This is a genomic window from Diaphorobacter nitroreducens, assembly GCF_002214645.1.
GTDB classification, from domain to species: Bacteria; Pseudomonadota; Gammaproteobacteria; order Burkholderiales; family Burkholderiaceae_C; genus Diaphorobacter; species Diaphorobacter nitroreducens.
Genome location: NZ_CP016278.1, coordinates 2,203,369 through 2,259,263 on the forward strand (window position 1 = coordinate 2,203,369; position 55,895 = coordinate 2,259,263).

50 protein-coding genes and 2 pseudogenes (2 of these 52 only partly in view) are annotated in these 55,895 nt (G+C 68.2%); 26 read left to right on the top strand and 26 right to left on the bottom strand.

From position 1 onward, the window contains the following. From BA022_RS10290 to BA022_RS10300, 3 genes are all read left to right on the top strand, one after another. On the top strand, positions 1-375 hold the 3' portion of the coding sequence (locus BA022_RS10290) for a DUF4198 domain-containing protein (RefSeq protein ID WP_088887443.1). 351 nt of this gene lie to the left of the window's left edge; 375 of the gene's 726 nt are visible here — the last part of the coding sequence; its start codon lies off the left edge, out of view; it ends in the stop codon at positions 373-375. A gap of 32 nt (positions 376-407) precedes the next feature. After that, entirely contained in the window at positions 408-2,549 is a 2,142-nt protein-coding gene (locus BA022_RS10295) for a TonB-dependent siderophore receptor (protein ID WP_088887444.1), read from the top strand. 74 nt (positions 2,550-2,623) lie between these two features. Continuing rightward, complete coding sequence (locus tag BA022_RS10300) at positions 2,624-4,777, top strand: TonB-dependent siderophore receptor (protein ID WP_088887445.1); 2,154 nt, start codon at positions 2,624-2,626, stop codon at positions 4,775-4,777. 55 nt (positions 4,778-4,832) lie between these two features. Here the strand turns inward: BA022_RS10300 and BA022_RS10305 are convergent, their stop codons facing one another. The 5 genes from BA022_RS10305 to BA022_RS10325 all read right to left on the bottom strand — a co-directional run bounded on the left by BA022_RS10305 (position 4,833) and on the right by BA022_RS10325 (position 13,442). Continuing rightward, on the bottom strand, positions 4,833-6,269 hold the full coding sequence (locus tag BA022_RS10305) for an NAD-dependent succinate-semialdehyde dehydrogenase (RefSeq protein WP_088887446.1): 1,437 nt from the start codon (positions 6,267-6,269) through the stop codon (positions 4,833-4,835). Positions 6,270-6,404: 135 nt separating this feature from the next. Next, positions 6,405-7,841 (bottom strand): efflux transporter outer membrane subunit, encoded by a 1,437-nt coding sequence (locus BA022_RS10310; RefSeq protein ID WP_088887447.1) that lies wholly within the window; start codon positions 7,839-7,841, stop codon positions 6,405-6,407. A gap of 14 nt (positions 7,842-7,855) precedes the next feature. Further along, entirely contained in the window at positions 7,856-11,089 is a 3,234-nt protein-coding gene (locus BA022_RS10315; protein ID WP_088887448.1) for an efflux RND transporter permease subunit, read from the bottom strand. Between the two features lie 29 nt (positions 11,090-11,118). Continuing rightward, positions 11,119-12,378: an efflux RND transporter periplasmic adaptor subunit gene (locus tag BA022_RS10320; RefSeq protein WP_187305960.1), complete on the bottom strand. Its 1,260-nt coding sequence runs from the start codon at positions 12,376-12,378 to the stop codon at positions 11,119-11,121. A gap of 224 nt (positions 12,379-12,602) precedes the next feature. Further along, positions 12,603-13,442, bottom strand: a complete 840-nt coding sequence (locus BA022_RS10325) for an alpha/beta hydrolase (protein ID WP_015912669.1) — start codon at positions 13,440-13,442, stop codon at positions 12,603-12,605. 165 nt (positions 13,443-13,607) lie between these two features. On the opposite strand from BA022_RS10325, the gene BA022_RS10330 reads away from it, so the two are divergent. From BA022_RS10330 to BA022_RS10340, 3 genes are all read left to right on the top strand, one after another. Continuing rightward, entirely contained in the window at positions 13,608-14,522 is a 915-nt protein-coding gene (locus BA022_RS10330; protein WP_088887450.1) for a LysR family transcriptional regulator, read from the top strand. Between the two features lie 109 nt (positions 14,523-14,631). Further along, a complete protein-coding gene (locus BA022_RS10335; RefSeq protein ID WP_088887451.1) occupies positions 14,632-14,904 on the top strand; it encodes a VF530 family protein in 273 nt (90 codons plus the stop codon). Positions 14,905-15,056: 152 nt separating this feature from the next. Further along, on the top strand, positions 15,057-15,434 hold the full coding sequence (locus tag BA022_RS10340; protein WP_088887452.1) for a hypothetical protein: 378 nt from the start codon (positions 15,057-15,059) through the stop codon (positions 15,432-15,434). A gap of 33 nt (positions 15,435-15,467) precedes the next feature. On the opposite strand, the gene BA022_RS10345 is transcribed toward BA022_RS10340, so the two are convergent. The 5 genes and pseudogenes from BA022_RS10345 to BA022_RS10365 all read right to left on the bottom strand — a co-directional run bounded on the left by BA022_RS10345 (position 15,468) and on the right by BA022_RS10365 (position 20,833). Further along, positions 15,468-16,436, bottom strand: a complete 969-nt coding sequence (locus BA022_RS10345) for an alpha-E domain-containing protein (protein WP_011804459.1) — start codon at positions 16,434-16,436, stop codon at positions 15,468-15,470. After that, positions 16,430-16,585, bottom strand: a complete 156-nt coding sequence (locus BA022_RS19480; RefSeq protein ID WP_088887453.1) for an alpha-E domain-containing protein — start codon at positions 16,583-16,585, stop codon at positions 16,430-16,432. The genes BA022_RS10345 and BA022_RS19480 overlap by 7 nt, the downstream gene beginning before the upstream one ends. An 80-nt stretch (positions 16,586-16,665) precedes the next feature. Then, positions 16,666-16,734 (bottom strand): annotated as a pseudogene (locus tag BA022_RS19650) (alpha-E domain-containing protein); the annotation flags it as partial. 1 nt (position 16,735) lies between these two features. Then, positions 16,736-18,199, bottom strand: coding sequence for a circularly permuted type 2 ATP-grasp protein (locus tag BA022_RS10360; protein WP_088887454.1), 1,464 nt, complete (start codon positions 18,197-18,199; stop codon positions 16,736-16,738). A 48-nt stretch (positions 18,200-18,247) separates the two neighbouring features. Beyond that, the gene (locus tag BA022_RS10365; RefSeq protein ID WP_418236083.1) at positions 18,248-20,833 is read right to left on the bottom strand and encodes a DNA internalization-related competence protein ComEC/Rec2; all 2,586 of its coding nucleotides are present in this window, start codon (positions 20,831-20,833) and stop codon (positions 18,248-18,250) included. Positions 20,834-20,975: 142 nt separating this feature from the next. Between BA022_RS10365 and BA022_RS10370 the strand changes: the two genes are divergently transcribed. After that, complete coding sequence (locus tag BA022_RS10370) at positions 20,976-21,434, top strand: RidA family protein (protein WP_015912662.1); 459 nt, start codon at positions 20,976-20,978, stop codon at positions 21,432-21,434. Positions 21,435-21,567: 133 nt separating this feature from the next. Here the strand turns inward: BA022_RS10370 and BA022_RS10375 are convergent, their stop codons facing one another. From BA022_RS10375 to BA022_RS10390, 4 genes are all read right to left on the bottom strand, one after another. Continuing rightward, positions 21,568-23,343 carry a methyl-accepting chemotaxis protein gene (locus BA022_RS10375; protein WP_088887455.1) on the bottom strand — a complete coding sequence of 592 codons (1,776 nt, stop codon included), beginning with the start codon at positions 23,341-23,343 and terminating at the stop codon, positions 21,568-21,570. Between the two features lie 191 nt (positions 23,344-23,534). Next, positions 23,535-25,889 carry a DNA topoisomerase IV subunit A gene (gene parC / locus BA022_RS10380; RefSeq protein ID WP_088887456.1) on the bottom strand — a complete coding sequence of 785 codons (2,355 nt, stop codon included), beginning with the start codon at positions 25,887-25,889 and terminating at the stop codon, positions 23,535-23,537. Further along, positions 25,886-26,764, bottom strand: coding sequence for a lytic transglycosylase domain-containing protein (locus BA022_RS10385; protein WP_088887457.1), 879 nt, complete (start codon positions 26,762-26,764; stop codon positions 25,886-25,888). Before BA022_RS10385 ends, parC begins: the two co-directional genes overlap by 4 nt. A gap of 38 nt (positions 26,765-26,802) precedes the next feature. Further along, on the bottom strand, positions 26,803-28,785 hold the full coding sequence (locus BA022_RS10390) for a DNA topoisomerase IV subunit B (RefSeq protein WP_088887458.1): 1,983 nt from the start codon (positions 28,783-28,785) through the stop codon (positions 26,803-26,805). Between the two features lie 116 nt (positions 28,786-28,901). Here BA022_RS10390 and BA022_RS10395 point away from each other — a divergent pair, with 116 nt between their 5' ends. The 6 genes from BA022_RS10395 to BA022_RS10415 all read left to right on the top strand — a co-directional run bounded on the left by BA022_RS10395 (position 28,902) and on the right by BA022_RS10415 (position 33,756). Continuing rightward, entirely contained in the window at positions 28,902-30,119 is a 1,218-nt protein-coding gene (locus BA022_RS10395; protein WP_088887459.1) for an MFS transporter, read from the top strand. A 2-nt stretch (positions 30,120-30,121) separates the two neighbouring features. After that, entirely contained in the window at positions 30,122-30,250 is a 129-nt protein-coding gene (locus BA022_RS19560) for a hypothetical protein (protein ID WP_011804451.1), read from the top strand. A 2-nt stretch (positions 30,251-30,252) separates the two neighbouring features. Continuing rightward, a complete protein-coding gene (locus BA022_RS10400) occupies positions 30,253-30,837 on the top strand; it encodes a class I SAM-dependent methyltransferase (protein ID WP_088887460.1) in 585 nt (194 codons plus the stop codon). Between the two features lie 34 nt (positions 30,838-30,871). Beyond that, a complete protein-coding gene (gene dapA / locus BA022_RS10405; protein ID WP_011804449.1) occupies positions 30,872-31,768 on the top strand; it encodes a 4-hydroxy-tetrahydrodipicolinate synthase in 897 nt (298 codons plus the stop codon). A gap of 83 nt (positions 31,769-31,851) precedes the next feature. After that, the gene (gene bamC, locus BA022_RS10410) at positions 31,852-32,940 is read left to right on the top strand and encodes an outer membrane protein assembly factor BamC (RefSeq protein WP_015912654.1); all 1,089 of its coding nucleotides are present in this window, start codon (positions 31,852-31,854) and stop codon (positions 32,938-32,940) included. Positions 32,941-32,973: 33 nt separating this feature from the next. After that, a complete protein-coding gene (locus BA022_RS10415; RefSeq protein WP_088887461.1) occupies positions 32,974-33,756 on the top strand; it encodes an MBL fold metallo-hydrolase in 783 nt (260 codons plus the stop codon). Between the two features lie 88 nt (positions 33,757-33,844). On the opposite strand, the gene BA022_RS10420 is transcribed toward BA022_RS10415, so the two are convergent. The 3 genes from BA022_RS10420 to BA022_RS10430 form a co-directional block, all read right to left on the bottom strand. Next, positions 33,845-34,111 (bottom strand): hypothetical protein, encoded by a 267-nt coding sequence (locus BA022_RS10420; RefSeq protein WP_041835919.1) that lies wholly within the window; start codon positions 34,109-34,111, stop codon positions 33,845-33,847. A 193-nt stretch (positions 34,112-34,304) separates the two neighbouring features. Beyond that, entirely contained in the window at positions 34,305-34,817 is a 513-nt protein-coding gene (locus BA022_RS10425; protein ID WP_088887462.1) for a hypothetical protein, read from the bottom strand. 23 nt (positions 34,818-34,840) lie between these two features. After that, positions 34,841-35,962, bottom strand: coding sequence for a cupin domain-containing protein (locus tag BA022_RS10430; RefSeq protein WP_088887463.1), 1,122 nt, complete (start codon positions 35,960-35,962; stop codon positions 34,841-34,843). A 53-nt stretch (positions 35,963-36,015) separates the two neighbouring features. Between BA022_RS10430 and BA022_RS10435 the strand changes: the two genes are divergently transcribed. Continuing rightward, on the top strand, positions 36,016-36,540 hold the full coding sequence (locus BA022_RS10435; protein ID WP_015912650.1) for an FKBP-type peptidyl-prolyl cis-trans isomerase: 525 nt from the start codon (positions 36,016-36,018) through the stop codon (positions 36,538-36,540). A gap of 93 nt (positions 36,541-36,633) precedes the next feature. Here the strand turns inward: BA022_RS10435 and BA022_RS10440 are convergent, their stop codons facing one another. From BA022_RS10440 to coaBC, 3 genes are all read right to left on the bottom strand, one after another. After that, positions 36,634-37,122, bottom strand: coding sequence for an outer membrane lipoprotein (locus BA022_RS10440; protein WP_088887464.1), 489 nt, complete (start codon positions 37,120-37,122; stop codon positions 36,634-36,636). 165 nt (positions 37,123-37,287) lie between these two features. Next, positions 37,288-37,734, bottom strand: a complete 447-nt coding sequence (gene dut / locus BA022_RS10445; protein WP_088887465.1) for a dUTP diphosphatase — start codon at positions 37,732-37,734, stop codon at positions 37,288-37,290. Between the two features lie 97 nt (positions 37,735-37,831). After that, entirely contained in the window at positions 37,832-39,052 is a 1,221-nt protein-coding gene (gene coaBC, locus BA022_RS10450; RefSeq protein WP_088887466.1) for a bifunctional phosphopantothenoylcysteine decarboxylase/phosphopantothenate--cysteine ligase CoaBC, read from the bottom strand. Between the two features lie 90 nt (positions 39,053-39,142). On the opposite strand from coaBC, the gene BA022_RS10455 reads away from it, so the two are divergent. The 6 genes from BA022_RS10455 (at position 39,143) to BA022_RS10480 (ending at position 44,111) form a co-directional block, all read left to right on the top strand. Continuing rightward, the gene (locus tag BA022_RS10455; protein WP_015912646.1) at positions 39,143-40,801 is read left to right on the top strand and encodes a CTP synthase; all 1,659 of its coding nucleotides are present in this window, start codon (positions 39,143-39,145) and stop codon (positions 40,799-40,801) included. A 15-nt stretch (positions 40,802-40,816) separates the two neighbouring features. Next, a complete protein-coding gene (kdsA, locus tag BA022_RS10460; RefSeq protein WP_088887467.1) occupies positions 40,817-41,674 on the top strand; it encodes a 3-deoxy-8-phosphooctulonate synthase in 858 nt (285 codons plus the stop codon). A 4-nt stretch (positions 41,675-41,678) separates the two neighbouring features. Beyond that, on the top strand, positions 41,679-41,969 hold the full coding sequence (locus BA022_RS10465; RefSeq protein WP_088888590.1) for a DUF1330 domain-containing protein: 291 nt from the start codon (positions 41,679-41,681) through the stop codon (positions 41,967-41,969). Between the two features lie 83 nt (positions 41,970-42,052). Next, a complete protein-coding gene (gene eno, locus BA022_RS10470) occupies positions 42,053-43,339 on the top strand; it encodes a phosphopyruvate hydratase (RefSeq protein ID WP_015912643.1) in 1,287 nt (428 codons plus the stop codon). 26 nt (positions 43,340-43,365) lie between these two features. Then, positions 43,366-43,650, top strand: coding sequence for a septum formation initiator family protein (locus BA022_RS10475; RefSeq protein ID WP_011804436.1), 285 nt, complete (start codon positions 43,366-43,368; stop codon positions 43,648-43,650). Continuing rightward, the gene (locus BA022_RS10480) at positions 43,647-44,111 is read left to right on the top strand and encodes a hypothetical protein (RefSeq protein WP_088887468.1); all 465 of its coding nucleotides are present in this window, start codon (positions 43,647-43,649) and stop codon (positions 44,109-44,111) included. Before BA022_RS10475 ends, BA022_RS10480 begins: the two co-directional genes overlap by 4 nt. Positions 44,112-44,203: 92 nt before the next feature. Here the strand turns inward: BA022_RS10480 and hslO are convergent, their stop codons facing one another. Beyond that, a complete protein-coding gene (gene hslO / locus BA022_RS10485; RefSeq protein WP_088887469.1) occupies positions 44,204-45,190 on the bottom strand; it encodes an Hsp33 family molecular chaperone HslO in 987 nt (328 codons plus the stop codon). Between the two features lie 32 nt (positions 45,191-45,222). Next, positions 45,223-45,747 (bottom strand): gamma carbonic anhydrase family protein, encoded by a 525-nt coding sequence (locus BA022_RS10490; RefSeq protein WP_011804433.1) that lies wholly within the window; start codon positions 45,745-45,747, stop codon positions 45,223-45,225. Between the two features lie 48 nt (positions 45,748-45,795). Between BA022_RS10490 and BA022_RS10495 the strand changes: the two are divergent. The 3 genes and pseudogenes from BA022_RS10495 (at position 45,796) to BA022_RS10505 (ending at position 49,366) form a co-directional block, all read left to right on the top strand. Beyond that, positions 45,796-46,601 (top strand): annotated as a pseudogene (locus BA022_RS10495) (ferritin-like domain-containing protein). A 147-nt stretch (positions 46,602-46,748) separates the two neighbouring features. Beyond that, a complete protein-coding gene (locus tag BA022_RS10500; RefSeq protein WP_088887470.1) occupies positions 46,749-48,020 on the top strand; it encodes an EAL and HDOD domain-containing protein in 1,272 nt (423 codons plus the stop codon). Between the two features lie 50 nt (positions 48,021-48,070). Further along, entirely contained in the window at positions 48,071-49,366 is a 1,296-nt protein-coding gene (locus BA022_RS10505) for an EAL and HDOD domain-containing protein (protein ID WP_088887471.1), read from the top strand. Between the two features lie 51 nt (positions 49,367-49,417). On the opposite strand, the gene BA022_RS10510 is transcribed toward BA022_RS10505, so the two are convergent. From BA022_RS10510 to BA022_RS10520, 3 genes are all read right to left on the bottom strand, one after another. Next, complete coding sequence (locus BA022_RS10510) at positions 49,418-50,395, bottom strand: Bug family tripartite tricarboxylate transporter substrate binding protein (protein WP_088887472.1); 978 nt, start codon at positions 50,393-50,395, stop codon at positions 49,418-49,420. Between the two features lie 79 nt (positions 50,396-50,474). Beyond that, the gene (xerD, locus tag BA022_RS10515; protein WP_041836206.1) at positions 50,475-51,374 is read right to left on the bottom strand and encodes a site-specific tyrosine recombinase XerD; all 900 of its coding nucleotides are present in this window, start codon (positions 51,372-51,374) and stop codon (positions 50,475-50,477) included. Between the two features lie 68 nt (positions 51,375-51,442). Further along, a complete protein-coding gene (locus BA022_RS10520) occupies positions 51,443-52,405 on the bottom strand; it encodes a tripartite tricarboxylate transporter substrate binding protein BugE (protein WP_088887473.1) in 963 nt (320 codons plus the stop codon). 152 nt (positions 52,406-52,557) lie between these two features. Between BA022_RS10520 and BA022_RS10525 the strand changes: the two genes are divergently transcribed. Beyond that, positions 52,558-53,475: an AEC family transporter gene (locus BA022_RS10525; RefSeq protein ID WP_088887474.1), complete on the top strand. Its 918-nt coding sequence runs from the start codon at positions 52,558-52,560 to the stop codon at positions 53,473-53,475. A 58-nt stretch (positions 53,476-53,533) separates the two neighbouring features. On the opposite strand, the gene queG is transcribed toward BA022_RS10525, so the two are convergent. Further along, entirely contained in the window at positions 53,534-54,586 is a 1,053-nt protein-coding gene (gene queG / locus BA022_RS10530) for a tRNA epoxyqueuosine(34) reductase QueG (RefSeq protein ID WP_187306068.1), read from the bottom strand. A gap of 12 nt (positions 54,587-54,598) precedes the next feature. On the opposite strand from queG, the gene tsaE reads away from it, so the two are divergent. Continuing rightward, positions 54,599-55,108 (top strand): tRNA (adenosine(37)-N6)-threonylcarbamoyltransferase complex ATPase subunit type 1 TsaE, encoded by a 510-nt coding sequence (gene tsaE / locus BA022_RS10535; RefSeq protein WP_088888591.1) that lies wholly within the window; start codon positions 54,599-54,601, stop codon positions 55,106-55,108. Next, positions 55,105-55,895, top strand: partial view of an N-acetylmuramoyl-L-alanine amidase gene (locus tag BA022_RS10540; protein WP_088887475.1) — the 5' portion only. The gene runs 661 nt beyond the window's last position; 791 of the gene's 1,452 nt are visible here — the first part of the coding sequence; its start codon is at positions 55,105-55,107; its stop codon lies off the right edge, out of view. Before tsaE ends, BA022_RS10540 begins: the two co-directional genes overlap by 4 nt.

The window sequence follows — 55,895 nt, forward strand, 5'->3', positions numbered from 1 at the left end:
GCGCGCTGGGTGTCCAGCCTGGCGCAGCCGGTGGACGCCGCCGCGCCCCTGGACCTCGTGCCCACGGGGCAGGACGGCACGCTGCGCGTGGTGTTCCAGGGCGTCCCGCTGCCCAAGGCCAAGGTGACGCTGGTGGCGCCCTCCGGCTGGTCGCGCGAGGCCACCACCGGCGAAGACGGCACGGTGCGCTTTGCCCTGCCATGGCAGGGCCAGTACGTGGCCGAGGTCCAGCACACCGACAAGACCCCCGGCGAGCACCTGGGCCAGCCCTATGGCGAAGCGAGCTACGTGACCACGCTGAGCTTCGTGCAGACGCACGGCGCCATATCGCCTGCCCTGCCCGCCCTGCCCGCACCGCCCGCCAAGGCGCGCTGAGCGGTGTCCCGCCCCTTGCATCCCCTACCGCCATGAAACCTCCCCTTGTTCCCCGGCCGCGGCGCACGGCCGTGGCCCTGGCCGCGCAGGCCGCGCTGTGGCTGCTGTGCGGCAGCGCGATCGCGCAGACCGCCGAGGCCCCGCAAGGCGCGCCGGCGGCAACCGCCACCCTGCGCCAGGTAGACGTGGTCGACTCCACGGCGGGCGCCGCCGCCACGCCCGCGCGCCGCGCGCAAAGCAGCTCGCGCCTGGGCCTGCCAGTGCTGGAGACGCCGCGCGCCGTGAGCGTGATCGACAGCGCGCTGCTGGAGCAGCAGTTGGCCACCACGGAGCGCGACGTGCTGCGCAACGCGGCCGGCGTGTCCTCGCGCAGCGAATACGCAGGCTCGTACTCGCAGTTCGCGATCCGCGGGTTGTGGGCCAACAACACCTACAACTACCTGCGTGACGGTGCCAAGTTCGTGCACCTGCTCGATCCACCGCTGTTCAACATCGAACGCGTCGAGGTCATCAAGGGCCCGGCCGCGCTGGAGTTCGGCCAGGTGGCACCGGGCGGCCTCGTCAACTACGTGAGCAAGCGGCCCCAGGCCGATCCGCTGCGCAGCGTGAAGATCGGTGCGGGCAGCCACGGCTGGCGCAATGCCGAATTCGACCTCACCGGCCCCCTGAATGCCGACGGCACGCTGCGCTACCGGCTGGACGGCGGCGCGAGCCGCGGCGGCAGCTTCGTGGACGGCAACAGGCCGCGCAAGCAGGGCCTGGCCGGCAGCCTGGAATGGCAGCTCACGCCGGACACGCGCTGGCGCGCACAGGCCGAGTACCAAAGCCTGGAAGGCGTATCCACCGTGGGGCTGGCGGTGCCCGACCCGCAGAACCCGCGCAGCGCGGACGTGCTCCCGGTGGGCACCTTCTATGGCGAGCCCTGGCTGCGCACCGACGGGCACCTGCGCTTTTATTCCACGGAGCTGCAGCACCGCTTCACAGACAGCCTTGAAGGGCGGGTGCACCTGTCGCGCAACGAGACCTTTCGCAACGTGAACATGGTCTACCCCATCGGCCCGGTGACGGGCGGCCAGGTGGCGCGCAGCTACTGGCTGGCACCGGGGCAGAACTACACGTCGGACACCGCGCTGGCCGAACTGCGCGCACAAGTGCGGACGGGTCCCGTGCGCCACACGCTGCTCGCCGGGCTGGATTGGCGTGCCATCGAGGGCGTGTACGGTGCGCGTGGCACGGGCAACCTGGGTGCAGTGGACCTGTACCAGCCCGTGACGGGCCTGGTGCCGCCCGCGGCTTCGGGCGGCAGGGCCGCCGTGGCCTCGGACACGCGCAACACGGGCCTGTTCGTGCAGGACCGGCTCGCCCTGGGCGACTTCAGCCTGCTGCTGGGCCTGCGCCACGACCGGCTCAAGGACGCTTACACCAAGCCCGCCACGGATCTGAGCAAGACCCAGCCCAGCGCCGCGCTGAGCTGGCAGCCCCTGCCCGCCAGCATGTTCTATGTGAGCCATGCGCGCTCGTTCCAGGCGAACTCGGGCACGCTGCTGTGGGGCGACCGCGCGGCACCGCCTTCCGAGGGCAAGCAGTTGGAGGTGGGCTGGAAGCAGGAATGGCTGGGCCAGCGCCTGCTCACCACCGTGTCGGCCTTCGCGCTGGAACTGACCAACGCACCGGCCAACGACCCCGAGCACCCCGGCTACTCGGTGCTGACGGGCCGCCAGCGCATCAAGGGGCTGGAAGTGGAGGCCCAAGGCCGCATCACCCCGGGCTGGAGCGTCACCGCGCAGGCCACCTTCCTCGACCCCAAGGTGCTGGCCGACACCGTGCCCGGCGCCAACGTGGGCCACCGCGTCGCGCTCGCCCCGCGGCGCACCGCCTCGCTGTGGACCCAGTACCGCCTGCCCCGGGTGCCCGGCCTGTGGGTCGGCGGCGGGCTGGTCCACCAGGGCGACAAGTTCACCGCCAACGACAACCGGTGGCGCCTGCCCGGCTACACCGTGGTGGACCTCGCGCTGGGCTACCAGTTCGGCGGCGGCGTGCGACTGCAGGCCAACCTGAAGAACGCCGCCAACCGGCGCTACTACGTGGACGCATCCACCACGGCCGCGGGCTTTGCGGCCGTCACACCGGGCGAGCCGCGCTCGCTCTACGTCACGCTGGACTACACGTTCTGAGCACCTCAATTTCTATCAAAACACGCTGCAGCGTCCGTCCATCCTGCGCAACCAGCTTCACTATTCATAGCACCATGATCTTTCGCCCTTTCCCCGCCACGCGCACTGCCGCCGCACAGGCCGCCGTGGCGCTGCTGTGCGGCGCCGCCGCGCATGCCCAGACCACCGAAGCCGCCCTGCCCGCGGTCACCATCAGCGCCGACCCGGCGCAGCAAAGCGCCACCGAACCGGTACGGGGCTTCGTGGCCCGCCGCGCGCTGTCTGCCACCAAGACCGACACGCCGCTCATCGAGACACCCCAGGCCATCAGCGTGGTCACGCGCGACCAAATGGAAGCCCAGGGAGTACAGACGCTGCGCGAGACCACGCGCTACAGCGCGGGCATCGTATCGAGCTACTTCGACAGCCGCGTGGACAGTTTCAAGGCGCGCGGCGGCGATGTGACGCAGTACCTGGACGGGCTGCTGCGCACCTATGGCACGTACAACAATGTCAAGGCAGAGCCCTACACGCTGGAGCGCGTGGAATTCCTGCGCGGCCCCTCTTCGGTGCTCTACGGCCAGGGCAGCGTGGGCGGCGTGCTCAACCTCACGTCCAAGCGTCCGCTGGCCGAGCGCCAACGCGAGGTGCAGGTGCAGGTAGGCAGCCATGCGCGCAAGCAGATCGCCGCCGACCTGACCGGCCCGCTGGATGCCGAGGGCCAGTGGCTCTACCGCCTGGTGGCCGTGGGCCGCGACAGCGGCACGCAGGTGGACCACGTGGACGATGACCGCGTGGTGTTCGCGCCATCGCTCACCTGGCGGCCGAGCGCGGACACCTCGCTTACGCTGCAGGCGCACTACCAGAAGGACCAAAGCGGCTCGCTGATCGGCTTCTTCCCCTGGCAGGGCACGCGGCTGCCGAGTGCCTACGGGCGTATTCCCACCAACACCTTCATCAGCGAGCCGGGCTGGGACGCCTACGACACCGAGAACGCCTCCTGGGGCTACCTCTTCAGCCACCGCCTGAACGGCGACTGGACGCTGCGCCAGAACCTGCGCCGCACCGTGAGCGACGTGGACTACCGCACGCTCTACACCAGCTTCACTGCCAATGCCGCCAGCGGCCGACCCGCGCGTCCGGTGTTCGACGCCAATGGTCGCACCGTGCTGCGCGACGCCGCCTGGCAACGCAACGCCAGCCGCCTGCTGCTCATCGACACGCAGCTGGAGGGGCGCCTGCGCGCGGGCGCGGTGGAGCACACGCTGCTGGTCGGCGTGGACGGTCAACGCAACCACACCAGCCAGTCCAATTGGCGCGCCGTGGCGCCCGCCATCGACGTGTATGCACCGGTGTACGGCAACTTCACCCCGCCCAGCAGCGCCGCCCTGACGGCCCTGCCCGACGTGACGCAGCGCCAGTTGGGCCTGTACCTGCAGGACCAGATGCGCTGGGGTGCGTGGACCGCCACGCTGGGCCTGCGCCATGACCGCGCCAAGACCGACACCGAAGGCCGCCCCGCCGCGGCGGTGGACGACAAGGCCTGGACCAAGCGCCTGGGCCTGACCTACCAGGCCGGAGGGGGCTGGGCACCGTATGTGGGCTATTCAGAGTCGTTCCAACCGCTGGGGGGCGTCAACGTGTACGGCACGCCCTACAAACCCCAGCGCGGCCAGCAGTGGGAAGCCGGCGTGAAGTGGATGCCCGAAGGGCGCGGCATCTCGGCCTTTGCGGCGCTCTACCACCTGCGCGAGAAGAACCGCAAGACCACCGACCCGAGCAACCCGCTCAACAGCCTGCAGATCGGCGAGGTCACCATCAAGGGGCTCGAAGCCGAGATGACCGCCAGCCTGGCGCGCCATTGGGACTGGACGCTGGGCTATGCCTATGCCGACGCCACCATCAGCCGCAGCAACGCAGGCGACCAGGGCCAGCGCGTGGCGGGCGTGCCGCGGCATACGGCGTCCAGCTGGCTCATGCACCGCTTCGCGGCCCAGGGCCGCGGCGGCTGGACGGTGGGCGCCGGCGTGCGCTACACCGGATCGCAGTGGACCGGCGCCCCGGCCATCGACACCCCGTCGGTGCTGCTGGCCGATGCCATGGTGGCCTACGACGCGGGCGATTGGCGTCTGGCGCTGAACATCAACAACCTGACGGACAAGGTCAACATCACCCAGTGCCTGGCGCGCGGCGACTGCTTCTACGGCGAGCGCCGCAACGTGCTGCTGACGGGCACCTACCGCTTCTGAGCGCGGTGTAAAAAAAGCCCCGGCAGGCCGGGGCTGGTGGTGCTGAAGGGCGGCGTCAGACGTGGGTGATGGAGATCGCTCGCGTGTTCAGGCACGCCTCCAGCGCCTCGGGGCCGCCCTCGGAACCGTAGCCCGAATCCTTGATGCCGCCAAACGGCAGCTCGGCCGAGGGCGTCGCGGGTTGGTTGACCCACAGCATGCCCACCTCGACGCGCTGGCTCAGCAGGTGGGCATTCTTGAGCGAGCGCGTGAACGCGTAGCCCGCCAGGCCGTAGGCGAGGCGGTTGGCCTCGGCGATGGCCGCTTCGAGCTGCGTGAAACCCTGCACGGCCGCGACGGGTCCGAAGGGTTCCTCGTTGAAGATGCGTGCATGTGTGGGTACGTTGTCGAGCACCGTGGGCGCAAAGAAGTTGCCCACCTCGCCCAGCCGCTCGCCACCCGTGCGCACCGTGGCGCCCTGCTGCACGGCATCGCCCAGCAGGTCGGCCATGGCCGCCACGCGGCGCGGGTTGGCCAGCGGGCCCATCTGCGTGCCCTCGGCCAGGCCGTCACCCACCTTCAGGCCCTGGGCATGGCGCGTGAGCGCGGCCACGAAGTCGGCGCGCACGCTCTCGTGCACCAAAAAGCGCGTGGGCGAGATGCAGACCTGCCCCGCGTTGCGGAACTTGGCGCCGCCCGAGGCCTTGACCGCCAGTTCGATGTCCGCGTCCTCGCAGACGATCACCGGCGCGTGGCCGCCCAACTCCATGGTCACACGCTTCATGTGCTGGCCCGCCAGCCCCGCCAGTTGCTTGCCCACGGGGGTGGAGCCGGTGAATGTGACTTTGCGCACGATGGGGTGCGGGATCAGGTAGTTGGAGATCTCGGCCGGGTTGCCGTACACCAGGCCCACCGCACCGGCGGGCACGCCGGCATCGGCAAATGCACGGATCAGCTCGGCCGGGCTGGCGGGCGTCTCCTCCGGCGCCTTGACCAGCACCGCGCAGCCCGCGGCCAGCGCCGCGCCCAGTTTGCGCACCACCTGGTTGATGGGGAAGTTCCAGGGCGTGAACGCGGCCACCACCCCCACCGGGTCCTTCACCACCATCTGGCGCACGGCGAGGTTGCGCGACGGCACGATGCGGCCGTACACGCGCATGCCCTCATCGGCAAACCACTCGATGATGTCGGCCGCGGCCATGGCCTCGACACGCGCCTCGGCCCGGGGCTTGCCCTGCTCCTGCGTGAGGATGGCTGCAATGGCATCGGCGCGCTCGCGCATCAGCGCGGCCGCCCGGCGCATGGTCTTGGCGCGCTCGATGGCGGGCGTGTCGCGCCACACCTCGAAGCCCTTTTGCGCAGCCTCCAGCGCACGGTCCAGGTCAGCAATGCCCGCATGCGCCACCCGCCCGATTTCCTGGCCCGTGGCCGGGTTGTGCACGGCGATGGTCTTGCCGCTCTCGGCGTCCTGCCATTGGCCGGCGATGAAAAGGCGCGTGTCGGGATAGGTCATGCAATGGGCTCCTGGATGTCATGTCAAGAAAAATCGGGCGCCAGGCGCAGGGGCAAGACCCGCGCCGGCCGCAACCGGTCACTATAGAGTGCAACGCCCCGCGGCGCAGTCGCGTGGGCGCGAATCCCCACGCGCTCAGCTGGTGGTATCCCAACCCCCGCCCAGCGCGCGCACCAACCCCACCGTGCCCACGTACTGCGCTGTGCGCACCTGTAGCGCCTGGCGGCGGTTGCGCAGCTCGCTGCGGCGCGCATCCAGCAACTCCAATTGGCTCACCAGACCGTTGCGGTAGCGCGAATCGGACAGCTGCGTAGCGCGCGCCGCAGAGTGCACGGCGCGGTCCTGTGCCTGCGCCTGGCCGGCCAGCAGGCGCAGCGCGCTGAGCTGGTCTTCCACCTCGCGAAAGGCCGTGAGCACCTGGCCGCGGTGGGCGGCGAGCGCCCCTTCCAGCCGGGCGCGCGCACCCTCCTCCTGGGCGGCGCGCTGGCCGCCATCGAAGAGCGGCAGCGACAGCAGCATGCCAATGCCCCACGAACGCGCCGACCACTTGAACAGATCGCCCAGCTCTGGCGATGCAAAGCCCGCGCTGCCCGTGAGTGCCAGCGCGGGAAACCACGCCGCCTGCGCCACGCCCACGCGTGCCTGCGCCGCCAGCACCGCGGCCTGGGCCGCAGACACATCGGGCCTGCGCGCCAGGACCGTGCTGGGCACGCCGGGCGGAATCACCGGCAGCGCGGCCTCGACCGCCGCCGGTGGCAGCGAGAAGCCCGTGGCCACGTCGCCCACCAGCACGGCCAATGCATGCCGCAGCTGCGCCTGCTGGCGCTCCAGCGCCAGTGCCTCGGACTCGGTGGCCGCCACCTCCGTCTGCACGCGCGCCACGTCCAGTTCCGCCACGTCGCCCGCCTGGTAGCGGCGCTGCGTGAGGTACAGAGTGCCGCGGTAGGCTTCCAGACTCTCATCCACCAGCGCGCGCTCCGCCTGCAGCGCACGCAGTTGCAGATAGGTCTGTGCCACGTCGGCCTGCACCATCAGCCGCGTGCTCTGCAGCAGCGCGGCGCGGGCCTGGGCGTCCAGCCGCGCCGCATCGCTGGCGCGCGCCAGCCGGCCGAACAGATCCAGCTCGTAGGACACGCCCAGCCCCGCCGTTGCGAGCGTGGCAGGCTGCGTGCCATTGGTGGTGGTCACACCGGCCTGGCGTGAGACGTCGGCGTTGGCGCCCACCTGGGGCGCGCGCTCTGCATCTGCCGAGCGCAGCAGCGCGCGCGCCTCGGCCAGCCGGGCCGCAGCCTCCTGCACGCTGGTATTGGCCTGACCAGCGCGTTCGACCAGATCGCTCAGCACCGGATCCTGAAAACCCAGCCACCAGGCGCCGCGGGGCTGTGCCTCCGCGGGCGGCGCGGTCGTCCAGGCCGGTGCACCCTCCGTCGCCGCTGCGCTGAAGGCGGCGGGCACGGCAACGCCCGCGTGTTCCGGCGGCGGCGCCAGCGGAGCGCCCATGCAGCCTGCCAGCACCAGGGCCGCGGCCAGCGGCGCCAGCCGCGCGGGGAAAGCAAGGGAAAGCATCGTCATGGGGAATTCCTTTTTCATTCGTGCTGTCCACGCGGCGCGGCCGGCAGGGGACGCGCCGCGCCGCCGGCGCCGGCCTCTTCGATCAATGGCGCGGTATGGCTGCCGTGCTGCTGCAGCGGCCGGTTACCGGCCATGCGGCGCAGCGCCACGTAGAACACGGGGGTGAGGAAGAGGCCGAAGGCCGTCACCCCGATCATTCCGGCGAACACCGCCACGCCCATCGCGCTGCGCATCTCGGAACCCGCGCCAGTGGACAGCACCAGGGGCAACACCCCCATCACGAAGGCCAGCGAGGTCATAAGGATGGGCCGCAGCCGCAGGCGGCTGGCCTCGATGGCGGCCTGCATCGGCGTGCGGCCGGAAAACTCCAGCTCGCGCGCAAACTCCACGATCAGGATGGCGTTCTTGGCCGACAGTCCCACCAGCACGATGAGCCCGATCTGCGTGAACACGTTGTTGTCCCCGCCGCTGAGCCAAACGCCCGTCATGGCGGCCAACAGGCCCATGGGCACGATCAGGATGATGGCGATCGGCAGCGTGAGGCTCTCGTACTGCGCGGCCAGCACCAGGAACACCAGCAGGATGGCGATGGGGAACACCAGCACCGCGGAGTTGCCGGCCAGGATCTCCTGGTAGGTCAGCTCGGTCCATTCGAAGGAGATGCCCTGGGGCAGCGTCTCGGCGGCGATGCGCTCCACCGCCGCCCGCGCCTGGCCCGACGAGTAGCCGGGCGCCGGACCGCCGTTCACGTCGGCCGACAGGAAGCCGTTGTAGCGCATGGCACGCTCGGGGCCGAAGCTGGGCTCGATCCTCATCAGCGCCGACAGCGGCACCATCTCGCCCGTCGTGGAGCGTACCTTCAGCAGCGCCACGTCTTCCGCGCGGGCACGGAAGGCCGCGTCGGCCTGCACGCGCACGCTGTAGGTGCGGCCGAACTGGTTGAAGTCATTGGCATACAGGCTGCCCAGGTAGATCTGCAGCGTATCGAAGATGTCCGTGACCGGCACGCCCAGCTGGCGTGCCTTGGTGCGATCGATGGCGGCATAGAGCTGCGGCACGTTGACCTGCCAGCTCGTGAACAGGCCCGTCAGCTCGGGCGTCTGGTATGCCTTGGCCATGAAGGCTTTCACGGCCGCGTCCATGGCCTCGTAGCCCAGCGACGCACGGTCCTCGATCTGCAGCTTGAACCCGCCCGTGGTGCCCAGCCCCGCCACCGGCGGCGGCGGGAACATGGCGATGAACGCATCCTGGATGCCGCCGAATGCCTGGTTCAGCTGCCCGGCCACCGCCCCACCGCTCTGGTCGGCGCGCGTGCGCTCGGCGAAGGGCTTGAGCGTGGCGAACACGATGCCCGCGTTGGAGCTGTTGGTGAAGCCGTTGATCGACAGGCCCGGAAACGCGATGGCGTCTTCCACGTTGGGGTTCTTCTTCATGATTTCACCCATGCGGCGGATCACGTCGTCGGTACGGTCCAGCGTGGCGCCGTCGGGCAGCTGCGCAAAGCCGATCAGGTACTGTTTGTCCTGCGCCGGCACAAAGCCGCCCGGTACGGCCTTGAACAGGCCCCAGGTGACGCCCACCAGGGCCAGGTAAATGGCCAGCATCAGCGCCTTGCGCCCCACCACGCGGCGCACGCCGCCGCTGTAGGCCTGCGAGCCCCGGTGGAACACGTGGTTGAAGCGGCGGAAGAAACCGCCGAACGCACGGTCCATGCCGCGCGTGAGCGCATCCTTGGGCTCGTGGTGGCCCTTGAGCAGCAGCGCGCTCAACGCTGGCGACAGGGTGAGCGAATTGATCGCAGAGATCACCGTGGAGATGGCGATGGTCACCGCGAACTGGCGGTAGAACTGCCCGGTCAGGCCGCTGATGAACGCCAGCGGCACGAACACCGCCACCAGCACCAGCGCGATGGCGATGATGGGCCCGCTCACTTCGCGCATGGCGCGGTAGGTGGCCTCGCGCGGGCTCAGCCCTGCCTCGATGTTGCGCTCCACGTTCTCCACCACCACGATGGCGTCGTCCACCACGATGCCGATGGCCAGCACCAGTCCGAACAGGCTCAAGGCGTTGATCGAGAAGCCCAGCAGGTGCAGCACGGCGAACGTTCCCACCACCGACACCGGCACGGCCAGCAGCGGAATGATGGAGGCGCGCCAGGTCTGCAGGAACAGGATCACCACGATCACCACCAGCGCCACGGCTTCCAGCAGCGTCTGGATGACGGATTTGATCGACGCCCGCACGAACTGCGTGGGGTCGTAGGCGATGCGGAACTCCACGCCCTCGGGCATGTTCTTTTGCAGCTCTGCCATGGTGGCGCGCACGTTGGTGGAAATGTCCAGCGCGTTGGACCCCGGCGCCTGGAACACGCCCATGCCCACGGCCGGGTCGTTGTTGAGTAGCGAACGCAGCGCGTAGTCGGCCGCGCCCAGCTCCAGCCGGGCCACGTCGCGCAGACGGGTCACCGCGCCATCCTCGCCGGTCTTGACGATGATGTCGCCGAACTCTTCCTCGGTCGTGAGGCGCCCCTGCGCGTTGATGGACAGCTGCAGGTCCACGCCCGGCAGGCCCGGCGATGCGCCCACCACGCCGGCCGCGGCCTGCACGTTCTGACCGCGGATGGCGGCCACCACATCACTGGCCGAGAGGCCGCGCTGCGCGACCTTCTGCGGGTCGAGCCACACGCGCATGGAGTAGTCGCCGCCGCCAAAGATCTGCACCTGCCCCACGCCCTGGATGCGCGCGAGGCGGTCCTTCACATTGAGCACGGCGTAGTTGCGCAGGTAGTCGATGTCGTAGCGGCCGTTGGGCGAGACCATGTGCACGACCATCGTCAGGTCGGGTGCGCTCTTGACCGTGGTCAGCCCCAAGCGGCGCACCTCCTCCGGCAGCCGCGGCTCGGCCTGCGAGACGCGGTTTTGCACCAGTTGCTGCGCCTTGTCCGGGTCGGTGCCCAGGGCAAAGGTCACGGTGAGCGTCATCACGCCGTCGGTCGTGGCCTGGCTGCCCATGTAGAGCATGCCCTCCACGCCGTTGATGGATTCCTCCAGCGGCATGGCCACGGTCTCGGCGATCACCTTGGGGTTGGCGCCAGGGTAGGTGGCGCGCACCACCACGGAGGGCGGCGCGACCTCGGGGTATTCCGAGATCGGCAGCGCGCGCAGCGCGATCAGCCCGGCAAGAAAGATGAGCACCGACAGTACGCCCGCGAAAATCGGGCGGTCGATGAAGAAGCGGGACAGGTTCATGGTGAAGGTCCTTCGTTGCGCCGCCCCCCTCAGGCAGCGGGCTGCTTGGGCGTGGCGCGCGCCTGCGCGCCGTTGCCGTCCAGTTCGGCCTTGGCGGCCATGGGCACTTCCTGCGGCGCCACCTGCACGCCGGGGCGCACGCGCTGCAGGCCATTCACGACAATGCGCTCGCCGGCCTTGAGGCCCGAGGTGACGACGCGCAGCCCATCCACGTGCACCCCCAGGTGCACTTCGCGGTATTCGGCCTTGTCGCCCTCGCCCACCACCATCACGAACTTCTTGTTCTGGTCCGTGCCCACGGCGCGCTCGTTGATGAGCACGGCCGAGGAGCGGTGCGCCTGGCCCATGCGGATGCGTGCGAACTGGCCCGGCATGAGCGTGCCGTCGGCGTTGTCGAACACCGCGCGCACGCGCACCGTGCCGCTGCGGGCGTCCACCTGGTTGTCGATGAGTTGCAGGTGCCCCACGTGCGGCGTGCCACCCGTGGTGCCCGTGCCCATCTGCACCGGTATGCGGTCCACCGCGGCACGTGCGTTGCCACTGGAGCGCGTGCTGGTGCGCAGGTCTTCCAGCGCACGCGCAACCACCTGCTCGTCAGTGTCGAAGCTCGCATAGATCGGGCTCACCGAGACCAGCGTGGTAAGCACCGGCGCGCCGGCCCCCGCCGCCACCAGGTTGCCCACCGTGACCTCGATGCGGCCCACCCGCCCCGCGACGGGCGCGCGCACCTGCGTGTAGCCCAAGTTCAGCCGCGCGGTCTGCAGCGCCGCCTGGGCCGCGCGCAGGTTGGCCTCGGCCTCGCGCTGGGCGTTGGCACGCTCGTCGTGCTCGCGCTGGGCAATGGCGCGCTCTTCCCACAGGCGCGTGGCGCGCTCCATCTCGCTGCGGGTGTAGGACACGCGGGCCTGCGCGGCGACGACCTGGGCCTCCGCACGGTCCACCTCGGCCGCGTAGGGCGCAGGGTCCACGGTGAAGAGCAGGTCGCCCTGCTTCACCAGTGCGCCCTCGCGGAAATGCACCGCCTGCACGGCGCCCGCCACACGGGGGCGAATGTCCACGCGCTGCACGGCTTCCAGCCGGCCGGAGAACTCGTCCCACAGCGCAATGTCCTGCTGCAGCACGGCCGCCACCGAGACCGGCATGACCTGCGGGACCGTGCCGGTGGCGGGCGCCTCGGCATGCGAACTTTGCAGGCCCAGCACGGCTCCCCCGGCTACGGCCACGGCAAGGGACACGCCGGCGGCGGTCCACCAGCGGCGACGGGACGACGAGAAAAATGGTGAATTCATGGTGATTCCTCCAGGCCTTTCGGCAATCAACGACAGGCCGCTCGCAGTGCGCGGCGGCAGATTCAGGCAAGGCTTTCTCCTCCGGCACGCAAAGCCGGAACAACAGGGGCGGCGGGAACGCCGGGTTGGCGCTGGAGCGGGCTCGGCGCGCGGAAACTCACCGCGGGTGAGGATCAGGCGCCTCGCTCCTCCCTAAAGCCCGTACAGGGGCTGGATCACAAGGCTCAGCTCGATGCCGGACATCGCGTGGCCTCAAAGAAAAGCCGGAACTGCTCCTGCACCTGCACCGCGCAGGGGCAGGGATTCGTTCCGGGTTGCAGCAGGGCGTCGGGCCACTGCGCTGCTTGGGTGAAGACATGCCGCTTGACCGCAAGCCCCGCCGCTTCCAGGCGCGCGGCGTAGGCCAGCGCCTCGTCCCGCAGCGGATCGGTGTCGCCCACCAGCACCAGCGTGGGCGGCAGCCCCGCCAGCCGCTGCGCGGTACCGGGCACGGCGTAGGGATGCTCGGCATCGCGCGCGCAGCGGAAAAACTTCAGCCAGCCATCGGCCCACTTGCACGCCGTGGCTTCGCCCGTGGCGGCGCGCAGCGACGGCGTACCCACGCAGGGGTCCAGCATGGGCGACAGCAGGATCTGGCCGGCCAGCGGTGGATGCGACTGGTCGCGCGCCATCATGCTGATGCCTGCCGCGAGATTGCCACCCGCCTCCTCGCCCGCCAGATACACGAGCGCACCCGGCCCCGCCAGGCGCGAGCGGTGCTTGAACGCCCACTTGAGCACGGCGTAGCCAGTCTCCAGCGGCTGGGGAAACGGATGCGCCGGTGCCAGCGGGTACGCCACCGACACCACCCGCGCGCCCGCGGCCTCCAGCAGCCCACCCACGGTGCAACCGTTGTCGAGGTCACCCGACACGAATGCGCCACCATGGAAATGCACCACCAGTGGCGACGTCTCGCCAGCTTTCTTGCGTCCGTACATGCGCACGGCCACCTGCTGCTCCGTGGCCACCTCAATGGTGGTGTCGGTGCAGAGGGAGGGCGATGAGGGACGGGTGCTCTGGATCATGGTTGGGCTGGCCGGCAAGTCCGGTTGATGGGAAATGTAGCGAGGCGGGCAGCGCCGATAAATGGTGCATCTTTCACCGCACTGTTTCCGAATGCCGAACAATCGGCGCGCACGGTGCGTGTGAAAATCCGTCGGCCTCACAAGGGACAAGAGAAGGAGAAGCACATGGACCAGATACAGGCCATGCGCATATTCGCGCGGGTGGTCGAAGCTGGCACCTTCACGCGCGCCGCCGATTCACTGCAGCTGCCCAAGGGCACCGTGACCAAGCACGTCCAGGCGCTGGAGGAGCGCCTGCGCGTGAAGCTGCTCAACCGCACCACGCGCCGCGTCACCGTGACGGCCGACGGCGCCGCGTTCTACGACCGCACCGTGCGCCTGTTGGCCGACTTCGACGACATCGAAGCCAGCATGAGCCAGGCGCGCGCCAACCCGCGCGGACGTCTGCGCGTGGACGTGGGATCGTCGGTGGCGCGGCTGCTCATCGTGCCAAACCTGGCGCAGTTCCAGGAGCGCTACCCCGACATCCAGATCGACCTGGGCGTCAGCGACCGCACCGTGGACCTCATCGGCGACAACGTCGACTGTGTGATCCGCGGCGGCGAGCTGGCCGACCAGTCCCTGGTGGCGCGGCGCATCGGCAACCTGGAATTCATCACCGTGGCCGCGCCCGCCTACCTGGAGCGCTTTGGCGTGCCCGCGCACCCGCTGGACCTGGAGCGCAGCCACCGCACCGTGATCTACTTCTCGCCCGTTTCGGCGCGCCGCTACCCGCTGGAGTTTCACAAGGACGGCGAGGTGATCGAAACCTCGGGCCCCTCTCACTTGGCCGTGAACGAGAGCAACGCCTATCTGAACGCCCTCGTCGCCGGCCAGGGCGTGGGGCAGATCACCACCTTCCAGGCCCAGCAGCACTTCGAGCGCGGCGAACTCGTGCGCGTGCTGCCCGACTGGTCCCACCCCCTGCTGCCCGTGTACGTGGTGTATCCGCCCAACCGCCATCTGAGCGCCAAGGTACGCGCCTTCGTCGACTGGGCTGCGGAGCTGTTTGCCAACGAGCCGCTGCTGCAACACCAGTAGAGGCAATTGCTATATTTTTAATAGCTGTTGGCGCTTACCAAACAAGCGCTAGAGGGCAATTTCCTTCAAACCAGCGTTCGTGAGCGGCAAGCGCGTATGCTCGCCGTCCATGACCGACCAACCTGCAGCGCCCGCCCCACAACCACCCGCACAGCCCCGCAATCCGCTGCACGGCATCACGCTGGAGGCGATGGTCGTGGCGCTGCAGCAATACTTCGGCTGGGAGGGTCTGGCCAGCCGCATTCCCGTGCGCTGCTTCCAGAGCGACCCCAGCGTCGCCTCCAGCCTCAAGTTCCTGCGCAAGACGCCATGGGCGCGCGAAAAGGTCGAGGGCCTGTACCTGTTCATGCTGCGCGAGCAGCGGCGCAACGCATCGCGTTGACCGCGGGGACGGCCGCACTGGCGAACGTGCACAGCAGCTGGCGCATGCCGGCGCGCGGTTCGTCGCAATGCGCTGGAACGCCGACGGGCGGGCCGGCACAGTGGCTCCACGGACGGCATGGTGCCGCCGGCAGTGTCCCCACAGGAGCCCTCATGAACGCCTTGCATACGCTGACCTCGCAGGTCCCTTCCACGCGCCGCCCCTTGCTGCGCGGCGCCATCGCCAGTGCCGTACTGGCGCTGGCCGGCACCGCCACCACGGGCGCGCTGGCCCAGGTGCCGCAGCACGCCCCCGCGCCCCCGGCGGCACAGACGCAGGTGGCCACCATGCCCCATTCCACGCACGACCGTACCAACGCTGTCGGCCGCACACGCGCTGAAGTGATTGCCGAACTGCAATGCGCGCGCGAGTCGGGCGAGCTGGAGGCCAGCGTGCTGGCCCAGTACGGCCTGGTGCCCCCTGCCCGCCAGGGCGCGCGCGCGAACTGCGCGCAAGACGCCCAGAGCCGCCAGATGGCACAGGGCCAATAAACACCCCCCGGAGCCCGGGCCCGGAAGTGCCGGTCAGTCCGCCGCGGGCGCGAGAAAGTCCCTGCTGATGCAGCCGCCGAGTTCGTTCACGCGGTCCAGGAACTGCGTAAGGTAGGCATGCAGGCCGGTGGCCAGGATTTCGTCGATGCGGCCGTAACGCAGATCGGACAGCAGGCGTCCGGCCCGCCGCTCGGTCTCCCCCGAATGCTCATGCGCGACGGCGGCCAGGTTGTCCACCACCTCGTGCATGCTGGCATGCAGCGAACGCGGCATGTCCCGCCGCAGCATGAGCAGGTCGGCCACGCGCTCGGGCGTGATCACGTCGCGGTACACCTTGCGGTAGACCTCAAACGCCGAAACGCTGCGCAGGATGGCGCTCCAGTGGTAGAAGTCGGCCTCGGGCGTGGAACGGCGGGCATCACCCGCCAACCCATGGAAATCGCTCTGCACCGCATGGAACTTCACGTCCAGCAGCCGCGCCGTGTTGTCGGCGCGCTCCAGGAAGGTGCCCAGGCGCAGGAAGTGAAACGCCTCGTCCTGCAGCATGGTGCCCAGCGTGACCCCACGCGACAGGTGCGAGCGGTACTTGACCCATTCGAAGAACTGCCCGGGGTCGCGCTCGAAGGCCCCCTCGCGCAGCTGGCGTGACAGCTCCAGCCAGGTCTGGTTCAGCGTCTCCCACACCTCCGTGGTGAGGGCACCGCGCACGGCGCGCGCGTTCTCGCGCGCCGCGCGCAGGCACGCGGCGATGGACGACGGGTTGCCCTCGTCGCACACCATGAACCGCAGCACACCCGTGGCCGTGATCGCGCCCTGCCGCGCGGTGTAGGCGGGAATCAGCTCACTGATCGACAGCAGCCCGCGCCAGCCCTCCTGCGCCTGGGCATCGGACTGCGGCAGCAGGGAGGTCTCGTAGCTGACGTTGAGCATGCGGGCGGTGTTTTCTGCCCGCTCGGTGTAACGGGACATCCAGAACAGGTGATCGGCAGTGCGGCTCAGCATGTGGCCTCCTCGGCTTGGGCGGGCAGCAAACCCCGCACGCGCTGCGCGCGCCCGCTGTGTTGTGGCGCAAGCCCGCCTGCGGCGGACCTGTCTGCCCGCTCGGTGTAGCGGGACATCCAGAACAGGTGATCGGCAGTGCGGCTCAGCATGTGGCCTCCTCGGCTTGGGCGGGCAGCAAACCCCGCACGCGCTGCGCGCGCCCGCTGTGTTGTGGCGCAAGCCCGCCTGCGGCGGGCCTGTCTGCCCGCTCGGTGTAGCGGGACATCCAGAACAGGTGATCGGCAGTGCGGCTCAGCATCTCATTGACCTCCATCCTCATCCCCCAGCACCCAGGTGTCCTTCGTGCCGCCGCCCTGCGACGAGTTGACGACGAGCGAGCCCTCCTTGAGCGCCACGCGCGTGAGCCCGCCGGCCACCATCTGCACTTTTTGTCCACTGAGCACGAAGGGCCGCAGATCGATGTGGCGCGGCGCGATGCCCGCATCCACGTAGGTGGGACAGGTCGAGAGCGAGAGCGTGGGCTGGGCGATGTAGCCCGCGGGATTGGCGAGGAGCGCGGCGCGGAAGGCCTCGATCTCGGCGCGCGTGGCCGCGGGTCCGATGAGCATGCCGTAGCCGCCCGCGCCGTGCACTTCCTTGACCACCAGCTCCGGCAGATGCCCCAGCACGTACTGCAGGTCTTCAGGGCGGCGGCACATCCAGGTGGGCACGTTGGCCAGGATGGGCTGCTCGCCCAGGTAAAAGCGGATCATCTCGGGCACGTACGGGTACACCGACTTGTCGTCCGCAATGCCCGTACCCACGGCGTTGCAGATGGCCACGTTGCCCGCGCGGTAGGCCTGCATGAGCCCCGCGCAGCCCAGTGTGGAGGTGGGCCGGAACACCTGTGGGTCGAGGAAGTCGTCATCCACGCGCCGGTAGATGACATGCACGCGCTGCAGGCCGCGCGTGGTGCGCATGTAGACGACGTTGTCCTTGACGACCAGGTCCTGGCCTTCGACCAGCTCCACGCCCATCTGCTGCGCGAGGAAGGCGTGCTCGAAATAGGCGCTGTTGTGCATGCCGGGCGTGAGCACCACCACGGTGGGGTCGGCGCTGCTCCAGGCCGGCGCGCTGGCACGCAGCGTGTCCAGCAGCAGGTCGGGATAGTGCGCCACGGGGGCCACCTTGTGCAGCGCAAACAGCTCGGGAAACAGCCGCATCATCATCTTGCGGTTTTCCAGCATGTATGACACGCCGGACGGCACGCGCAGGTTGTCCTCCAGCACATAGTGGATGCCCTCGCCATCCGCGCCCGGCGCGCGCACGAGGTCGATGCCCGCGATGTGCGCGTACACGTCCTGCGGGACGTCCAGGCCCACCATCTCGGGACGGAACTGCGCATTGGCCAGGATCAGGTCGGCAGGCACGATGCCTGCGCGCAGGATGTCCTGGCCGTGGTAGATGTCGTGGATGAAGCGGTTGAGCGCCGTGACGCGCTGCACCAGGCCGCGCCGCATGCGGCGCCATTCCTGCGCGGGGATGATGCGCGGAATCAGGTCGAAGGGGATCAGCCGCTCGGTCCCGGCGCCCTCCTCGTCCTTGTCGCCATACACGGCGAAGGTGATGCCCACGCGGCGGAAGATCACCTCGGCCTGCGCGCGGCGGGCCTGCATGGCGTCGGCCGGCTGCTGCGCCAGCCACTGGCCGTAATGCCGGTAGTGCGCCCGCACGTCGCTGCCCCCGAAGGGCAGCACGGTGTACATCTCGTCGAACTGCTGCATGCGGCGTGCCTCCTGCACCCAGGATAGCAAGTTGCAGGCCGGGCAACGCTACGGCTGCGGCAAAAGTGACGCCTCGGGCACGCGGTGGTGCCAGTAGCGCCGCGTGGCCTCTCGTTCACAGTGCACGGCCAGCGGCGCATCGGATACCCAACGCGCCGCACCGCAGGGCGGCGACTGCACGAGCAAGACGCCGCGCTGCTGGTAGCGCGCCGCCACGTCGGGCGCGGGGTGGCCGAAGCGGTTGCGGTAGCCGGCCTGCACCAGCGCGGTGCGCGGCTGCACGGCATCCAGGAATGGCGCGCTGGACGAGCTCTTGCTGCCATGGTGCGGCACCAGCAGCAGGTCTGCCACCAGCGCGGCACCGCCACCTACCAGCGCCTGTTCCTGCGCGCGCTCGATGTCGCCCACCAGCAGGGCCACCGCACCGCCGGTCTTGTCACTGGTCCCCGCGGCTGCGATGCGCAGCACACAGCTCGTGGCATTGGACTTCGGCGCACGGGCGCCCGGCCCATCGCCCGCATCGCGCGGCGGGTGCAGCACTTCGAAAAGCACGCCGTCCCAGTTCCAGTGCTGGCCCGCCAGGCAAGGCTCGGCGGGCCGCAGGGCCTGCAGTGCATGGTCGGCCTCAATCGACCCCAGCAGGCGTGCCTGCGGCTGTTGCGCCAGCACTGCCGCGGCGCCGCCGGTGTGGTCGGTATCGCGGTGGCTCAATACCAGCAGGTCCAGCCGTTCGCCCAGCGCGCGCAGGAGGGGCACCAGCACGCGCTCGCCCGCGTCGCTGTCCTGGTGGTAGCGCGGGCCGGCGTCGTACAGCAGCGCATGGCGCGCCGTGCGCACCAGCACGGCCTGGCCCTGGCCCACGTCGGCGGCCAGCAGCTCGAACTGCCCCGGCTGCGGGCGCGCGGACTGCCACCACAGCGCCGGCAGCAGCAGCGCAAGGCCCAGGGCACGTACGCCCCACGGCAGGCGCAGCGCCAGCAATACGCCGCCGGTCACGGCTGCCGCGCCGGCCCACAGCGGGGCCATGGGCAGAGCGACCTGCGCCCAGGGCCAGGCTGCCAGCCACTGCAGCAACACCGACAACGCCTGCACGCACCACGCCGCCGCCTGCCACAGCGGCGCCCACAGCACCCCCAGCAGCGCCAGCGGCGTGACCACCAGCGTGGTCCACGGAATCGCCACCAGATTGGCCAGCAGCCCCACCAGCGAAACCTGCCCGAACAGCAATAGCGTGAGGGGCGTGAGCGCCAGCGTCACCACCCACTGTTCACGCAGCAATGCATAAAAACGGCCTGCAACGCCTACGGGATAAGCGCTAGCAGCTCCCAAATCGGTAGCAAACAGCACAGCCACGGCCACAAAGCTCAGCCAGAAGCCCGGCTGCAGTAGCGCCCACGGATCGACCGCCAGCACCACCGCGCAGGCCAGCAGCCACACCTGCGGCCAGGGCCAGCGCCGCCCCGACAGGCGCAGCAGCGCCACCGTGGCCAACATGCACACCGTGCGCTGCGCGGGCACGCCCCATCCGCTGAAGAGCGCATAGGCAGCGGCCAGCAGCACACCGCCCACCAACGCCGCCGTGGGCGCGGGCACGGCCAGGCACAGGCGTTGCGAGCGGCGCCAGGCCCGGTCCAGCAGTGCGGCCGCAAGCCAGGCAAACAGCGTGATGTGCAGCCCCGAGATGCTCATGAGGTGGGCCACGCCCGTGGCGCGGAACACATCCCAGTCCGCCCGCTCGATGGCGCGCTGGTCGCCCGTGACCAGCGCCGCCACCACCCCGGCCGCACGCTGGCGGGCTGCATCCTGCGCAGGGTCCACCAGCGTGCGCACGATGGCGTCGCGCACCCGCTGGCGCAGTTGCTCTACGGGGTGGCGCCAGGTGGCGCCCAGCCGCTCAGGCGGGCCGTGCAGCGCATCCAGCCGCGCGCTGGTACGCACGTAGCCCGTGGCCTGCACCCCTTGCTCCCACAGCCACAGCTCGTAATCGAAGCCGTTCGGATTGCGCCCGCCGTGCGGCGCCTTCAGGCGCACGGTCAGGCGCCAGCGTTCACCGGCGCGCACAGCGGGCGGTGGACTGTCCGCGCCTGACTCATCACCCAGCCCGCCGGCATACCAGGTCAGGTCGATGAGCGGCGGCACGCGCACGGTCGCACCGTCCAGTTGCGCCGCCTCCACTTCCAGCCGCAGGCGCAACCCGGTCTCGCGCGGCTGCGGCATGGCGGCAACCACGCCCGTTACGCGCAGATCACGCCCCTCCAGCGCCGGCGCCAGAGACTGCTCCAGGAAGACCGCAGCGCGCATACCGCACAGCCCGTACATCAGCACCGCGGCCAGAATCGCCACGCCGCTGCCGTGCCAGCGGCGCGGGCCGCGCACACCGGCCCACCAGGCGAGCGCCCCGGCCGCCAGCAACGCGCCAACCATCAACCCCGCATAGGACGGCCAGGGCCACAGCGCAGGCTGCTGCAGTTGCAGCGCCACGCCCACCACCCCCGAAGCCAGCGCCATGGGCAGATGCCAGGACCGCACCACAGGCACGCGAGCGACCGGCACGCGAGCGGACGCCGTCGCCACCCGCGCGGCGGTGCTCCCTCCCTGCTGGTGCTGTGGCCCTTCGGGCGCCCACTGGTCCATGGCCGCATGCTATGCGAACGCACGCGGTGAACGCTCCGCCGGCGTGGCGATGTGCAACACTCGCCCGGTCCCACGCCGCATCGGCGGCCGTGGGCGCGTGTCCCGGGCCGTGCCGCGCCCGCCCTCGTTTTCAAGGATTGCCATGAGCGTTTACGACAAGCTGAAGGAACTCAACATCACCCTGCCCCCCGTGGCCGTGCCCGCCGCCGCCTACGTGCCCTATGTGCAGACCGGCAACCTGGTGTTCCTGAGCGGCCACATCGCCCGCAAGGACGGCAAGCCCTGGGCCGCGCAGTTCGGCCGCGACATCACCACCGAGGAAGGCAAGGCCGCCGCGCGCGCCGTGGCCGTCGACCTGCTGGGCACGCTGCATGCGGCCACCGGCGGCGACCTGAACCGCGTGCAGCGCATCGTGAAGGTGATGAGCCTGGTGAACTCCACGGGCGACTACACCGAGCAGCACCTGGTGACCAACGGCGCCAGCGAACTGCTGGGCGAAGTGTTCGGCGACAAGGGCAAGCACGCGCGCAGCGCCTTTGGGGTGGCACAGATCCCCATGGGTGCCTGCGTGGAGATCGAGTTGATCGCCGAGCTGGCCTGAGCCGCGCACCGCGTTCTTTCCCAGCCTCCCGCGTGCGCTCGTCGCGGCATGCGGAAGGTGAAGGAGCCAGCCCCGCGCGCCCGCGTGGCAAGCAAGGCGCCCCGTCAGCGAAAGGCGTGCGACCGCACGCGGATCAGAAGGACTCCCAGTCGTCCTCACCACCTTGGGCCAGTGCCGCAGGCCGTGCGGCGGCGGCAGGTGCAGCAGCCGCACGCAGGGGGGCCGCCACACGCTGCGCCGGCGCCCGTGCCGGCGCTGCCGCCGCGCGGGGCGCGGCGGGTGCCTTGCCCACAGGTGCCACCGGCATGGGACGTGCCTGTGGAGCAGCCGGCACGGGGCGTGCGGCTGACGGCACAGCAGCTACCGCGCCATCGATGCGGAATGCTGCCACCACGCGCGTGAGGTGATCGGCCTGCTCGCGCAGGCTTTGCGCCGCGGCGGCGCTCTCCTCCACCAGCGCCGCGTTCTGTTGCGTCATCTGGTCCAGTTGACCCACGGCCTGGTTTACCTGCGAGATGCCCGCACTTTGCTCGGTGGCGGCGGCGGTGATCTCGCCCATCATGTCGGCCACGCGCTGCACCGACTGCACCACCTCTTGCATGGTGGAGCCGGCGCTGTGCACCAGGCGCGAGCCGCTTTCCACGCGGCCCACCGAGTCGCTGATCAGGTCCTTGATCTCCTTGGCGGCCGATGCCGAGCGCTGCGCCAGGTTGCGCACTTCGCCCGCCACCACCGCAAAGCCCCGGCCCTGCTCGCCCGCACGCGCCGCCTCCACGGCCGCATTCAGCGCCAGGATGTTGGTCTGGAAGGCGATCCCGTCGATGACGCCGATGATGTCGGCGATCTTGCGGCTGCTGTGCTGGATGTCGTCCATGGTGGACACCACCTCTCCCACCACGCTGCCGCCGCGGCGCGCCACGTCGCTCGCGCCGCCGGCCAGCTGGCTGGCCTGGCCCGCCGTCGCCGCGCTGTGCTGGACGGTGCTGGTGAACTCCTCCATGGCCGCGGCGGTTTGCTGCAGGTTGCTGGAGGTGGATTCGGTGCGCGCGGACAGGTCCTGGTTGCCGGTGGCGATCTGCGCGCTGGCCACGGCAATGCTGTCGGTGGTGTGGCGCACCTCCTGCACCATGCGCGCCAGCGAGTCGCGCATGCCGGCCAGCGAGCGCAGCAGCTCGCCAAATTCATCGCCACGCTGCACATCCACCGCCTGCTCGCGCAGGTCGCCGTCCGCCACGCGCGCCGCGAGCGCGTTGGCCTCGGCCAGCGGGCGCTGGATGCTGCGGATCAGGAAATACGCCCCCAGCACGATGGCCGCGAGCATCATGGCTGCGGCCGCGGCCGCCAGCTTCACCGTGAGCATGCGCGTGGCGGCCATCTCTGCCTGGCGCGCCTGGGCGGTCTGCTCCTGCATGCGCACGAATTCCTGCAGCGTGCCCAGGTAGGTGGCCACGGCGGGCACGTAGGACTGCTGCGCCAGGCGCACCGCCTCGTCATGGCTGCCGGCGTCCTTGAGCTGGCGGGCCTGGTTGCGCAGATCGATCATGGCCTTGCGCGCGGTGGCGATGCGCCCCATCTGCTCGCGGTCGGCGGGCGTGAGGGCCATGGCTTCCAGCCCCTTTTGCAATTCGCTGATGCGCGCCGAGGTGGCGGCAATGTCGCCCTTGAACGCCTGCTCCACCACGGCATCGGTGCTGAGCACCAGCGCCAGCGTGCGGGCCGCATTGGTCTCGGTCAGGCCGGCCCAGCGTGTGGCCGTCTGCACGCGCTGCGTCATCTCGCGGCTCAAGGCGTCGGATTCGGCCTGCGCCCTGGCAGAGCGCACACCAGCCACGCCCACGACGGTCAGTTGGGCCAGCACGATGCAGCCCACGGCGAGCCAGAGTTTGTGGGAAATGCGCAGCGATCTCATGGGGTGGGCTCCTGGAATTCGTTATGGCGGGGTTGCGAGAATGCTACCAAACGCAACAAAGAAGCCCCGCCGCCCACGCGACATACTATCGCTATCAAAAAATAGCTTCTCGCGCTTTCTACGCCGTAACTTCAACGGCTTTTATCCGTAAAAGCTTGTAACAGCAAGCGCGACCAGCTATTGTTTTTGAATCACTCTACGCGCAGCACGTCGGACGGCTTGAAACCCAGGTCGGCCGCCTTGCCCTTGCGCCCGCGCACTGCGCGCGCGTTGTTGAGCGAGCGGATCTCCAGCTGCTCCTCGCGCGGCTTGCCGCCGCGGCCCACGCCCACGAAGCGCACGCTGCGCGTGTAGGCCGCCGCGCCGGCCAGTTGGTCCTTGGGCTCCAGGTCGATGAGCATCAGCCCGCGGCCGCCCTTTTCCATGAGCTTGAGTTCGGCGATCTCAAACGTGAGCACTCGCCCACCCACGGATGCGCAGCACACATGGGTGGCGGGCGCCAGCGGCTGGCTGCCGCTGGTGAACGCCGCATGCGAGGGGCGGCACAGGCGTTCGCCCTCACCCAGGTTCACAAAGGCCTTGCCGCCACGGTTGCGTGCGGTCATGTGCTCCACGGTGGACAGGAAACCATAGCCGCCCGAGCCCGCAAGCAGCAGCGCTGCGTTGGCCGGTCCGGCGAAGTAGTGCACCGGCTGCGTGCCGGCCTCCAGCTCGATCAGCGTGGTGATGGGCTGGCCGTCGCCACGCCCGCCCGGCAGGCTGGACACGGCCACCGAGTACACCCGCCCGTTGCTGCCGAAGACGATGAGCGTGTCCACCGTGCGGCACTCAAAGGTGCCGTACAGGCCGTCGCCCGACTTGAAGGCGAAGCTGCCCGCCTCGTGCCCGTGGCCCTGGCGCGCACGCACCCAGCCCTTTTCGGACACCACCACGGTGACGGGTTCGTCCAGCACCTTGACCTCGGCCACGGCCTTCTTTTCGGCTTGGATCAGCGTGCGGCGCGCGTCGCCGAACAGCTTGGCGTCTGCCTCGATCTCCTTGACCATCAGGCGGCGCAGCGAGGCGGGGTTGGCGAGGATGTCCTCCAGCTTGCCCTGCTCGTCGCGCAGCTCTTTCAGCTCCTGCTCGATCTTGATGGCTTCCAGCCGCGCCAGTTGGCGCAGGCGGATTTCCAGAATGTCCTCGGCCTGGCGGTCCGACAGGTGAAAGCGCGCGATCAGCGCCGCCTTCGGCTCGTCGGCCTGGCGGATGATGGCGATCACCTCGTCGATGTTCAGCAGCACCAGCTGCCGCCCCTCCAGGATGTGGATGCGGTCCAGCACCTTGTCCAGCCGGTGCTGGCTGCGCCGCGTGATGGTGGTCTGGCGGAAGTCGATCCACTCCTGCAGCATCTCGCGCAGCGACTTCTGCACGGGCCGGCCATCCAGCCCCACCATGGTCAGGTTGATGGGCGCGGAGGTCTCCAGGCTGGTGTGCGCCAGCAGCGCGGTGATGAGGTCCTGCTGCGGCACCTTGCCGGTCTTGGGTTCGATGACCAGGCGCACCGGCGCGTCCTTGCTGGACTCGTCGCGCACGCCGTCCAGCAGTGCCAGCAAGGCAGCCTTGAGCTGCGTCTGCTCCTGCGTGAGTGCCTTCTTGCCGGTCTTGACCTTGGGGTTGGTGAGTTCCTCGATCTCCTCCAGCACCTTCTGCGCGGAGACGCCCGGCGGCAGCTCGGTCACCACCATCTGCCACTGGCCGCGCGCCAGGTCCTCGATCTTCCAGCGCGCGCGCACCTTGAGGCTGCCGCGGCCCGTGCGGTAGGCGTCCTGGATGTCCGCATCACTGCTGATGATCTGGCCGCCGCCCGGGTAGTCAGGGCCGGGGACCAGCGCGAACAGCTCCTCGTCGCTCAGCTGCGGCTTCTTGACCAAGGCCACGCAGGCGTCGGCCACCTCGCGCAGGTTGTGGCTGGGGATCTCGGTGGCCAGGCCCACGGCGATGCCGCTGGCGCCGTTGAGCAGCGCGAACGGCAACCGCGCGGGCAGCTGGCGTGGCTCCTGCGTGCTGCCGTCGTAGTTGGGCACGAAATCCACCGTGCCCATGTCGATCTCGTCCAGCAGCAGGCCGGCGATGCGGGTCAGGCGCGCCTCGGTGTAGCGCATGGCCGCCGCGCCGTCGCCATCGCGGCTGCCGAAGTTGCCCTGGCCGTCGATCAGCGGGTAGCGCTGGTTGAAGTCCTGCGCCAAGCGCACCAGTGCGTCGTAGGCCGACTGGTCGCCATGCGGGTGAAAGCGGCCCAGCACGTCGCCCACCACGCGGGCGCTTTTGACGGGCTTGGCCGCCACGTTGCGGTTTGGCCCGCTGTAGCCCAGGCCCATGCGGTCCATGGCGTAGAGGATGCGCCGCTGCACGGGCTTGAGGCCGTCGCACACGTCGGGCAGCGCGCGGCCCTTGACGACCGAGAGGGCGTATTCCAGATAGGCGCGCTGGGCATAGCCGGCCAGTTCCAGGCTGTCGCCGTGGTCGGCGGGCGCGGAGAAGTCGAGAGTGGGTTGGTCGCTCATTCAGTGAAGACAGACTCGGTCGATGACTGCCGGGCCAGGCGCGTGGGCGCAGGCGTGGACATGCGCTGCGCGTCGCCGCGCTCACCGGCATCGGATAGGGAATGGGGCGTGGCGGGCAGTTCCATGCGCACGCGCCCGGGGTTCGCGCGCTGACCGCGCGTCGGTAGCGGCGGCTTGAGCAGCGCATACAGGCCCATCACACTCTGTACGTAGTTGCGCGTCTCGCGGTAGGCGGGAACGCGGTTGCCGGCGCGCTGCACGGCACCCTCGCCCGCGTTGTAGGCTGCCAGCGCCAAGTCCAGGCGGCCCTCGAAGAGATCCATGAGGTAGCGCAGGTAGCGCGTGCCCGCGGCCACGTTGGTGGCGGGGTCCACCAGCTTTTGCTCCACCGAGCGCCTGGCGTCGCCGCTCACACCGAAGCGGCTGGCGGTGGCGGGCATGAGCTGCATCAGCCCCACGGCGCCGCGCGGCGAAACCGCACGGGTGTTGAAACCCGACTCGGTGGCGATCACCGCCTGCAGCAGCGCGTAGTCCACGCCATGGCGCGCCGACGCCGAGCGCAGGTGCTGGCGCACGAGCTTGTAGTCGTGCGACACCTCGAAGAAGGCCAGCAGCCGCGCCCCCGAGGGACTGGCCGGCCCGGTGGAGACATCGGCCGCACCCTGACGTCCGGTGTTGGAGCCGTCGCGCTCGGAGTCGAAGTCGTTGCCGCGAAAGAACAGCGCGTAACGCTCGTCCAGCTGCTGCGCGGCGAAATGCGTCACGCCGCGCTCGTCCACGAAGGCCCACAGGTCCGCATGCGCGGTTTGCTGCAAAAAAAGGAGCGCGCAGCACATGCCAGCCGTGCGCAAAAGCCCCAAAAGGCTGTTACGCATACGGTATCCCAGGCGCGCAGTCATGGCGAGTGCCTTCGTCAGATGTCCACATCCACCAGGTCGCCGTGCAGCTCCATGAGCTCGCGGCGCGCGGCGGCCTCGCCCTTGCCCATGAGCTTGGTGATCAGGCCCTCGGTGGCGGTGAAGTCGAATGTGCCCAACTGCACCGGCAGCAGGCGGCGCGTGTCGGGGTTGAGCGTGGTCTCCCACAGCTGCTCGGCGTTCATTTCGCCCAGGCCCTTGAAGCGGCTGATCTGGCATTTCTCGCGCGGCACGCCGTCCTTGGCGCACTTGTCGAGGATGCTTTCCAGCTCGGATTCATCCAGCGCATACACCTTGGCCGCGGGCTTCTTGCCGCGCGCCGGCACGTCCACGCGAAACAGCGGTGGCCGGGCGACAAAGATATGGCCGGCCTCGATGAGCTTGGGGAAGTGGCGGAAGAACAGCGTGAGCAGCAGCACCTGGATGTGCGAGCCGTCCACGTCCGCGTCCGAAAGGATGCAGATCTTGCCGTAGCGCAGGCCGGACAGGTCAGGGGTGTCGCTCGGGCCGTGCGGGTCCACGCCGATGGCTACCGAGATGTCATGCACCTCGGTGTTGGCAAACAGGCGGTCGCGGTCGACCTCCCAGGTGTTGAGCACTTTGCCGCGCAGCGGCAGGATGGCCTGGCTTTCCTTGTCGCGGCCCATCTTGGCACTGCCGCCGGCCGAGTCGCCCTCGACCAGGAAGACCTCGTTGTAGGCCAGGTCGCGGCTTTCGCAGTCGGTGAGCTTGCCGGGCAGCACCGCCACGCCCGAGCCCTTGCGCTTTTCGACCTTCTGGCCAGCCTTTTGCCGCGTTTGCGCGGCCTTGATGGCCAGCTCTGCCAGCTTCTTGCCGTATTCCACATGCTGGTTCAGCCACAGCTCCAGCGCCGGGCGCACGAAGCTGGACACCAGCCGCACGGCGTCGCGCGAGTTCAGCCGCTCCTTGATCTGCCCCTGGAACTGCGGGTCCAGCACCTTGGCCGCCAGCACATAGCTGGCGCGCGCAAACACGTCCTCGGGCAGCAGCTTCACGCCCTTGGGCAGGAGCGAGTGCAGTTCGATGAAACTCTTGACCGCGTTGAACAGGCCGTCACGCAGGCCGCTTTCATGGGTGCCGCCGGCGCTGGTGGGGATCAGGTTCACGTAGCTCTCGCGCACCGGCTGGCCTTCCTCGGTGAAGGCCACACACCATGCGGCGCCCTCGCCCTCGGCAAAGCTCTCGTTGTGGCGGTCGGCGAAGCCCTCGCCCTCGAACAGCGGGATCACCGGGTCAGCGCTCAGCGTCTGCGCCAGGTAGTCGCGCAGGCCGCCCTTGTACTGCCAGGTCTGGGTGTCGCGCGTCTTTTCATTGACCAGCTGCACCGTGACGCCGGGCATGAGCACCGCCTTGCTGCGCAGCAGGTGCGTCAGCTCGCCCATCGGAAGGTTGCTGGACTCAAAGTATTTGGCGTCGGGCCAGACGCGCACAGTGGTGCCCTGCTTGCGCTCGCCCGCCTGCAGCGGGCGCGCCGCCAGCGGCTCGGTCACGTCGCCGCCCGCAAACACCAGGCGCGCCACCTGGCCCTCGCGGTGGGTGGCCACCTCCAGCCGGGTGGCCAGGGCGTTGGTGACGCTTACGCCCACACCATGCAGGCCGCCCGAGAAGCTGTAGGCCCCGCCCTTGCCCTTGTCGAACTTGCCGCCCGCGTGCAGGCGGGTGAACACCAGTTCCACGACCGGTGCGTTCTCCTCGGGATGCAGGCCGAACGGAATGCCTCGGCCGTCGTCCTCCACGCTCACCGAGCCGTCGGTGTGCAAGGTCACCTTGATCTTCTTGCCAAAGCCCGCCAGTGCCTCGTCGGCCGCGTTGTCCAGCACCTCCTGGATGATGTGCAGGGGGTTGTCGGTGCGGGTGTACATGCCCGGCCGCTGCTTGACGGGCTCCAGTCCCTTGAGGACGCGGATCGAGCCTTCGGAGTAGTCGCTGGCGGAGGTGGATGCGGGTTTGACTGCCATGGCGGCGGATTGTAGTGCTGGATATAAAACCAGGATGGTGACACTTTCTTGCCCCGCCAGCGTGCCGCACAGGGGGGCGCCAAGCAGGCGACACGGGTTTTCGCTACATTCGCCGGATGCACGACGCAACCCGAAAACTGTCCATGGCCCAGGTGCTGATCTGCGGCGCCGCCATCGTCACTCTGTCCATGGGCATCCGGCACGGCTTCGGCCTGTGGCTGCAGCCCATCACCCAGGACATGGGCTGGACACGCCAGACCTTTGCCCTGGCCATGGCCATTCAGAACCTGTCCTGGGGTCTGTTCGGCATCTTTGGCGGCATGCTGGCCGACCGCCTGGGCGCCTTCCGCGTGCTGATCGGCGGAGCAGTGCTCTACGCCATGGGCCTGGCCGGCATGGCGCTATCTCCCACGCCGCTGCTGTTTTCGCTGACCACGGGCGTGCTGATCGGCGCTGCACAGGCGGGCACCACCTACGCCATCATCTACGGGGTGCTGGGCCGGCAGATCCCGGCCGACAAGCGCTCCTGGGCCATGGGCGTGGCCGCTGCGGCGGGCTCGTTCGGCCAGTTCCTCATGGTGCCGCTGGAGGGGCAACTGATCCTGCGCCTGGGCTGGCAAGAGGCCCTGCTGGTGCTCTCGGCCATGGTGATCCTGATCGTTCCGCTGGCCTTCGGCCTGCGCGAGCCGGGCTTTCATGGCAGCGCCCCCATCAAACGTACCCAATCCGTGGGCGAGGCCTTTGCCGAGGCGCTGCGCTACCGCAGCTTCCTGCTGCTCACCGCCGGCTACTTCGTGTGCGGCTTCCAGGTGGTGTTCATCGGTGTGCACATGCCCAGCTATCTGCGCGACCAGGGCCTCACGCCCCAGGTGGCCAGCTATGCGCTGGCGCTGATCGGGCTGTTCAACGTGTTCGGCACCTATATCGCGGGCTCGCTGGGCCAACGGATCCCGAAGCGCCACATCCTGGCGTTCATCTATTTCGCCCGTGCCGTGGCCATCACCATCTTCCTGCTGGTGCCGCTGTCGCCGCTGTCGGTCTACGTGTTCTCGGCCGTGATCGGCGCACTGTGGCTGTCCACGGTGCCCCCCACCAATGCCACCGTTGCGCAGATCTTCGGGGTGCAGCACCTGTCCATGCTCAGCGGCTTCGTGTTCTTCAGCCACCAGATCGGCAGCTTCCTGGGCGTGTGGCTGGGCGGCTATCTGTATGACCGCACGGGCAGCTACGACATCGTGTGGTACCTGGCGATTGTGTTGGGCATCCTCGCCGGCCTGGTGAACCTGCCCGTACGCGAGGGCGCCATCGTGCGCGCCACCCCTCAGGCGGCCTGACCATGCGCACGCTGTACAAGCGGTCGATCGTCGCAGCTGCGCTGCTCGCGGTGCTGCTGGGGGTGTTCGCGCTGTACCTGCAGCCCGACTTCATGCTGACGCTGGCGGACCAGATCTGGGCCTGCTTCTGACGATGGCCCCGCACGGCACCGCCCATGCGCCGCTGCCCGCGGCCTCGGAATGGATACAGCGCTGGTCCCACCTGGTGCCTGCGGGCGGCAGTGTGCTGGACGTGGCTTGCGGTCACGGCCGTCACATGCGCTGGTTCCATGAAAGAAAACACCCGGTAACGGGCATAGATAAAGCGCCAGAAGCTATCGAAAGCATAGCACCATGGGGCGCAACGATCGTTGCGGATATCGAGGCTGGCCCCTGGCCCCTGCCCGGGCAGCGCTTTGCCGGCCTGGTGGTCACCAATTACCTGTGGCGTCCTTTGCTGCCCACCATCGTGGACAGCGTGGCGCCCGGTGGCGTGCTGCTCTATGAGACCTTCGCCGTGGGCAACGAAACTGTCGGCCGGCCCGCACGGGCCGAATTCCTGCTGAGGCCGGGCGAACTGCTGCAGGCCTGCCGGGACCTGCGCATCGTGGCTTACGAGGAAGGCTTCCTCGATGCGCCCGCGCGCTTCGTGCAGCGCATCGCCGCCGTGCGGCCTGCGCCGTCCATGGACGAGCCTCTGCGCGCGCCGCTGCGCGCGCCGCTGCAGGGCCCCGTCTAGTTAGAATGTCTTTTTACCGTTTTTGAACGCGGACATGACTTCTCCCAGCGCCCCCCTGACCGGCAGCATCGTCGCCCTCGTCACGCCCATGCATGACGACGGCAGTGTGGACTACCCCGCGCTGCGCAAACTCATCGACTGGCACATCGCAGAAGGCACCGACTGCATCGGCGTGGTGGGCACGACCGGCGAATCGCCCACGGTGAACGTGGAGGAGCACTGCGAAATCATTCGCGTGTCCGTGGAACAGGCCGCCAAGCGCGTGCCCATCATGGCGGGCTGCGGCGCCAATTCCACGGCCGAGGCCATCGAGCTGGCCAGGTTCGCCAAGAAGGTCGGCGCCGACAGCCAGTTGCAGGTCGTGCCCTATTACAACAAGCCCACGCAGGAAGGCCAGTACCGCCACTTCAAGGCGATCGCCGAGGCCGTGGGCGACCTGCCGATGGTGCTGTACAACGTGCCCGGCCGGTCGGTGGCGGACATGCAGCACGAAACCGTGCTGCGCCTCACGCAGGTGCCCGGCATCGTGGGCATCAAGGAAGCCACAGGCAACATCGAACGCGCGCAATGGCTCATCCGCGACGTGCCCAAGGGCTTTGCCGTGTATTCCGGCGATGACCCCACGGCCGTGGCGCTCATGCTGTGCGGCGGCCAGGGCAACATCAGCGTGACGGCCAACGTGGCGCCCCGCCTGATGCACGAGCTATGCGTAGCCGCGCTGGCCGGCGACACCCGCCGTGCCATGGAGATCCAGTTCCGCCTGATGCCCGTGCACAAGCAACTGTTCGTCGAGGCCAACCCCATCCCCGTGAAGTGGGCTGTGCAGCGCATGGGCCTGTGCGGCGGCGCTCTGCGCCTGCCCATGACGCCCCTGAGCCAGGGCAACGAAGCCGTGGTCGAGGCCGCCCTGCGCGCCGCGGGGCTGCTCTAAGCTCTAATTTCACCCAGCCTGTTGCCAGCTTGCAGCGTATTTGGAACGCTCCCGGCCGAATCTGGATCAATGAGGATTTTCGCGTGAACGCTACCACCCGTTTGGGCCTGCTGGGCCTTGCCGTGACCCTGTCCGCCTGCTCCGTGCTGGAGAACGACAAGATCGATTACAAAAGCGCCACCAAGGGGGCAACCCTGGAGGTGCCTCCGGACCTGACGCAGCTCTCGCGCGACACACGCTACACGGTGCCTGGCGGCGTCGTGTCTGCTGCCGCTTTCGAAGCCGGCCAGGCGCAACAGCCCCGCGGCGCGGCGAGCGCAGCCCCGAAGTCCATTGGAGACGTACGCATCGAGCGCGACGGCAACCAACGATGGCTGGTGGTGGACCGCCCTGCCGACCAACTGTGGGACCCGGTGCGTGACTTCTGGATCGAAAACGGCTTCGTGTACGTGCTGGAACAACCCAAGCTCGGCCTGCTGGAGACCGACTGGGCCGAAAACCGCGCCAAGCTGCCGCAGGACATCATCCGCTCCACGATTGGCAAGGTCTTCGATTCGCTGTATTCCACGGGCGAACGCGACAAGTTCCGGACCCGCCTGGAGCGCAACGCCAGCGGCGGCACGGAGATCTACATCAGCCACCGCGGCATGGTGGAGGTCTACACCAACACCCAGAAGGACAACACCGTCTGGCAGCCCCGCCCGGCCGATCCGGAACTGGAAACCGAATTCCTGCGCCGGCTGATGGTCAAGCTGGGTGTGAGCGAGGAGCAATCCAAGGCCGCCGCCGCAGCGCCCGTACCCTCCGCCCCGTCCGCGCGCATGGCCACGGTGGACAACGTGCCGGTGGTGCAGCTTGATGAAGGCTTCGACCGCGCGTGGCGCCGCGTGGGCGTGTCGCTGGACCGCACCGGCTTCACCGTGGAGGACCGAGACCGCAGCCAGGGCGTGTACTTCGTACGCTACGTCGCCCCGACCGAGAAGAAGGAGCAAGGCTTCTTCAGCAAGCTGTTCAGCCGCTCGCCCGACGCGGTGCCGCCGCTGAAGTACCGCATCGTTGTGCGCAGCGAGGGCAACCGAAGCACCGTGTCTGTGCTCAACGCCGCAGGCGCGCCCGAGACCTCCGCCAATGCGCAGCGCATCGTGCGCGTGCTCGCGGATGATCTGAAGTAAAAGGGGCGGCGCCGCGCCGCTTGCGCCTACACGATGCTGCGCTTTCGCAATCTGGCCAGCGGCAGCACCGGCAACGCCACGCTGGTTGAAGGGCGCAGCGGCGCGCATACCCGGCGCCTGCTCGTGGATTGCGGGCTGGGCATCCGGCAACTGCAATGGCGCCTGGAGGCTGCCGGTACGGCCCCGGCGCAGTTGGATGCCGTCTTCATCACGCATGAGCATTCCGATCATGTGGGCTGCGTGCTGAAGCTCGCCCTGCGCGAACGCATCCCCGTTTGGATGAGCGAGGGCACCTACGGCGCCCTAGGGTCACCCGACCTTGACGGCCTGCTGCATGTGGCGTGCGATGGCGTACCCGTCGATATGGGCAGCTTTTGCGCACATCCTTTCAGCGTGCCGCATGACGCACGTGAACCATTGCACTTGCGCTGCAGCGATGGCGCGACGCACATCGGCCTACTGACCGACCTGGGCCATGCGGCAGAAACGGTGGTGGAACGGCTGCAGGGTTGTCACGCGCTGCTGCTCGAAGCCAACCACGACGCCGACCTTCTGGCGTCGGGCGACTATCCCGTGTTCCTGAAACGGCGCATCGCAGGTCCGCGTGGGCACCTTCCCAACCATGTCAGCGCGGACATCCTGCACGCCGTACATCACCCGAATCTGCGACACGTGGTGGCTGCACACCTGAGCGCACACAACAACCGACCGGATCTCGCGCAATCCGCTCTGGCGCAAGCTGTGGGGTGGCATGCAAGTGACATCGTAGTGGCCGATCCGCGCGAGGGCACTCCCTGGATCGAGGCCAGCTACTGAGCCATTGCCCAAAAAAGAAAACCCCGACCTTGCGGTACGGGGTTTGCAGCAAGCCCGGCCCCTGGAGGGGCCCGGCATCAGGGTGTTCTTACTTGGCTTCGGAAGCGGCAGCGCCGGTAGCGGCGGCAGCAGCAGCATCAGCAGCCGCCTTGGCGGCATCGGAAGCTGCGTCGGTAGCGGCAGCAGCAGGTGCCTCGACAGACGCTGCGGGCGCGGGAGCAGGTGCGGGCTCAACAGCCGGTGCGGGAGCAGGAGCTTCCACAGGAGCGGGAGCAGGTGCGGGCTCTTCCTTCTTGCCGCAGGCGGCGAGAGCGGCAGCAGCGATCAAAGCAGCCAGAACGACGGAGTTCTTCATTTGGTGTCCTATCAAGGGGAACGATTGTTATCAAACAGCCCAACGCCGCCATCCACACGGCCAGTCAGGCAGTGGCGCTACGCTTTGCGAAGCAAACGCCGGGGGCAAAACCAGTTCGAAATTATAGAAAGATTTCGTCAATAGTGGATAACACGAATAACTGGCTACCCTTGTTACAAAGAGGGTGAATCCGTCACAGGCCAAGTACGGATGCAGGGAATCCAGGAGTGCTCTTGCGGTCTACCCACTCCTGCAGCGATTCGCGCAGGATGATGCGGCGCTCCGGCTCGGCGCCGGCGACGCCGTTGCACCGCACCGGGTCGTGCCGTTGTAGCGCCCACAGCGGCGACCACAGTGCACTGGGCACATCCTGCGGATCTGCGACGGACGCCTTGCGGCAGACAATGATGTGGTCCCAGCGCACGCGCCACTGCACAAAGCGCGCGTGCCGCCGCACGATTTCATCGAACCCCGCCGCCACCAGCACGAAGCGCCGCCCCGCCCGCGCCCAGTCCTGCAGGGAATTGGCCACGGAGCGCTCCCCCAACGGCCAATCGTGGAAGCTGGCGTCCGATAGGATGAGTTCGGGCCAACCTTCGCGCGCAGCGCATGCCAGGGCATCGCGCACCAGTTGCTGAAATGCCACCCGCCCTTCAAACCGGCCAGCGGGCAGCGATGGCTGTGCGTGCGAGATGGCGTCTTCCATGGTTTATCTCCGGCGGCGACGCGTCAGGCCTGCGCGCCCGCATGGGCCCAGCCTGCCTCGCACCAGGCGGACAGCAGTTCCAATGCTTCATCGCTCGCCCGCGCGAGGTCCCGCGAGCCCAGGAGACGCTCGTCGGCCAAGCGACGCATCAGTACCGCATCGCGACCGGCCGCGCGATAGCTTTCGCCGTTGATGAAAACATGCCTGTCGTCATACATCATGCGCGTGCGCCGGTCCAGCACCACGCTCTCCAGCATGCCCGCCGGAGACGGCGCGAACCACACGTTGGGCTTGGGTTCGGTCAGAGCCTCGCCCAGTGCGCACTCCAGCGCCTGAGGCTGCTGCAACGCGCGCTGCACCGCCTTGCGTGCGAAGTCTTGCAACGCGGCCGGGATGGCTCCCGGGTTCGCAACAGCGGACTGCTGTGCGTCACGGTAGATGGCCCCCTCCTCGTCGGCCGCCGCCTCCGCCATGCGCTGCAGCACCTCATGCGCCAACTGGGCACCATTGGGCGAGCGAAAGCCGATGGAATAGGTCATGCATTCCCCCTCGGCAATGCCATCGTGGGCCCAGCCCGGGGGCAGGTAGAGCATGTCGCCGGGCTCGAGCACATGCTCTTCTTCGGGCTCGAAAGCCGCCAGGATCTTCAGCGGCAACCCGGGGCGCAGCGTCTTGTCCTTTTGCCGGCCGATGCGCCAGCGCCGCCGCCCGTGGGCCTGCAGCAGGAAGACGTCGTAGTTGTCGAAATGCGGCCCCACACCTCCGCCGTCGGTGGCGTAGCTGATCATCAGGTCATCAAGCCGCGCCTCCGGCACGAAACGGAACTGCTGCAGCAGCGCATGCACGGCATCGTTGTGCAGATCCACGCCTTGCACCAGCGCGGTCCAGCGCGGCGTGGCCAGGGACGGCAGGGAGCGGCGTGCCAACGGCCCATGGCGCAGCACCCATTGGCCGGCCTTGTCCTGGATGAAGCGCGACTCCACACCGTCCTGCCCGGCCAGCTCCAGCAGTTCGGCGCGGCTCAGCAGCGGCTTGAAGCCGGGGATGGCCTGGCGCACCAGCAGCGGCTTCTTGTGCCAGTGGCGGCGCATGAACTGCGCCGGGCTCAGGCCCCCGAGCAGGGCCAGCGGTTGTTGAACGTCCATGGAATCAAAATGGCCGCGCGCGCGGCAGGGCAGTGAACTGCGACAATTCTCCTATGGAAATTACCGAACAATGTGTGGTCGCCTTGACCTGGGTCTTGAAAGACACGCTGGGCGAGGAACTGGATGTGCTCGACGATCCCGTGGAATTCCTCGTGGGGGGAGACGACCTGCTGGGCCGCATCGACCAGGCCCTGCAGGGCCATGGCGTCGGCGCCGAACTCTCGCTGCACCTGGAGCCCGAGGAAGCTTTTGGGGACTACCAGGACAAGCTGCTCTTCCTGGAGCCCCGCCAACTGTTTCCCGCGGATATCGAAGAAGGCATGACGTTCGAGGGAACGGCTTTGCCCCAAGGCGTCAACCCCGATGCACCGCGCGACGCGCTGTACACCGTGGCGCAGATCTACCCTGAGCACGTGGTGCTGGACGGCAACCATCCGCTGGCAGGCATCGCACTGCGGCTGCAGCTCAAGGTGCACGCGGTGCGCGAAGCCACGGAGGAAGAAATCGGCCGTGGCACAGCGGGTACGGGGTTCTTCCGCATTCAGCCGCAGGCGCCGGGCAGCGACCTGATCCACTGAACCACGCATTTTTCGACACACAGCCCCAAAAGACGGGCTCCCCTCGGGAGCCCGTTGTGTGTGCGCGGCGAAGCCATCGGCGCGTCAATCGTCTTACATGCGCGATATCTGTCCGCCATACAGCCGCACGCGGTCGCCGGTGCGCAAATCGCCTGGCGACGGCACTTCGTACACCCGCTGGCCGCCCCGGTCCAGGTTCACCGTGATGCGATAGGCCTCGTAATCGCCGGTGTTATTGCGGCCTTCGATAGCGTTGCCCGCCACCGCGCCACCCACGGCCCCGATGGCGGTAGCCGCCGTGCGGCCGGAGCCCGAGCCAATTTGATTGCCCAGCACGCCGCCCACGACGGCACCCAGGATCGCGCCAGCGCCGGAGGTGCGGTTGCGCGCCTGCAGTCCCTCGATGTAGGCCACGGTGCCGTACTCGGTACCTTGCTGGTTGGTGTATCCCGGCGCCGGTTGGCTGGTGTAGCCGGGCGTCGGATGGTAGTCAGAGTAGCGCGGCTGTTCGGCGCAAGCAACCAGTGCGCCAGCCACCAGCGTGGAGCCGGCCAAGGCGATGAAGCGGGAATGAGGACGCATGGAAATCTCCTTGGTTCAACAATGCAAGCATGGCTACATGAAAGCGGCCACCCATTGGCAGATTGAAGCACCGCGGCATCCTCCACACTGCCGTCCATGCCCGGCGGGCCTCGTAGTGAAGTGCGCATCCGCCATGTAGGCAGGGGCCGACAGCGGCGCTGGCGCTCAGTGCTTGCCCGTGGAGCCGTAGCCGCCCTCACCGCGCTCGCTGGCCGGAAACTCCTGCACCACGTTGAACTGGGCTTGCACCACCGGCACGATGACCAACTGCGCCAGGCGCTCCATGGGCTGCAGGGTGAAGGCCTGGGGGCTGCGGTTCCACGCGCTGACCATGAGTTGCCCCTGGTAGTCGCTGTCGATCAGGCCCACAAGGTTGCCCAGCACGATGCCGTGCTTGTGGCCCAGCCCCGAGCGCGGCAGGATCAGCGCGGCATAGCCCGGGTCCTCAAGGTAGATGGCGATGCCCGTGGGCACCAATTGCCAGGCGTTGGGCTCCAGCGTGAGCGGCGCATCCAGGCACGCGCGCAGGTCCAGCCCCGCGCTGCCGGGCGTGGCATACGTTGGCAATTGATCCGCCATGCGGGGGTCGAGAATCTTGACGTCGATTTTCATGGGAGCAGAGGTTCAAAGGAATGGTCGCGCGGTGTCACGCCGGCAGCACCGCGGGCCGAACCCGCGATCATCGCCCAACCGGGGCGTCCCTACCCGCTCAAACGGCGGCAAGGCGCCGCGCGATCTCCGCCACCAGCTGATGGCCCAGCGCTTCCTTGGAAGCACGGGGCAGTTCACGATGGCCCTGCGCGTCAACCAGCAGCAGCGCATTGTCGTCCTGCCCGAACGTGGCCGGGCCGATATTGCCCACCAGCAACGGCACGCCCTTGCGCTCGCGCTTGGCGCTGGCATGCTCCAGCAGGTTCTCGCTCTCGGCGGCAAACCCCACACAGTACAGACGGCCAGCGCGCGCGCGCTCGGTGCGCGCCACCGTGGCCAGGATGTCGGGGTTCTCCACAAACTCCAGCGCCGGCACGTCGCCCGTGCCGTCCTTCTTGATCTTGTGCAGCGCAGCAGTGGCGGGACGCCAGTCCGCCACCGCGGCCGTAGCTATGAAAATAGTAGCTTCTCGCGCTTGCCCCTCAACGATTGCAAGCATATTTTGTGCTGAACGCACGTCGATGCGGCGCACGCCGCGCGGGGTGGGCAGGTGCACCGGCCCGGCGACCAATGTGACCTGTGCGCCAGCGGCACGCGCCGCGCGGGCAATCGCAAAGCCCATCTTGCCGCTGGACAGGTTGGTGATGCCGCGCACCGGGTCAATGGCCTCGAAGGTGGGGCCAGCGGTAATCAGCACGTGCTGGCCCGTAAGCAACTGGGGGGTGAAGAAGGCCTCCAGTTCCTCCAGAATCTCCGCGGCCTCCAGCATGCGGCCGTCGCCCGTCTCGCCACAGGCCTGGTCACCAAAGCCCACGCCCAGCACCGTTGCGCCGTCGCGCGCCACCTGGGCCAGGTTGCGCTGTGTGGCCGGGTGGCCCCACATCTCGCGGTTCATGGCGGGCGCCAGCAGCAACGGCACCCGATCCCGGGGCCGTGCCAGACACAGCAGGCTCAATAACTCGTCGGCCCGCCCCTGCACCAGCCGCGCAATGAAGTCCGCGCTGCACGGCGCAATGAGGATCGCGTCCGCCTCGCGGCTCAGGTTGATATGGGGCATGTTGTTCGCCTCGCGCGCGTCCCACTGCGAGGTGTAGACGCTGCGTCCCGACAGCGCCTGCATGGTCACGGGCGTGATGAACTGCGCAGCCGCCTCGGTCATGACCACCTGCACCGTGGCGCCGGCCTTCACCAGCAGCCGGCACAGTTCCGCCGATTTGTAGCAGGCCACGCCGCCGCTCAAGCCCAGGACAATGTGTTTGCCAGCCAACTGTTCGTTCATGGGGGCGCAATTTAGCAGAGGGCATGGCCCCTGCCCTGCATCCCAGCAGTGGGCTGATTACAATCCCAATTTCCCACCACCATCAAAGACATGACCAAATTCGTCTTCGTCACCGGCGGTGTGGTGTCTTCCCTGGGCAAGGGAATCGCCTCAGCCTCCCTTGCCGCGATCCTCGAATCGCGGGGTCTCAAAGTCACCCTCATCAAGCTCGACCCGTACATCAACGTGGACCCGGGCACCATGTCGCCCTTCCAGCATGGTGAGGTCTTCGTGACCGACGACGGCGCCGAAACCGACCTGGACCTCGGCCACTACGAGCGCTTCATCGAAACGCGCATGAAGCAGGCCAACAATTTCACCACCGGCCGCATCTACCAGTCCGTGCTGGAGAAGGAGCGCCGCGGCGACTACCTCGGCAAGACTGTGCAGGTGATCCCGCACGTGACCAATGAAATCCAGGAGTTCATCAAGCGCGGCGCCGGCATCGGCACGCCAGACGCCGTGGACGTGGCCATCTGCGAGGTGGGCGGCACGGTGGGCGACATCGAGTCGCTGCCCTTCCTGGAGGCGGTGCGCCAGCTCTCGCTGAAGCTGGGCCCGAACAATTCGGCCTTCGTGCACCTGACCTATCTGCCGTGGATCGCGGCAGCCGGCGAACTCAAAACCAAGCCCACGCAGCACACCGTGCAGAAGCTGCGCGAGATCGGCATCCAGCCCGACGCGCTGCTGTGCCGCGCGCTGCACGCCGTGCCCGAGGAAGAGAAAGAGAAGATCTCCCTCTTCACCAACGTGGCCGAATGGGGCGTGATCTCCATGTGGGACGTGGACACCATCTACAAGGTGCCGCGCATGCTGCACGAGCAGGGCCTGGACGGACTGATCTGCGACAAGCTGCGCCTGAACACACCGCCCGCCAACCTCAAACGCTGGGACGACCTGGTGTATGAGACCGAGCACCCGCGCGGCGAGGTGCAGATCGCCATGGTGGGCAAGTACGTGGAACTGTCGGACGCCTACAAGTCCGTCAACGAAGCGCTCAAGCATGCAGGCATGCAAAGCCATGTGCGCGTGAAGATCACCCACCTGGATTCCGAGACCATCACCGACGACAACGCCGCGCAACAGCTGGCGCAGTACGACGCGATCCTGGTGCCCGGCGGCTTCGGCAGCCGCGGTGTGGAGGGCAAGATCTCCACCGCCCGCTATGCCCGCGAGCACAAGGTGCCCTACCTGGGCATCTGTCTGGGCATGCAGGTGGCCACCATCGAATATGCGCGCCATGTGGCGGGCCTGGCGGGCGCCAACTCCACCGAGTTCGACGCACACTGCAAGCACCCCGTGATCGCCCTCATCACCGAGTGGAAGGACGAGGACGGCACCATCAAGACGCGCGATGCCAACTCCGACCTGGGCGGCACCATGCGCCTGGGCGCGCAGTCCTCCGACGTGCAGCCGGGCACGCTGGCCCACAGCATCTACGGCGACGTGGTGACCGAGCGCCACCGCCACCGCTACGAGGCCAACGTGCAGTACCTGGACAAGCTGCGCACCGCCGGCTTGGTGATCTCGGCGCTCACGCAGCGTGAGCACCTGACCGAGATCGTCGAGCTGCCCAAGAGCGTTCACCCCTGGTACATCGGCGTGCAGTTCCACCCCGAGTTCAAGTCCACGCCCTGGAGCGGCCACCCGCTGTTCAACGCATTCATCAAGGCGGCCGTGGAACACCAGAAGCCAGCGGCGAAAGCCTGATTGGAAGGAAAGCCCATGCAGCTGTGCGGATTCAACGTCGGCCTTCAACATCGCTTCTTCCTGATCGCAGGCACCTGCTCCATTGAAGGCCTGGAGATGTCGCTCGACGTGGCCGGCCAACTCAAGGAGGCCTGCGCGCCGCTGGGCATCCCGCTGATCTACAAGGGCTCGTTCGACAAGGCCAACCGCTCGTCCGGCGCCAGCAAGCGCGGTGTCGGCCTGGATGCCGGTTTGAAGATCCTTGACGAAGTGCGCCGCCAGCTGCAGCTGCCCATCCTGACCGATGTGCACGAAACCTCGCACGTGGCCGAAGTGGCCAGCGTGGTCGACGTGCTGCAGACCCCGGCCTTCCTGTGCCGCCAGACGGATTTCATCCGCGCCGTGGCGCAAAGCGGCAAGCCGGTGAACATCAAGAAGGGCCAGTTCCTTGCGCCCTGGGACATGAAGAACGTCATCGACAAGGCCCGCGCCGCCGCGCGCGAGGTGGGCCTGTCGGAAGACCGCTTCCTGGCCTGCGAGCGCGGCGTGAGCTTTGGCTACAACAACCTCGTGGCCGACATGACCAGCCTGGCCGAGATGCGCAATTCCGGCGCGCCCGTGGTGTTCGACGTGACCCACTCGGTACAGAAGCCCGGCGGCCTGGGCGCCGTGAGCGGTGGCGCGCGCGACATGGTGCCCGTGCTGGCCCGTGCCGGCGTGGCCGTCGGCGTGGCGGGCCTGTTCATGGAAACGCACCCCAAGCCCGCCGAGGCATGGTCGGACGGCCCCAACGCCGTGCCGCTCAAGCACATGCGCGCGTTGCTTGAAACGCTGGTGGCGCTCGACGACGTGACCAAGAAGAACGGTTTTCTCGAAAACAACTTTGGAGCCTGACACCATGCCCAGCGGCTACATCATCGCCAACGTCCGCGTGACCAACCCCGCGCAGTACGAGGAATACAAGAAGTGGTCCACCGCCGCCTTCGCGGCGCACAACGCCGAGATCTGCGTGCGTGGCGGCCAGGTGGAGGTGATGGAGGGCGACTGGCAGCCCGAGCGTGTGGTGATCGCCAAGTTCCCCAGCTTCGAGGCGGCCAAGGCGTTCTACGATTCGCCCGAATACGGCAAGGCCCGTGCGGCGCGCGAGGGCGCGGCCATCATGCGGCTGGTGTGCGTCGAAGGCCTTTGATGCTACCCATTTGATAGCTGCCAGCGCTTGATGGAAAAGCGCTAGCGGCCAATTTGATTAAAAACTTCCGCAAAAGGAAACCCATGAGTGCCATCGTTGACATCGTAGGCCGCGAAGTGCTGGACAGCCGCGGCAATCCCACCGTCGAATGCGACGTGCTGCTGGAATCGGGCGTGATGGGCCGCGCGGCCGTGCCCTCGGGCGCGTCCACCGGCTCGCGCGAAGCCATCGAGCTGCGCGACGGCGACAAGGCCCGCTACCTGGGCAAGGGCGTGCTCAAGGCCGTGGAGCACATCAACACCGAGATCAGCGAGGCCGTACTGGGCCTGGACGCCTCCGAGCAGGCCTTCCTGGACAAGACCCTGATCGACCTGGACGGCACCGACAACAAGAGCCGCCTGGGCGCCAACGCCATGTTGGCCGTCTCGATGGCCGTGGCCCGCGCCGCTGCCGAAGAGTCCGGCCTGCCCCTGTACCGCTACCTCGGCGGCATGGGCGGCATGCAGCTGCCCGTGCCGATGATGAACGTCATCAACGGCGGCGCGCATGCCAACAACAGCCTGGACCTGCAGGAGTTCATGATCATCCCCGTGGGCGCGCCGAGCTTCCGCGAGGCCGTGCGCTGGGGCGCCGAGGTGTTCCACGCGCTCAAGAAGATCATCCACGACAAGGGCATGAGCACCGCCGTGGGCGACGAAGGTGGTTTTGCGCCTTCCGTGGAAAACCACGAAGCCGCCATCCAGCTGATCCTGCAGGCGATTGAAGCCGCCGGCTACACCGCGGGCGAGCAGATCGCCCTGGGCCTGGACTGCGCCGCCAGCGAGTTCTACAAGGACGGCCAGTATGTGCTGGAAGGCGAAGGCGGCCTGCGCCTGACCGCCCAGCAGTGGACCGACATGCTCGCCACCTGGTGCGACAAGTACCCCATCATCTCCATCGAAGACGGCATGGCCGAAGGCGACTGGGACGGCTGGAAGACCCTGACCGAGCGCCTGGGCCAGAACGTGCAGCTGGTGGGCGACGACCTGTTCGTGACCAACACCAAGATCCTGAAGGAAGGCATCGACAAGCGCATCGCCAACTCGATCCTTATCAAGATCAACCAGATCGGCACGTTGACCGAGACCTTCGCCGCCATCGAGATGGCCAAGCGCGCCGGCTACACCGCCGTGATCAGCCACCGCTCGGGCGAGACCGAGGACTCGACGATCGCCGACATCGCCGTGGGCACCAACGCCGGCCAGATCAAGACCGGCTCGCTCTCGCGCTCCGACCGCATCGCCAAGTACAACCAGCTGCTGCGCATCGAAGAAGACCTGGGCGACATCGCCTTCTATCCCGGCCGCGCCGCGTTCTACAACCTGCGCTAAGCCCACCCGCACCGCTGCGCCCCGCCATGGGCACACGCATCGTCCCGCTCGCCCTGCTGCTGCTCCTCGTGGGGATCCACGCGCAGCTGTGGACCGGGCGCGGCAGTGTCGGCCATGTAGAGGACATGCGCCGGCAGATCGCCGCCCAGCAGGCAGCGAATGCGCAGGCGCGCCAGGCCAATGAGCGCCTGGCCGCCGAAGTGCAGGACCTGAAGGACGGCCTGGAGATGGTCGAGGAAAAGGCGCGCAGCGAACTGGGCATGGTCAAGCCCGGCGAGATCTACGTGCACGTCACGCCGGCCCGCAAGTGAGCCCCTCGCCCGGCCCCGTGCCCGGCGCTGCGGCGGTGCGCATCGCCATCCTGGGCGCGCACACGCCCGCCTGCACCGCCTTGCGCGACGGCATCGCACAGCACTGTCCCGCGCTCGCAGTCACGGTGGCCGGCCCCGATCTGCCGGCCCTGCCGGCGGACCTCACGCTGCTGTGCGCACTGGACCTTCCCGATGCACATGAACTGCAGTTGCGCGCCGCGCTGGCCCAAGCCGGCACGGCCTACCAGGTGCTGTACGGGCCGCCAGCGGCGCAACTTCGCAACGCACTAAACGCTATTGATTTAATAGCTACTCGCGCTTATCCATCAAACGTTGAGGCCGAATTGGAGTCGGAACCCAGCCATCCTCGGCTGCGCGCTTGGGGTTGCGAAGAATGCGTGGAGCCACAGTGCGAGCACCGGCTGTTCACCGCGCTGCGCGGCCTGGGTGCAGGGGCGTGAGGCGGACGCTTCACGCTCGTTGAAGCGCGACCACCTGCAGCGCCGCGGCGCGCAGGCTGGCTCGCGAAAGCCGCCCAGAGCGGCCGCCTGGATCACTGCATGCGCGACGGCGCGGGCGGCTGCTTGTGCGGATCGGTGAACAGCTGCGCGGCATCCACCGGGTCGAAGTGGTATTGCTGGCCGCAGTATTCGCAGCCCACCTCGATGTTGCCACGCTCCTCCAGGATGCTCTCGACCTCTTCCGTGCCCAGGCTGCGCAGCATGTTGCCCACACGCTCGCGGCTGCAGGAACACGCGAAGCGCGGGCCGCTATCGCCCTGCTGAGGCGCGAAGCGCAGCAGTTTTTCCTCCCAGAACAAGCGGCGCAGGATGGTGTCCACGTCCAGCGTGAGCAGCTCCTCGCGCGTGAGGCTGCTCGCCAGCGTGGCGATACGGTTGTAGTCCTCGTTGCGGCCGATCTGGTCCTCGTCCTCGCGCCCATGGCCGCCGGCCAGGTTGGCCTCGCCCTTCAGGGGCATGCGCTGGATCAGCACGCCCGCGGCCACCTGGTCGTTGGCAGCCAGCACCAGGGTGGTATCAAGCTGCTCGGACTGCAGCATGTAGTGCTGCAGCACGTCGCTGAGCTTGTGCAGCTTTTCCTGGTGGTCGCCATACAGCGGCACCACACCCTGGTAGGGCTGCTGGCCGGGCAGGCGGTCCTTGGGGTCCAGCGTGATGGCGCAGCGCCCGCCGCCGCCCACGTTCACCATGTCCGGCAGGCCCGCGTTCGCGGGCAGTTCGCCCGACACCGACGCGGTGGCGCGCAGGCTCAGGTCGGACTGCACCTCGGCCACGGCCAGCTTGACGGGGCCGTCACCAAAGACCTGCAGCACCAGCGCGCCGTTGAACTTGATGTTCGACTGCATCAGCACGCCGGCGGCGGCCATCTCACCCAGCAGCTCGCTCACGGGCGCCGGGTATGGCCCCGTTTCGGTGTTGGCCGCGCGGCGGCGCAGGAGCTCTGTCCAGGCGTCGGTCAGGCGCACGATCATGCCGCGCACGGGCAGGCCATCAAACAAAAACTTGTGCAGTTCGGACACGCAGTATTTCCAGTCAATCAACGGCCGGGCTATTACCCCAGCTTGCGCAGACCCGCCTTGAAGCGGCGCGCGTTTTCCATGTAATGCCGCGCACTCTGGCGCAGCCCTTCGATCTGCTCGGGCGTGAGCTGGCGTACCACCTTGGCCGGACTGCCCAGGATCATCGATCCGTCAGGAAACTCCTTGCCCTCGGTGACCAGCGAGCCGGCGCCCACCAGGCAGTTGCGGCCGATCTTCGCGCCGTTGAGCACGATGGCGCCAATGCCGATCAGTGATTCATCCCCGACGGTGCAGCCATGCAGCATGACCTGGTGGCCCACGGTGACGCGCTCACCGATCACCAGCGGCTGGCCGATGTCGGCGTGCAGCACGCTCGCGTCCTGCACGTTGGTACCCGCGCCGATGGTGATGCGCGCCGTGTCGCCACGCACCACGGTGCCGAACCATACGCTGGCGTCCTCGCCCAGCACCACGTCGCCCATCACCTGGCCACTGTCGGCCACCCAGGCCGATGCGGCCACCTGCGGCGCCACGCCGTCGAGTTCATAGATCGCCATCGCTTGTCTGTCTCCGTTGTTTGTGTAGGGGAACCTAGAATTGTAGGGATGGAGCTTCGCCAACGTGCCCTGGAGGTCTTGCGCCTCTGCGACCCTGAAGAAAATCGGCCGCAGCGCTGGATATGTATGCGCAAGCAGCTCGCATTTCAATAGCGACAGAAACGCGTCTCACCGCCCCGCCCGCCGACACCCTGCCCGGCCGCCCCGCGCGGCCGCAGCTGCTGCACCACACCGCCGTGGCACGCCGCTCGCCCGCCACGCCCGAGGGGCGCGCGGTGCTGATCCACGCCATCGCCCATATCGAGTTCAACGCCATCAACCTCGCGCTGGACGCCATCTGGCGCTTTGCGGGCATGCCCGAGACGTTCTACCGCGACTGGCTGCGCGTGGCGGCCGAGGAGGCGAAGCACTTTCTCCTGCTGCGTGACCACCTGCGCCGACAACTGCACCATGACTATGGCGACTTTCCCGCGCACCAGGGCCTGTGGAGCATGTGCGAGAAGACGGCCGACGACATCGTGGCGCGCATGGCCCTGGTGCCGCGCACCCTGGAGGCGCGCGGACTGGACGCCACGCCGCTGATCCAGCACAAGCTGCGCCAGGTCGGTACACCGGACGCGCTGGCCGCCGTGGCGATCCTGGACACCATCCTGCGCGAGGAAGTGGGCCACGTGGCCATCGGCAACCACTGGTACGGCTGGCTGTGCACGCGCGACGGACTGGACCCCGTGGCGCACTACGCCGCGCTGGTCCAGCATTACGAAGCCCCCCGCCCCAATCCGCCGCTGAACGAGGCGGCACGCCGCGCCGCCGGTTTCAGCGAGGCGGAGATGCGCTGGCTGCAGCACGGCTGAATCGCCTCCAGCCGCACTGCCATCCCCCAGCCATCGGGGGTTCTTCCCTACAATGCCAGCAGCGATACGCCACGCCGCTGCCGCCAGCCCTCGCGCCTGCAGCGGGCATCCGCATCGCCCGGTATCCCGCACACGCCCAGGCATTCCATGACGAACCCCACACCTCCCGCTTCTCCCTCGGCGGCCGGCGCCTCCCAGGCTGGCAGCACCGGCTCCATGATCGCCCGGCAGGCCATCATGAACGGCCAGCAGGCGGTCGTCGGCTACGAACTCTTTAACCGCTCGCGCTCCACCGTCGGCCACACGGCCGCCAGCGACGTGATCCTGGTCTTCACCGCGCTGTCGCATGCGGGCACCGAAGAGCTGGTGGGCAAGATGCTGATTTTCGTGAACTGCACCCACGAAAGCCTGACGGGCGGACACCTGGAACTGGTGAACCCCGACAAAGTGGTGCTGGAGATCCCTCCGCTGGGCCACGTGGCCGCGGCCGAGGTGCATGCGCGGCTTCCCATCCTGCAGGCGCTGCGCAGCCGCGGCTTTCACCTCGCCTTCAACCACACGGTGCTGGAATCCACCTACGCGCCCTGGCTGCCGCTGGCCGACTACATCAAACTCGACATGTCGGTGCTTGCGCGCGACCAGCTCGCGGTGCTGATCAACTACGCGGGGCGCCATTCCCAGGCCGAACTGATCGCGGAAAAGCTCGAAACCGCGCAACAGTACGACATGGTGTCGTCCATGGGCGTGGAAATGTTCCAGGGCTACTGGTTCTCGCGTCCCACGCTGGTGGAGGCCAAACTGCTCACCCCCGGCCAGGCGAGCATCGTGCAGCTGCTCAACCTGGTGCGCAGCCAGGCCAGTACCGACGAGATCGAAGAGGTCCTCAAAAAGGATGCTGGGCTGGCCTTCAACCTGATGCGTCTGATCAACTCCGCGGGGCTGGGCATGACGCGCGAGATCACCTCCTTTCGCCAGGCGGTGCTGCTGCTGGGACTCAAGAAGCTGTTCCGCTGGGCCGCCCTGCTGCTCACGGCGGTGCGCAGCGGCGGCACGCCCCCGGCCGTGGGACAGACGGCCGTGGTGCGCGGCCGCCTCATGGAACTGCTGGCCCAGGAATTTCTGCCCGGCGAAGAAGCCGACCAGGCGTTCGTGATCGGCATCTTCTCCATGCTGGACCAGATGCTCGGCATGCCGCTGGCCTCCGCCGTGGGGCTGCTCAACCTGCCCGAAGAGCTGTCCACTGCCCTGCTACAACGCAGCAACGTGTACGGCCAGCTGCTGACACTGGCCGAAGCCTGCGAGACCAGCGACGACCACACCTTCGACCAGATCGCCCAATCGCTCCACCTGACGAACCAGCAGATCAACTGGGCCCACTTGCAAGCCCTGGCCTGGGCGGACCAGATGGCGCCCGCCTGAGCCACTGCCGCGCCGACCTCCTAGAATCCAACGAACTTCCCACGCCATCCATGTCGAGCCTTCCAGACACCGCCGCACAGCTCCCCGCCGATTCCGCCCAGCCGTCACCCGAGGCCACCGAGGCGCAGAACCAGGTCGTCATCGCACGACAGGCCATCCTGGACGAACAGCGCACCGTCTTTGGCTACGAACTGTTCGACCGGTCCACCGCCGCGGACGCGCACACCGCCGCCAGCGATGCGGCGCTGCTGTTCAACGCGCTGTCGTATGCGGGCTCCGAGGCGCTGGTGGGCAAGAAAACCGTCTTCATCAATTGCACGCACGACAGCCTGGCCGGCGGACACCTGGAGCTGATCCACCCTGAAAAAGTGGTGCTGGAAGTACCCACACTCGGCGCCCAGGCCACGGCCGAGCAGATCGAGCAGTACATCCCCACGCTGCAAGCGGTGCGCACGCGCGGCTTTCGGCTGGCCTTCAGCCAGGACGTGCTGCGGCGCGCCTACAGCAGCTGGGTGCCTCTGGCCTCGTTCATCAAGCTGGACATGCAGGCCTTCAAGCCGGAGCTCGCCGAGCCGCTCGTGAAGTTCGCCCAAGCCCACTCGCAGGCCACCCTGGTGGCCGAGAAGGTAGAAACGGCCGAACAGTACCAGCGCATGGCTTCGCTGGGCGTGAAGCTGTTCCAGGGCTACTGGTTCGCACAGCCCTCGCTGGTCAAGGCGCAAACCATCCGTCCCTCGCAGGCGACCATCATCCAGCTCATCAACCTGGTGCGCCAGCAGGCCAGCACCGGAGAGATCGAGGAGCTGCTCAAGAAGGACCCCACGCTGTCCTTCAACCTGCTGCGTTTCATCAATTCCTCGGGCTTCGGCCTGTCGTGCGAGGTGACCTCGTTCCGTCACGCGGTGATGATCCTGGGCCTGAAGAAGCTGTTCCGCTGGGCGGCACTGTTGATGACCACCTCGCGCGCCAGCGGCTCGCCGCCCGCCGTGGGCCAGACGGCCGTGGTGCGCGGCCGCCTCATGGAACTGCTGGCCGCCGAGCTGCTGCCCCCCGAGGAATGCGACAACGCCTTCGTGGTGGGGGTCTTCTCACTGCTGGATGCGATGCTGGGCGTGCCGCTGGAGCGCGCCCTGGAAACGGTGGCCCTGCCCCAGCCGGTGCTTGACGCACTGCTGCACAACAAGGGCGTGTTCGCCCCCTTCCTGGAGCTCACCAAGGCCTGCGAAAGCGGTGACGACGAGGCTTTCGCGCGCACGGCCGAAGCGCTGCACCTGTCCAACCGCCAGGTCAACTGGGCCCACCTGCAGGCACTGGCCTGGGCCGAGAGCCTGACGGCCGACGAATAAACCCGATGCCCCCTGTGCGCGGGCCGGCCGGCGCGCGCACGGGGGCAGCCGTCAGTTCAGGCGGATGTTGGCGGCGCGGATGATGCGCGCGTTGCTCTGCGACTCCGCCGCGATCTGCCGGCGAAATGCCTCGGCGCTGCCGCCCGTGGGCACGTTGTCCGAAGCCTCCAGGCGCGCCTGGATGTCGGGCAGCGCCAGCGCACGGTTGATCTCGGCATTCAAGCGCTCCAGCACCGCGGCCGGCACGCCCGCTGGCGCGAACATGCCGAACACCGAATTCAGGTTGGCCGCGGGCAGGCCCAGTTCGCCCAGCGTGGGCACGTTCGGCAGGGTGGTCAGCCGCGCGGGCGCACCCACGGCCAGCGGGTGCAGCTTGCCCGCCTTGATCTGCTGCATCACTGCCGGGCCGGCGTTGGTGGACAGCACCTCGAACTGACCCGAAAGCGCATCGTTCAGTTGTTGCCCGCCGCCCTTGTAGGGCACGTGCGTGATCTGCACGCCGCTGCCCTGCATGATGTGTTCCAGCATGATGTGGCCCAGCGACGCCAGCCCCGATGTGGCCCATCGCACCTGGCCCGGCTGCGCCTTGGCGGTCGCCAGCAGGCTGCGGAAGTCACGCTCCTTGGCGGCCTGCGTGCCCAACAACAGCACGGGCGAGTACATCACGCTGGCCACGGGCACGATGTCGCGCGTTGCGTCGTACGGCGGCGTGCCCAGGTGCGGGTTGAGCACCAGCGGGCTGATCGCCGAGAAGCCCAGCGTGTAACCATCCGGCGCCGCCTTGGCCACCGCGTCCATGCCGATGGTGCCGCCCGCGCCGGCCTTGTTCTCCACCACCACGGGCGTGCCCAGGCGTTCGGAAAGTTTGTCGCCCAACGCGCGGGCGACCACGTCGCTGACGCCGCCCGCGGGATAGGCCACGATGATGCGGATGGGCTTGGCGGGCCAAGTCTGGGCCTGCGCGCCCAGGGGCAGCGCGGCAGCCAGCGCGAGGGAGGCCAGCACACGACGGCGCACGGAATCTGTCATTGCAACTCCAGAGTTTCAAGAAAGAGCGCGATTTTTCACCCGTTTACCGCTGTCCGCCGGCACTCCGCGCCATGCCCCTTCAACCGCGCGGATGGTGCTGCGCATGCAGCGCCTTCAGCCGCTCGCGCGCCACGTGGGTGTAGATGGTGGTGGTGGAAATGTCGGCGTGGCCCAGCAGCAGTTGCACCACGCGCAGGTCCGCACCGTGGTTCAACAGGTGAGTGGCAAAGGCATGGCGCAGCGTGTGAGGCGACAGCGGCGCGGTGATGCCTGCAGCCTGCGCGCATTTCTTGACGATGACCCAGAACATCACGCGCGACATGGCCGCGCCGCGCTGCGTGACGAACAGGTCATCCGTTTGCTGCCCGCCCAGGATGGCGCCACGCCCCTCGGCCAGGTAGCGCTGTAGCCAGCGGTGCGCCTCCTCGCCAAAGGGCACCAGCCGCTCCTTGCCGCCCTTGCCCATGACGCGCAGCACGCCTTCGGCCAGCCCCAGGTGGAAGGTTTTCAGCGTGACCAGCTCGCTCACGCGCAGGCCGCTCGCGTACATCAGCTCCAACATGGTGCGGTCGCGCAGGCCCAGCGGCGTGGCATCGTCCGGCGCATGCAGCAGGGCCTCCACCTGCGCCTGCGTCAGCGTCTTGGGCACGCGCAGCGGCTGGCGCGCGGCTTGCAGGCGCACTGTGGGGTCGGCTGCGATGCGCCGCTCGCGCAATGCCCAGTGGAAGTAGCGCCGCAGCACGGTGAGGCGGCGGTTGGCCGACGTGGCGCGCGTCTGCGCGTGTCGGGCAGCGAAGTAGCCCTGCAGGTGGTGCTCGGCCGTGGCATCCAGCGCCAGCGGAGGGTTCTGCTGCGCCAGCCATTGGGCATACAGCGTGAGGTCCCGGCGGTAGGCGGCCAGCGTGTTGCGCGACAGGCCGTCCTCCAGCCACAGGGCGTCGATGAAGGGGTCTATGGCGTTCTGGCTGTCGGGCAACATGGCGAAAACCATAGCATCAAAAAAACGCCCGCGGCAGGCGGGCGTTTTTCAGAGGGCTGGGGGCGCGCTTATTCCAGCGTGAGCTTCTGCTTTTGCACCACCTGCTTGTACACGCCGAACTCGGCCTTGATCTGCTCGGCGAACTGCTCGGGCGTGTTGGCGACGATGATCGAGTCGGTGTCCTCGATGCGCTTGCGCACGGCGGCATCTTCCAGCGCCTTCTTCACGCCTCCGTTGATCTTGTCCACCACGTCCTTGGGCAGGTTCTTGGGGCCCAGGATGCCGTAGTAGGCCATGCGGTTCACCGGCTCCAGGCCCACTTCCTTGAACGTGGGCACATTGGGCAGTGCCGCCACGCGCTGCGGCGCGGACACCACGATGGGCACGAGCTTGCCGCTCTTGATGAAGGGCAGCGCCGAGGGCAGGTTGTCGAAGATGATGGGCACCTGACCCGCCACGGTGTCGTTGAGTGCCGGACCCGCGCCGCGGTAGGGAATGTGCGTGACGAAGCTGTTGGTGAGACTCTTGTACAGCTCCATCAGCAGGTGGCCGATGCCACCTGTGCCCGAGGACGCGTACGAGTACTTGCCGGGGTTCTTCTGGATCTCCGCCAGGAAGGACTTGTAGTCCTTGGCCGGGAAGCTGGGGTGCACCGCGATGATGTTGGGCGTGGCCGCGATGTTGATGATGGGCGTGAAGTCCGTGATCGGGTTGTACGGGATCTTGGAGTTGATGGCCGGATTGGCCGCCGTGGTGGACACGGTGGCCACGCCCAGGTTGTACCCATCGGGCGCTGCGCGCGCCGTTTCCTGCGCGCCAATCACGCCGCCGCCACCGCCCCGGTTCTCCACCACCACCGACTGGCCGAGCGCGCGCGACAGTGGGTCGGCGATCACGCGGGCGATGATGTCGGTGGTGCCGCCGGGCGCGAAGGGCACCAGCAGCTTGACGGGCTTGTTGGGGTAGCCCTGGGCGAAGGCGGTGCCCGCGGTGGCCGCCAGCACCAAAGCCAGCAGGTTGCGACGTTGCATGCGAAATCTCCTCATCAAATTGTGTTTGGTGGAAAAAACAGGGGGTAGGCGGCGATCCTACGGTGCCATGCCGCGTTGACCACCGCGGGCGCCGCGCTGATTTGTTGGGAGTTTCCCCAATCATTCGCGCCGCCGGCCCGCAGCGCCACGGTATGCTGCGCGCCGTGAGTTACGTGCAGCTTCTTCTCCCGGATTTCTCGCTGATCCTGTTCGGCTACCTGCTGTGCCGCTACACGCCCCTCAACCGCTCCGTCTGGCAGCCGGTGGAAAGCCTGGTGTATTACCTGCTGTTCCCGGTGCTGCTGTTCCAGTCCATCGTCAAGAGCCCCATCAACGTGGGCGAGGCCACCGGCCTGGTGGTGGCTGGCGTGGGCACGGGCCTGTGCGGCGTGTTACTGGCCTACAGCCTGCCGCACCTGCCCTGGCTGGGCAGGCACATCGACCGGCGCGACCACGCGGCGGCGGCGCAGGTGGCTTTCCGCTTCAACTCCTTCATCGTGCTGGCCCTGGCCGAGCGCCTGGCGGGTGCGCAAGGCCTGCTCATGGTGGCGGTGCTGATTGGCGTGTGCGTACCGCTGCTGAACGTGGCCGCCGTGTGGCCCATGGCGCGCGGCGGCCAGCAGGGCTTCGTGCGCGAACTGCTGCGCAACCCGCTGATCATCGCCACGGCGACGGGGCTGGCGGCCAACCTGCTGGGCTTTCGCATCCCGCAGTGGCTGGAGCCTACGGTGGGTCGCATCAGCGCCGCGTCGCTGGCGCTGGGGCTCATGGCGGCGGGCGCGGGCATGCAGTTCGGCCTGCTCACGCGCAGCAAGCTGCTGTCCGTGTCGGTGTTGACCATTCGCCACTTGGCACAGCCGCTGATCGCCTGGGGGTTCGCGCATCTGCTGGGGCTGGACGCCATACAGACCTCGGTGCTGATGGCGTTCTGCGCCGTGTCCACCGCATCCACCTGCTATGTACTCGCCGCACGCATGGGCTACAACGGCGCGTATGTCGCAGGCCTGGTCACGCTGTCCACCGTGCTGGGGGTGGTGAGCCTGCCCTTCGCTCTGGGCTTATTGCGTTGACGCTATTTAATTAATAGCTACTTGCGCTTGCCCTGCAAGCGTTGCAGGCCATTTTTATTCAGTTTTCCTGCGCCAGCGCCCAGGCCACATGCTCGCGCACCAGCGGGCTCGGGTCATCGGCGCGTGCGGCCAGCGCCGCACGAACGACAGGGTCGCGGGTCGTGCGCAACGCGTTGCCCAGCGCCACGGCGATGTTGCGCAGCCAGCGCTCATGGCCGATGCGACGGATCGGGCCGCCCTCGGTCATGCGCAGGAAGGTCTCCTCGTCCCACGTAAACAGATGCACGAGCTGCTGCCCCACCAGCCCCGCACGCACATCGAAATCGGGCAGGCTGCTGGTCTGCGCGAACTTGTTCCACGGGCAGATGAGCTGGCAATCGTCGCAGCCATAGATGCGGTTGCCCATGAGCGGACGCAACTCCAGCGGAATGGGCCCGGCGTGCTCGATGGTGAGGTAGGAGATACAGCGGCGCGCATCCAGGCGGTACGGCGCGATGATGGCCTGCGTGGGGCAGACGTCGATACACGCCTGGCAACTGCCGCAGTGGTGCGTGACGGGCTCGGTGGGTTCGAGGGGCATGTCCACATAGATCTCGCCCAGAAAGAACATCGAGCCGGCCTCGCGGCTCAGCACCAGCGTGTGCTTGCCGCGCCAGCCCTGGCCGCTGCGGCGCGCAAGCTCGGCCTCCAGCACCGGCGCCGAGTCGGTGAACACGCGGTGGCCAAACGGCCCCACCGCCTCGGCGACGCGGTCGCTGAGCTTTTGCAGCCGCGCGCGCAGCACCTTGTGGTAGTCGCGTCCCCGGGCGTAGACGGAAACCACCGCCTCGGTGGGTCGCGCCAGCCGGCCGAGTTCCAGGGCCTGCCAGCCTTCGGCGGCTTCCAGCGCCGTCGCCCGCGGCAGGTAGTCCATGCGCGCGGTGATCACGCTCACGGTGCCGGGCACCAGCTCCGCCGGGCGGGCACGCTTCAGGCCATGCGCAGCCATGTAATGCATCTCGCCATGGAACCCTTGGGCCAGCCATTGCATCAATCCGGGCTCGGCGGAGGACAAGTCCACGCCGGCCACCTTGATTTGGGAAAATCCCAGCTCGCGGGCCCAGCCTTGTATTTGAGGAACGAGTTGACTGCTGCACACCATCAACACCCGATTGTAGAAACGCCGCACTGCCTGTCGCTGCAATGGCACGACGAGGACGACACGGCGCGCTTTGCCACGCGCCTGGCCGCGCAGCCCGGCCTGCGCAATGCCTTCATCGCCCTGCATGGCGACCTGGGTGCAGGCAAGACCACGCTGGTGCGCCACCTGCTGCGCGCCCTGGGCGTGCAGGGGCGCATCAAGAGCCCGACCTACGCCGTGGTCGAGCCGCACCAGGCACCGGGGCTGCACATCTGGCACTTCGACTTCTACCGTTTCAGCGACCCGCGCGAGTGGGAAGACGCAGGCTTTCGCGACATTTTCGCCAGCCCCGGTCTGAAGCTGGCCGAGTGGCCTGGCCATGCAGGAACCCTCATCCCGCCTGCGGATATTGCTATTCACATTGAAGCGGAGGATGATTCAGCCCGGCACGTGACGCTGCGAGCCCACACGCCCCATGGCAGCGCCATACTGCAAGGACTGGACACCCCATGAGCGATGCCCGCCGCCCTTCCCCCCTTCACAGCCGCCGCACCCTGCTGCGCGCGGGTAGCCTGGTACTGCTGCTGGGCACGCAGCAGATCGCGCGCGGCGCCACCATCGTCGCGGTGCGTGTCTGGCCCGCGCCCGACTATTCACGGGTGACCATCGAATCGGACCGCGCGCTCACGGCCCGCCAGACCTTCGTGGACACGCCGCCGCGCCTGGCCGTGGACATCGAGGGCATCGACCTCAACCCCTCGCTGCGCGAACTGGTCGCCAAGGTGCGCGCAGACGACCCCAACATCGCCGGCATCCGCGTGGGCCAGAACGCGCCCGGCGTGGTGCGCCTGGTGGTGGACCTGAAGCAGGCGGCGCGGCCGCAGGTCTTCACGCTGCAGCCCGTGGCCGCGTACCAGCACCGGCTGGTGTTCGACCTGTATCCCGCGCAGCCGCCCGACCCGCTGGAGGCACTGATCGCCGAGCGGCTGCGCGACGCCACCGCGCCGCTGCCCGGCAGCGCAATAGGTACAGGGCGCGCCATGGCGGCTCCCCCATTGACGGACCCGCTGGGTGACCTGATTGCACGGCATTCCGCACCGCAGGCCATGCCCCCTGCCCTGCCCGTGCCGGGCACGGCGGTGGCAACCGCACCCGTGGCGCCGGCACCCGCCGCCCCGGCGCGCCCTGCCGCACCCGCCACCCCGCCCACGACGGCCCGCGCGGCGTATTCCACCGACCGCCTCATCATCATCGCGCTGGACCCCGGCCACGGCGGCGAAGACCCGGGCGCCATCGGCCC

Coding starts and splice junctions, on each gene's coding strand:
- BA022_RS10295 (WP_088887444.1), top strand. CDS start 408: ATGAAACCTCCCCTTGTTCCCCGGCCGCGGCGCACGGCCGTGGCCCTG.
- BA022_RS10300 (WP_088887445.1), top strand. CDS start 2,624: ATGATCTTTCGCCCTTTCCCCGCCACGCGCACTGCCGCCGCACAGGCC.
- BA022_RS10305 (WP_088887446.1), bottom strand. CDS start 6,269: ATGACCTATCCCGACACGCGCCTTTTCATCGCCGGCCAATGGCAGGAC.
- BA022_RS10310 (WP_088887447.1), bottom strand. CDS start 7,841: ATGACGATGCTTTCCCTTGCTTTCCCCGCGCGGCTGGCGCCGCTGGCC.
- BA022_RS10315 (WP_088887448.1), bottom strand. CDS start 11,089: ATGAACCTGTCCCGCTTCTTCATCGACCGCCCGATTTTCGCGGGCGTA.
- BA022_RS10320 (WP_187305960.1), bottom strand. CDS start 12,378: ATGAATTCACCATTTTTCTCGTCGTCCCGTCGCCGCTGGTGGACCGCC.
- BA022_RS10325 (WP_015912669.1), bottom strand. CDS start 13,442: ATGATCCAGAGCACCCGTCCCTCATCGCCCTCCCTCTGCACCGACACC.
- BA022_RS10330 (WP_088887450.1), top strand. CDS start 13,608: ATGGACCAGATACAGGCCATGCGCATATTCGCGCGGGTGGTCGAAGCT.
- BA022_RS10335 (WP_088887451.1), top strand. CDS start 14,632: ATGACCGACCAACCTGCAGCGCCCGCCCCACAACCACCCGCACAGCCC.
- BA022_RS10340 (WP_088887452.1), top strand. CDS start 15,057: ATGAACGCCTTGCATACGCTGACCTCGCAGGTCCCTTCCACGCGCCGC.
- BA022_RS10345 (WP_011804459.1), bottom strand. CDS start 16,436: ATGCTGAGCCGCACTGCCGATCACCTGTTCTGGATGTCCCGTTACACC.
- BA022_RS19480 (WP_088887453.1), bottom strand. CDS start 16,585: ATGCTGAGCCGCACTGCCGATCACCTGTTCTGGATGTCCCGCTACACC.
- BA022_RS10360 (WP_088887454.1), bottom strand. CDS start 18,199: ATGCAGCAGTTCGACGAGATGTACACCGTGCTGCCCTTCGGGGGCAGC.
- BA022_RS10365 (WP_418236083.1), bottom strand. CDS start 20,833: ATGGACCAGTGGGCGCCCGAAGGGCCACAGCACCAGCAGGGAGGGAGC.
- BA022_RS10370 (WP_015912662.1), top strand. CDS start 20,976: ATGAGCGTTTACGACAAGCTGAAGGAACTCAACATCACCCTGCCCCCC.
- BA022_RS10375 (WP_088887455.1), bottom strand. CDS start 23,343: ATGAGATCGCTGCGCATTTCCCACAAACTCTGGCTCGCCGTGGGCTGC.
- parC (WP_088887456.1), bottom strand. CDS start 25,889: ATGAGCGACCAACCCACTCTCGACTTCTCCGCGCCCGCCGACCACGGC.
- BA022_RS10385 (WP_088887457.1), bottom strand. CDS start 26,764: ATGCGTAACAGCCTTTTGGGGCTTTTGCGCACGGCTGGCATGTGCTGC.
- BA022_RS10390 (WP_088887458.1), bottom strand. CDS start 28,785: ATGGCAGTCAAACCCGCATCCACCTCCGCCAGCGACTACTCCGAAGGC.
- BA022_RS10395 (WP_088887459.1), top strand. CDS start 28,902: ATGCACGACGCAACCCGAAAACTGTCCATGGCCCAGGTGCTGATCTGC.
- BA022_RS19560 (WP_011804451.1), top strand. CDS start 30,122: ATGCGCACGCTGTACAAGCGGTCGATCGTCGCAGCTGCGCTGCTCGCG.
- BA022_RS10400 (WP_088887460.1), top strand. CDS start 30,253: ATGGCCCCGCACGGCACCGCCCATGCGCCGCTGCCCGCGGCCTCGGAA.
- dapA (WP_011804449.1), top strand. CDS start 30,872: ATGACTTCTCCCAGCGCCCCCCTGACCGGCAGCATCGTCGCCCTCGTC.
- BA022_RS10415 (WP_088887461.1), top strand. CDS start 32,974: ATGCTGCGCTTTCGCAATCTGGCCAGCGGCAGCACCGGCAACGCCACG.
- BA022_RS10420 (WP_041835919.1), bottom strand. CDS start 34,111: ATGAAGAACTCCGTCGTTCTGGCTGCTTTGATCGCTGCTGCCGCTCTC.
- BA022_RS10425 (WP_088887462.1), bottom strand. CDS start 34,817: ATGGAAGACGCCATCTCGCACGCACAGCCATCGCTGCCCGCTGGCCGG.
- BA022_RS10430 (WP_088887463.1), bottom strand. CDS start 35,962: ATGGACGTTCAACAACCGCTGGCCCTGCTCGGGGGCCTGAGCCCGGCG.
- BA022_RS10435 (WP_015912650.1), top strand. CDS start 36,016: ATGGAAATTACCGAACAATGTGTGGTCGCCTTGACCTGGGTCTTGAAA.
- BA022_RS10440 (WP_088887464.1), bottom strand. CDS start 37,122: ATGCGTCCTCATTCCCGCTTCATCGCCTTGGCCGGCTCCACGCTGGTG.
- dut (WP_088887465.1), bottom strand. CDS start 37,734: ATGAAAATCGACGTCAAGATTCTCGACCCCCGCATGGCGGATCAATTG.
- coaBC (WP_088887466.1), bottom strand. CDS start 39,052: ATGAACGAACAGTTGGCTGGCAAACACATTGTCCTGGGCTTGAGCGGC.
- BA022_RS10455 (WP_015912646.1), top strand. CDS start 39,143: ATGACCAAATTCGTCTTCGTCACCGGCGGTGTGGTGTCTTCCCTGGGC.
- kdsA (WP_088887467.1), top strand. CDS start 40,817: ATGCAGCTGTGCGGATTCAACGTCGGCCTTCAACATCGCTTCTTCCTG.
- BA022_RS10465 (WP_088888590.1), top strand. CDS start 41,679: ATGCCCAGCGGCTACATCATCGCCAACGTCCGCGTGACCAACCCCGCG.
- eno (WP_015912643.1), top strand. CDS start 42,053: ATGAGTGCCATCGTTGACATCGTAGGCCGCGAAGTGCTGGACAGCCGC.
- BA022_RS10475 (WP_011804436.1), top strand. CDS start 43,366: ATGGGCACACGCATCGTCCCGCTCGCCCTGCTGCTGCTCCTCGTGGGG.
- BA022_RS10490 (WP_011804433.1), bottom strand. CDS start 45,747: ATGGCGATCTATGAACTCGACGGCGTGGCGCCGCAGGTGGCCGCATCG.
- BA022_RS10500 (WP_088887470.1), top strand. CDS start 46,749: ATGACGAACCCCACACCTCCCGCTTCTCCCTCGGCGGCCGGCGCCTCC.
- BA022_RS10505 (WP_088887471.1), top strand. CDS start 48,071: ATGTCGAGCCTTCCAGACACCGCCGCACAGCTCCCCGCCGATTCCGCC.
- BA022_RS10510 (WP_088887472.1), bottom strand. CDS start 50,395: ATGACAGATTCCGTGCGCCGTCGTGTGCTGGCCTCCCTCGCGCTGGCT.
- xerD (WP_041836206.1), bottom strand. CDS start 51,374: ATGTTGCCCGACAGCCAGAACGCCATAGACCCCTTCATCGACGCCCTG.
- BA022_RS10520 (WP_088887473.1), bottom strand. CDS start 52,405: ATGCAACGTCGCAACCTGCTGGCTTTGGTGCTGGCGGCCACCGCGGGC.
- BA022_RS10525 (WP_088887474.1), top strand. CDS start 52,558: ATGCTGCGCGCCGTGAGTTACGTGCAGCTTCTTCTCCCGGATTTCTCG.